Origin of the sequence: Clostridium sp. C2-6-12 (genome assembly GCF_009928485.1) — a bacterium.
In the GTDB taxonomy this organism is placed as follows: domain Bacteria; phylum Bacillota; class Clostridia; order Clostridiales; family Clostridiaceae; genus Clostridium.
In genome coordinates, this window is sequence record NZ_JAABNP010000011.1 from 1 (window position 1) to 51,996 (window position 51,996).

General features: G+C 28.2%; 49 protein-coding genes, 1 tRNA gene and 1 riboswitch. Of the genes, 36 read left to right on the forward strand and 14 right to left on the reverse strand.

Annotated elements, in window-relative coordinates; all coding sequences use genetic code 11:
* Window positions 1-689: 689 nt before the first annotated feature.
* A riboswitch (Lysine riboswitch) is annotated at window positions 690-857 on the forward strand.
* A 163-nt stretch (window positions 858-1,020) separates the two neighbouring features.
* From dapA to GXK56_RS10725, 8 genes are all read left to right on the forward strand, one after another.
* Window positions 1,021-1,887: a 4-hydroxy-tetrahydrodipicolinate synthase gene (gene dapA / locus GXK56_RS10690; protein WP_160687455.1), complete on the forward strand. Its 867-nt coding sequence runs from the start codon at window positions 1,021-1,023 to the stop codon at window positions 1,885-1,887.
* A 284-nt stretch (window positions 1,888-2,171) separates the two neighbouring features.
* Entirely contained in the window at window positions 2,172-3,827 is a 1,656-nt protein-coding gene (locus tag GXK56_RS10695) for a SulP family inorganic anion transporter (RefSeq protein WP_160687456.1), read from the forward strand.
* Between the two features lie 155 nt (window positions 3,828-3,982).
* Window positions 3,983-4,141, forward strand: coding sequence for a DUF1540 domain-containing protein (locus GXK56_RS10700; protein WP_160687457.1), 159 nt, complete (start codon window positions 3,983-3,985; stop codon window positions 4,139-4,141).
* 349 nt (window positions 4,142-4,490) lie between these two features.
* Window positions 4,491-5,447 carry an aminoglycoside phosphotransferase family protein gene (locus GXK56_RS10705; protein ID WP_160687458.1) on the forward strand — a complete coding sequence of 319 codons (957 nt, stop codon included), beginning with the start codon at window positions 4,491-4,493 and terminating at the stop codon, window positions 5,445-5,447.
* Between the two features lie 291 nt (window positions 5,448-5,738).
* Window positions 5,739-6,980 carry an ammonium transporter gene (locus GXK56_RS10710; RefSeq protein WP_160687459.1) on the forward strand — a complete coding sequence of 414 codons (1,242 nt, stop codon included), beginning with the start codon at window positions 5,739-5,741 and terminating at the stop codon, window positions 6,978-6,980.
* 233 nt (window positions 6,981-7,213) lie between these two features.
* Entirely contained in the window at window positions 7,214-7,552 is a 339-nt protein-coding gene (locus tag GXK56_RS10715; RefSeq protein ID WP_160687460.1) for a P-II family nitrogen regulator, read from the forward strand.
* Window positions 7,553-7,870: 318 nt separating this feature from the next.
* Window positions 7,871-8,521, forward strand: a complete 651-nt coding sequence (locus GXK56_RS10720; RefSeq protein WP_160687461.1) for an HDIG domain-containing metalloprotein — start codon at window positions 7,871-7,873, stop codon at window positions 8,519-8,521.
* Window positions 8,522-8,577: 56 nt separating this feature from the next.
* The gene (locus tag GXK56_RS10725; RefSeq protein ID WP_160687462.1) at window positions 8,578-9,099 is read left to right on the forward strand and encodes an Hsp20/alpha crystallin family protein; all 522 of its coding nucleotides are present in this window, start codon (window positions 8,578-8,580) and stop codon (window positions 9,097-9,099) included.
* Between the two features lie 129 nt (window positions 9,100-9,228).
* Here GXK56_RS10725 and GXK56_RS10730 read toward each other — a convergent pair whose 3' ends face one another.
* Window positions 9,229-10,806, reverse strand: coding sequence for a DEAD/DEAH box helicase (locus GXK56_RS10730; RefSeq protein WP_160687463.1), 1,578 nt, complete (start codon window positions 10,804-10,806; stop codon window positions 9,229-9,231).
* Window positions 10,807-11,303: 497 nt separating this feature from the next.
* Window positions 11,304-12,023: a lysophospholipid acyltransferase family protein gene (locus tag GXK56_RS10735; protein WP_160687464.1), complete on the reverse strand. Its 720-nt coding sequence runs from the start codon at window positions 12,021-12,023 to the stop codon at window positions 11,304-11,306.
* Window positions 12,024-12,253: 230 nt separating this feature from the next.
* Here GXK56_RS10735 and GXK56_RS10740 point away from each other — a divergent pair, with 230 nt between their 5' ends.
* The 4 genes from GXK56_RS10740 (at window position 12,254) to abc-f (ending at window position 18,330) form a co-directional block, all read left to right on the forward strand.
* Window positions 12,254-14,641: a cation-translocating P-type ATPase gene (locus GXK56_RS10740; protein ID WP_160687465.1), complete on the forward strand. Its 2,388-nt coding sequence runs from the start codon at window positions 12,254-12,256 to the stop codon at window positions 14,639-14,641.
* Between the two features lie 204 nt (window positions 14,642-14,845).
* On the forward strand, window positions 14,846-14,992 hold the full coding sequence (locus GXK56_RS27765) for a hypothetical protein (protein ID WP_202127862.1): 147 nt from the start codon (window positions 14,846-14,848) through the stop codon (window positions 14,990-14,992).
* 232 nt (window positions 14,993-15,224) lie between these two features.
* On the forward strand, window positions 15,225-16,457 hold the full coding sequence (locus tag GXK56_RS10745) for an MFS transporter (protein ID WP_160687466.1): 1,233 nt from the start codon (window positions 15,225-15,227) through the stop codon (window positions 16,455-16,457).
* Entirely contained in the window at window positions 16,435-18,330 is a 1,896-nt protein-coding gene (gene abc-f, locus GXK56_RS10750) for a ribosomal protection-like ABC-F family protein (RefSeq protein ID WP_160687467.1), read from the forward strand. The genes GXK56_RS10745 and abc-f overlap by 23 nt, the downstream gene beginning before the upstream one ends.
* Window positions 18,331-18,646: 316 nt before the next feature.
* On the opposite strand, the gene GXK56_RS10755 is transcribed toward abc-f, so the two are convergent.
* From GXK56_RS10755 to GXK56_RS10785, 8 genes are all read right to left on the reverse strand, one after another.
* Window positions 18,647-18,832, reverse strand: coding sequence for a hypothetical protein (locus GXK56_RS10755; RefSeq protein ID WP_160687468.1), 186 nt, complete (start codon window positions 18,830-18,832; stop codon window positions 18,647-18,649).
* A gap of 26 nt (window positions 18,833-18,858) precedes the next feature.
* Window positions 18,859-19,053 (reverse strand): aspartyl-phosphate phosphatase Spo0E family protein, encoded by a 195-nt coding sequence (locus GXK56_RS10760; RefSeq protein WP_160687469.1) that lies wholly within the window; start codon window positions 19,051-19,053, stop codon window positions 18,859-18,861.
* 772 nt (window positions 19,054-19,825) lie between these two features.
* On the reverse strand, window positions 19,826-20,020 hold the full coding sequence (locus GXK56_RS10765; protein WP_160687470.1) for an acid shock protein: 195 nt from the start codon (window positions 20,018-20,020) through the stop codon (window positions 19,826-19,828).
* 88 nt (window positions 20,021-20,108) lie between these two features.
* The gene (locus tag GXK56_RS10770; RefSeq protein WP_160687471.1) at window positions 20,109-21,413 is read right to left on the reverse strand and encodes a helix-turn-helix transcriptional regulator; all 1,305 of its coding nucleotides are present in this window, start codon (window positions 21,411-21,413) and stop codon (window positions 20,109-20,111) included.
* A gap of 745 nt (window positions 21,414-22,158) precedes the next feature.
* Entirely contained in the window at window positions 22,159-23,127 is a 969-nt protein-coding gene (locus tag GXK56_RS10775; RefSeq protein WP_160687472.1) for a helix-turn-helix domain-containing protein, read from the reverse strand.
* Window positions 23,128-23,682: 555 nt separating this feature from the next.
* On the reverse strand, window positions 23,683-23,850 hold the full coding sequence (locus GXK56_RS27770) for a hypothetical protein (RefSeq protein WP_202127863.1): 168 nt from the start codon (window positions 23,848-23,850) through the stop codon (window positions 23,683-23,685).
* 529 nt (window positions 23,851-24,379) lie between these two features.
* Window positions 24,380-25,534, reverse strand: coding sequence for a site-specific integrase (locus GXK56_RS10780; protein WP_160687473.1), 1,155 nt, complete (start codon window positions 25,532-25,534; stop codon window positions 24,380-24,382).
* 49 nt (window positions 25,535-25,583) lie between these two features.
* Complete coding sequence (locus GXK56_RS10785; RefSeq protein ID WP_160687474.1) at window positions 25,584-26,039, reverse strand: helix-turn-helix transcriptional regulator; 456 nt, start codon at window positions 26,037-26,039, stop codon at window positions 25,584-25,586.
* Between the two features lie 201 nt (window positions 26,040-26,240).
* On the opposite strand from GXK56_RS10785, the gene GXK56_RS10790 reads away from it, so the two are divergent.
* The 11 genes from GXK56_RS10790 to GXK56_RS10840 all read left to right on the forward strand — a co-directional run bounded on the left by GXK56_RS10790 (window position 26,241) and on the right by GXK56_RS10840 (window position 33,045).
* Window positions 26,241-26,441 carry a helix-turn-helix transcriptional regulator gene (locus tag GXK56_RS10790; RefSeq protein ID WP_160687475.1) on the forward strand — a complete coding sequence of 67 codons (201 nt, stop codon included), beginning with the start codon at window positions 26,241-26,243 and terminating at the stop codon, window positions 26,439-26,441.
* A 134-nt stretch (window positions 26,442-26,575) separates the two neighbouring features.
* A complete protein-coding gene (locus GXK56_RS10795; RefSeq protein ID WP_160687476.1) occupies window positions 26,576-26,875 on the forward strand; it encodes a helix-turn-helix domain-containing protein in 300 nt (99 codons plus the stop codon).
* 125 nt (window positions 26,876-27,000) lie between these two features.
* Complete coding sequence (locus GXK56_RS10800) at window positions 27,001-27,798, forward strand: hypothetical protein (RefSeq protein WP_160687477.1); 798 nt, start codon at window positions 27,001-27,003, stop codon at window positions 27,796-27,798.
* A 10-nt stretch (window positions 27,799-27,808) separates the two neighbouring features.
* Window positions 27,809-29,095: a DnaB-like helicase C-terminal domain-containing protein gene (locus GXK56_RS10805; protein ID WP_160687478.1), complete on the forward strand. Its 1,287-nt coding sequence runs from the start codon at window positions 27,809-27,811 to the stop codon at window positions 29,093-29,095.
* Between the two features lie 8 nt (window positions 29,096-29,103).
* Window positions 29,104-29,244 carry a hypothetical protein gene (locus tag GXK56_RS10810; RefSeq protein ID WP_160687479.1) on the forward strand — a complete coding sequence of 47 codons (141 nt, stop codon included), beginning with the start codon at window positions 29,104-29,106 and terminating at the stop codon, window positions 29,242-29,244.
* 105 nt (window positions 29,245-29,349) lie between these two features.
* Entirely contained in the window at window positions 29,350-29,748 is a 399-nt protein-coding gene (locus GXK56_RS10815; RefSeq protein ID WP_202127864.1) for a hypothetical protein, read from the forward strand.
* Entirely contained in the window at window positions 29,745-31,523 is a 1,779-nt protein-coding gene (locus GXK56_RS10820; protein ID WP_160687480.1) for a phage tail protein, read from the forward strand. Before GXK56_RS10815 ends, GXK56_RS10820 begins: the two co-directional genes overlap by 4 nt.
* A gap of 19 nt (window positions 31,524-31,542) precedes the next feature.
* The gene (locus tag GXK56_RS10825; RefSeq protein ID WP_160687481.1) at window positions 31,543-31,689 is read left to right on the forward strand and encodes a hypothetical protein; all 147 of its coding nucleotides are present in this window, start codon (window positions 31,543-31,545) and stop codon (window positions 31,687-31,689) included.
* A 128-nt stretch (window positions 31,690-31,817) separates the two neighbouring features.
* Window positions 31,818-32,372 carry a hypothetical protein gene (locus tag GXK56_RS10830; protein ID WP_207710263.1) on the forward strand — a complete coding sequence of 185 codons (555 nt, stop codon included), beginning with the start codon at window positions 31,818-31,820 and terminating at the stop codon, window positions 32,370-32,372.
* Between the two features lie 265 nt (window positions 32,373-32,637).
* Window positions 32,638-32,832, forward strand: coding sequence for a hypothetical protein (locus GXK56_RS10835; RefSeq protein ID WP_160687483.1), 195 nt, complete (start codon window positions 32,638-32,640; stop codon window positions 32,830-32,832).
* Between the two features lie 54 nt (window positions 32,833-32,886).
* Window positions 32,887-33,045, forward strand: a complete 159-nt coding sequence (locus tag GXK56_RS10840; protein WP_160687484.1) for a hypothetical protein — start codon at window positions 32,887-32,889, stop codon at window positions 33,043-33,045.
* Window positions 33,046-35,209: 2,164 nt separating this feature from the next.
* On the opposite strand, the gene GXK56_RS10845 is transcribed toward GXK56_RS10840, so the two are convergent.
* Window positions 35,210-36,121: a hypothetical protein gene (locus GXK56_RS10845; protein ID WP_160687485.1), complete on the reverse strand. Its 912-nt coding sequence runs from the start codon at window positions 36,119-36,121 to the stop codon at window positions 35,210-35,212.
* 461 nt (window positions 36,122-36,582) lie between these two features.
* Between GXK56_RS10845 and GXK56_RS10850 the strand changes: the two genes are divergently transcribed.
* The 12 genes from GXK56_RS10850 (at window position 36,583) to GXK56_RS10905 (ending at window position 47,739) form a co-directional block, all read left to right on the forward strand.
* Complete coding sequence (locus tag GXK56_RS10850) at window positions 36,583-37,023, forward strand: hypothetical protein (protein ID WP_160687486.1); 441 nt, start codon at window positions 36,583-36,585, stop codon at window positions 37,021-37,023.
* Between the two features lie 231 nt (window positions 37,024-37,254).
* On the forward strand, window positions 37,255-37,854 hold the full coding sequence (locus tag GXK56_RS10855; protein WP_160687487.1) for a recombinase family protein: 600 nt from the start codon (window positions 37,255-37,257) through the stop codon (window positions 37,852-37,854).
* A 156-nt stretch (window positions 37,855-38,010) separates the two neighbouring features.
* Complete coding sequence (locus tag GXK56_RS10860) at window positions 38,011-38,616, forward strand: hypothetical protein (RefSeq protein WP_160687488.1); 606 nt, start codon at window positions 38,011-38,013, stop codon at window positions 38,614-38,616.
* 450 nt (window positions 38,617-39,066) lie between these two features.
* Entirely contained in the window at window positions 39,067-39,612 is a 546-nt protein-coding gene (locus tag GXK56_RS10865) for a hypothetical protein (RefSeq protein ID WP_160687489.1), read from the forward strand.
* A gap of 132 nt (window positions 39,613-39,744) precedes the next feature.
* On the forward strand, window positions 39,745-40,557 hold the full coding sequence (locus GXK56_RS10870; protein ID WP_160687490.1) for an N-acetylmuramoyl-L-alanine amidase family protein: 813 nt from the start codon (window positions 39,745-39,747) through the stop codon (window positions 40,555-40,557).
* Between the two features lie 122 nt (window positions 40,558-40,679).
* Window positions 40,680-41,132 (forward strand): hypothetical protein, encoded by a 453-nt coding sequence (locus GXK56_RS10875; RefSeq protein WP_243156081.1) that lies wholly within the window; start codon window positions 40,680-40,682, stop codon window positions 41,130-41,132.
* 44 nt (window positions 41,133-41,176) lie between these two features.
* Complete coding sequence (locus GXK56_RS10880) at window positions 41,177-41,848, forward strand: hypothetical protein (RefSeq protein WP_160687492.1); 672 nt, start codon at window positions 41,177-41,179, stop codon at window positions 41,846-41,848.
* Window positions 41,849-42,006: 158 nt separating this feature from the next.
* On the forward strand, window positions 42,007-42,978 hold the full coding sequence (locus GXK56_RS10885; protein WP_160687493.1) for a toll/interleukin-1 receptor domain-containing protein: 972 nt from the start codon (window positions 42,007-42,009) through the stop codon (window positions 42,976-42,978).
* Window positions 42,979-43,225: 247 nt separating this feature from the next.
* Window positions 43,226-45,073 (forward strand): DEAD/DEAH box helicase family protein, encoded by a 1,848-nt coding sequence (locus GXK56_RS10890; RefSeq protein ID WP_160687494.1) that lies wholly within the window; start codon window positions 43,226-43,228, stop codon window positions 45,071-45,073.
* Complete coding sequence (locus GXK56_RS10895; protein WP_160687495.1) at window positions 45,073-45,486, forward strand: hypothetical protein; 414 nt, start codon at window positions 45,073-45,075, stop codon at window positions 45,484-45,486. The genes GXK56_RS10890 and GXK56_RS10895 overlap by 1 nt, the downstream gene beginning before the upstream one ends.
* 499 nt (window positions 45,487-45,985) lie before the next feature.
* Window positions 45,986-46,855, forward strand: coding sequence for an Abi family protein (locus tag GXK56_RS10900; RefSeq protein ID WP_160687496.1), 870 nt, complete (start codon window positions 45,986-45,988; stop codon window positions 46,853-46,855).
* Between the two features lie 50 nt (window positions 46,856-46,905).
* Window positions 46,906-47,739 carry a hypothetical protein gene (locus GXK56_RS10905; protein WP_160687497.1) on the forward strand — a complete coding sequence of 278 codons (834 nt, stop codon included), beginning with the start codon at window positions 46,906-46,908 and terminating at the stop codon, window positions 47,737-47,739.
* Window positions 47,740-48,014: 275 nt separating this feature from the next.
* On the opposite strand, the gene GXK56_RS10910 is transcribed toward GXK56_RS10905, so the two are convergent.
* Together GXK56_RS10910 and rodA are read right to left on the reverse strand one after the other, a co-directional pair.
* Window positions 48,015-48,089 (reverse strand) — tRNA-Arg (locus GXK56_RS10910).
* Window positions 48,090-48,219: 130 nt separating this feature from the next.
* The gene (gene rodA / locus GXK56_RS10915) at window positions 48,220-49,380 is read right to left on the reverse strand and encodes a rod shape-determining protein RodA (RefSeq protein ID WP_160687498.1); all 1,161 of its coding nucleotides are present in this window, start codon (window positions 49,378-49,380) and stop codon (window positions 48,220-48,222) included.
* Window positions 49,381-49,889: 509 nt separating this feature from the next.
* On the opposite strand from rodA, the gene pelA reads away from it, so the two are divergent.
* Window positions 49,890-50,858 (forward strand): pectate lyase, encoded by a 969-nt coding sequence (pelA, locus tag GXK56_RS10920; RefSeq protein WP_160687499.1) that lies wholly within the window; start codon window positions 49,890-49,892, stop codon window positions 50,856-50,858.
* A gap of 63 nt (window positions 50,859-50,921) precedes the next feature.
* Here the strand turns inward: pelA and GXK56_RS10925 are convergent, their stop codons facing one another.
* Window positions 50,922-51,614: a phage replisome organizer N-terminal domain-containing protein gene (locus GXK56_RS10925; RefSeq protein WP_160687500.1), complete on the reverse strand. Its 693-nt coding sequence runs from the start codon at window positions 51,612-51,614 to the stop codon at window positions 50,922-50,924.
* Window positions 51,615-51,996: the final 382 nt, after the last annotated feature.

The following is a 51,996-nucleotide window of genomic DNA, read 5'->3' on the forward strand; positions in this document are numbered from 1 at the left end:
CGCCGATGGTACTGCACGGGTGACTGTGTGGCAGAGTAGGACGTTGCGAGGTAAGTATGAAGATAGTCAGTAGTGACTATCTTTTTTATTTTCCTTAGAAATAAACTTAAATTTAATCAAAAAATATTAATTGAAAAGTTTCTAATTGGATGATTAAAAGTCAACAAGTTGAGTAAAAACTTATATTAGATAGTGATATTTTATTTATTCTAAGAATAATCCACAATACATTTAAAATATATTGTGGATTATTCTTATTTTCTGTGTATATGTGCTAATAAGTTTTTAATATACTCTAATCCAATTGATTATTTTAATTAAATTCATATCTGTGTAGATTTTTAAAGTGGTAAGTAGATTAGGATATTTATATTACAATAGCAAATCTACATTATAAAATGTATAAAGATTAAATAGCATTTTTTGCAATGTTTTAAGCATTTTGAACCATGTAATATGTAAAAGATTTATAATAATATAATAAAGGGTAATGAGTTAAGGTAAATATGCAATAAAATCATTTAGATAATAAAGATGCAATAAAGCAAGCTGTATACTTATTTATTCTTTATAAAATGTTAGTTATAGTGTAAAGAAATTTAAATTAGTTATATTAGCAATTTTAAGAAGTCTCATTTGATTTACAAAAACTTTATTGAATGATATAATTGTAATAATTTAATAGGATAGCCTAAGGTAGAGGCGCCATTAATAAAGAGTACTTATTATGAGTTGGCAAACGTTGATTAATTAAGGAAAGGTATTATGGCCGAAGATTTGAATTATGCCAAGATTTATTTCTGGTTATGCATAAAATATGTGTATGACTGTCACGAAAGTGGAGAGCTACAAGGATTTTATAAATTTAAAAACATTAAGATAGTGTTTATGTTACTATTTTATTTTAATTTTATATGAACTTTATGTGATTAACTCTACCCGTTAGTATTTACTAGCGGGTTTTCTTATTTAATTAAATATCATTTAGGATATAAAATAGATTAGAGGAGTGTAATATTTATGAAAATTGAAGGACTTTTAATACCATTAATAACACCGTTTAAGGATGGTAAGGTAGACTTAAAATCATATGAAAAAATGATTGATCATTATATTGAACAAGGAGTAAATGGAATAATTCCACTTGCTACAACTGGAGAATCGCCAACTATTTTGGGCGATGAATATGAAGAAGTTTTGGCAAAAACAGTTGAATATGCTAATAATAGAGTTTCAATATATGTAGGGTTAGGTGGAAATAATACTAGTGAATTAATAAAGAAATTAAAGGTGGTAGAAAAATGTAATGTTGATGGAATCTTATCAGTAGCACCATATTATTCAAGACCTAACCAAAGAGGTCTTTATGAGCATTTTAGAGCTGTATCTGAAGCAACTGATTTAGATATTGTAATTTATAATATACCATATAGAACGGGAACTAATATAGAAAATGAAACTATGCACAGACTGGCAGAATTCAAGAATATCATAGGATTAAAGGATTGTTGTGGAGATATAAAGCAAACAACAGAGTTATTGCTGAATCCACCAAAGGATTTTTCAATTTTAACAGGTGAAGATGCTCTTTTCTATACAACACTTATTTTAGGAGGTAATGGAGGAATACTAGGCTCTGCGCACTTAAGGACTAAGGAATTTATCCAAGTGTATGATTTGGTTAAAGAAAATAATCATCAAGATGCATTAAAAATATGGACAAATTTATATAATATGATTCCACTACTATTCTCAGAACCTAATCCTACACCGTTAAAATATTGTTTGAATAAATTAGGATTAATAGAGTCTGATGAAGTTAGACTTCCATTAGTTAATATTACTTCAGAATTAGAAAAAAGACTCGATAGAGTCATTAAATTATAGTTAATTTCTTATTTGTAATGAGGATTAATACTATAAATTTGTGATTCAATAGTCTTATATAAGAGAAATTCATTAAAACACTTTATTAAAAATAAAGTGTTTTAATGTTAGGACTAAATGAATTAGTCCTAACATTAAAACTACACAAAATACAATTGGAAGATCATATCCTTAGATGTCAGGAATTTAAGTTTAATGTAAAATAAAAGAATATTTTGCTTTGACTAGCAATAGAAATAGGAGTAAGATAGTAGCTGACAAGTTTAATAAGGAAGTGATTAAAAATGATGCCCAAGTTCTTGCATATGATAAAGAACAAGGAAATTACAAAAGAACAAGTTATGAAGGATATCATAGCTGGTATTATTGTTGCTGTAATAGCATTACCATTGTCAATAGCGCTAGGTATATCATCAGGAGTATCGCCTGAAAAGGGGCTTATTACAGCAATATTTGCAGGTTTCATAATCTCATGTTTTGGTGGGAGTAGAGTCCAAATAGGTGGACCAACAGGAGCCTTTGTTATTATAATTTATTCAATTATCCAAGAATATGGATTAAATGGACTTATTACAGCTACAATAATGGCTGGAATTATATTGATCATAATGGGAGCATTAAGGTTTGGTTCCTTAATTAAGTACATACCACAGACAATAACTATAGGTTTTACATCAGGTATAGCTATTACATTAATGTCTACACAAATTAAAGATTTGTTTGGATTAAAAATTGAAAATGTGCCTGCAGAGTTTTTTGCAAAATGGGAAAGTTATATTGGAAATATGGGATCAATGAATATATGGTCATTGATAATCGGAATAGGCAGTATAGTAATAATAGCACTTTGGCCTAAAGTTAATAAAACAATTCCAGGATCCATGATTGCATTGATTGTAGCGACGCTTTTAGTAAAGTTCTTAAATCTTCCAGTAGAAACTATAGGAAGCAGATTTCAAGATATTTCATCTGCAATTCCAATGCCAGTATTCCCAGATCTCACTATGGCAACAATAAATAAATTGTTTGCACCAGCTATGACAATTGCTATTTTAGCTGGATTGGAATCCTTATTGTCAGCAGTAGTAGCTGATGGAATGATTTCAGATACTCATGATTCAAATATGGAACTGGTGGCACAAGGCATAGCCAACGTTACCAGTGCATTATTTGGTGGAATACCTGCTACAGGAGCTATAGCAAGAACAGCAGCTAACGTTAAATCTGGAGGAAAGAGTCCAATAGCAGGAATGGTCCATGCTATAACATTATTAGCAACCATGTTAGCTTTAATGCCACTTGCTAAGATGATACCAATGACAGTGCTTGCTGCCATTTTAATGGTTGTATCATATAATATGAGCGAATGGAGAGCTTTTAAGGCATTATTAAAGGCGCCTAAAAGTGACGTTATCGTATTATTAATTACATTTTCGTGCACAGTTGTATTTGATTTAGTTGTGGCAATTGGTATTGGAATGATTATGGCCATGTTCTTATTTGTTAAGAGGGTATCAGAAACTACTGAAATTAGAGATTTGGTTGAAGAAGAAGTTTTTGATGAAGAAATATCTAAGGTATTAGAAAAAGCAGCTGGAAAAATTCATGTATATCAAGTAAATGGACCTATGTTTTTTGGTGTAGTACAAGAATTTATTGCAAAGATGAAAGAGTTAGAGTCATCAGTTGAGGTTGTAATTTTAGACATGAGACATACACATGCAATAGATGCTTCTGCAATAGACGCATTAACAAGATTATTAAAACATTGTAATAAGTTAAATATAAAACTTTGTTTAACACATGTGCAAGATCAACCAAAGAAAGTTTTAAACAGAATGGGCTTTGTGGTTCAAATTGGTGAAAGTCACATATATGAAACTAAAACAGAAGCCATAGAGGTAGCTTATGAGTATATAAAATGTTTAGAACTATTTTAAACTAGATTATATATTATAAATTTACTATTTATTACCTAGGAAATAATAATGTGTCATAAGTAAAATATTTGAAATCGAAAAAATATTTTAATCAAAGTATAGATAAAAAATTTTTGAAGATACTATTATTGAATAAGTAATAAGGAGTGATTAAAATGGAAATAAACTCATCTATAAAATGTTCGGTTACAAGCTGTCAATATAATGCACAATCACAAGAGTATTGTACATTAGATCAAATTAAAGTTGGAACTCATGAAAAAAATCCAACTCAAAACGCATGTACAGATTGTGAATCATTTGAATTAAAGTAATTAATAAATAGTCAATTGAAAAGATGTTCTAACATGAGTAATGTTTAGAACATCTTTTTTATTTTTTAGTAAGAGTATAATTAATTTCTTTCGTATTTTTATAGATTAAGTGGCAATAATAGAAATATTATAAAATTATGTTTCTAAATAATAGATTCTCATAAAAAAGTAGTTTAGGTATTATCAAAGAAATTATAAATTTTATTATTAGAATTTATATATTATAATTAAATAAGTTATTATAATTAAATTTACTTTATGAAGAAAATCATTTGAATATATGTAAAATTTTATTACAAAATATAAATAAATTAATAAGAAAAATATATAGATAGCGAGGAGATTTAAATTGGAATATGATTGGGAAAGGAAATTTCCTTTTTTAAAAATTGATAAAAATGTAGTTGAAGATTTGTTTGAAGGGATATTAGATAAACAAGGTGTTACTGATGTAATTCCAATAGATGAAGGATGTAGAACAACAAACTACATCATAGAAACAAATGGAATTCCTCAAAGATATATTTTAAAAATATTTATGTCAAAAGAACAAAATTATAAAAAAGAAATTAGATTATTAACAAGGCTTAAGGAAGATGGGATTTTACCTGTTCCTAAAATATATAGAGTTAGTGAGCATGAATCTATCCAAGGCAGAGAATATGGAATTTATGAATATAAAGAGGGAAAAACAATAGGACAAGCTATAAGTGAAGGATATAAAGTTTCAGAAGAGTTTGTTAGAGATGTAGCAAAATATTTAGCTATGATACATAACTATAAATTTATTAAAGCTGGTTTTTTAGATGAAGATTTGAATTTGGAGATAGAAGTTCCTGGTCTTGTTTCATGGTATGAAATGTTTATGGGAACTAATGCTAAAAACCGATTGGGAAAAGATGTAGTTAATAAAATAAATAAAATAGTTCAAGAAAATGAAAAAATATTATTGGAGTTAGATAAAGATATCAGACTAGTTCATGGAGATTTCCAGGGGACTAACATATTAGTAAAAGATAATAAATTATCTGGAATTTTAGACTGGGAATTTTCTATGGCGGGACATCCTATAGCTGATATAGGTCAATTTTTTAGATATGAAGAATATTTTGATAATAATTTAATTAAAGCTTTTGAAGAAGAGTATAATAAAAACTCAGATTATAAACTTATAGAGGACTGGTATAAGATAAGTAAGCTTAGAGACTTAACAAATTTAATTCAATTAATTAATGGAAATGAAGACATGCCAAACAAATATGCTAATATAAAAGCAGTAGTAGTAAATATTTTGAAACAATTTTGATTGGTTATTAAACAAAATTAAAATCAATTTGAAAAAAATGTTGACAGGATAAACTTTAGATAATATACTATGTAATAAGAACGATGGTGTTTGAGAAATATACTAAAAGGTATATTTCTCAAGCACCATTTTTTTTTCAAATTATAATATTATAGTTAATAATCGAAAAATAATTTTTAAAAGATAATGTGCGCACTTACTTTTAAATTTATATCAAAATTATTTAAGGAAATATAATTAAATAGTCATAACTTTAATTGTAGTAATCATTAATTTTAAGGGGGATTTTTTATGGAAATTAATTTAGGCGATAGCAGTTTTTTATTAATATGTTCAGCACTTGTACTTTTAATGACACCGGGGCTTGCATTTTTCTATGGAGGTATGGTTCGTAGAAAGAATGTTTTAAATACGTTAATGTCTTCGTTTTTCATTTGTGGATTAGCATCTATAATGTGGGTTTTAATAGGTTATTCATTGTCATTTGGAGATGATATTGGGGGTGTAATAGGAGGATTGAATTTCTTCTTATTTAATGGAGTAGGAGCAGATCCTTCAGCACTTGCACCTACTATACCACATGAACTTTTCGCAGCATTTCAAATGATGTTTGCAATAATTACACCAGCACTTATCACTGGATCATTAACTGGAAGAATGAAATTTTCAGCATTATTCATATTTATAGCAGCATGGTCACTTTTAGTATATTATCCATTAGCTCATATGGTATGGGGCGGCGGAATAATAGGTGCTTTAGGAGCAGTAGATTTCGCTGGTGGAGATGTTGTTCATATAAGTTCAGGAGTTTCAGGACTTGTAGCTTGTATTATATTAGGTAAGAGACGTGGATATGGTATGATGTCATATAAACCACACAATATTCCTTTCGTAGTTTTAGGGGCAGCGTTACTTTGGTTTGGATGGTTTGGATTTAATGCAGGAAGTGCATTAAATGCTGGTGGACTTGCAGTTCATGCATTCATGACAACAAACACAGCAGCTGCAGCTGCAATGCTTTCTTGGATGTTCATTGAAAAAGTTAAACACGGTAAACCAACAGTTCTTGGTGCAGCTACAGGTGCAGTTGTAGGATTAGTTGCAATTACACCAGGTGCAGGGTTTGTTCCACTTTGGAGCTCAATCATAATAGGTGCACTAGTTTCTCCAATATGCTTCTTCTTTATGACTGTAGTAAAAGCTAAGTTCGGTTACGATGATGCTCTTGATGCTTTTGGGTGTCATGGAATTGGCGGAGTTTGGGGAGGTATTGCAACTGGATTATTCACACAAACTTCAATTAATTCTGTAGCTAAGTGGAATGGTCTTTTCTTTGGAGATATTAATCTTTTAATTGCTCAAATTGAAGGTATATTAATAACAGTAGTATTTGCAGCGGTTATGACTTTCTTAATCTTAAAGGTTATGAAGTTATTCATGGATATTAGAGTTGATAAATCAGAAGAAGCTGATGGTCTTGATGTTGCAGAACATGGTGAAACAGCATATCCTGCATTTAACGGCTTAGATTAGTATATAATCATAGATTTATACTAAGATATTTGATACAATTATAGTGTAATAAACAGGTTATGAAACATTTATTCAATAAATATAATTTTAATATAATATATGTTTTATAGGACAATCAATTCAACTAGAATAATAGCTTATGGTATAAATTGCATATAGATAATATTGGTTGTCAGATAGGTATATTAAGGTGAGTAGTGTTTATTGCAGATAAGATTAAGGAGGAATATAGTATGAAAAGAGTAGAAGCAATCATAAGACCTTCAAAGCTTGAAGATATTAAGGAAGCATTAAAAAATAGTAATATAAATGGTGTAACAATTAGCCAAGTTATGGGCTGTGGACAACAACGTGGATGGAAAGAATACCACAGGGGAACAGAAATAACAACTAATGTATTACCTAAAATAGAAGTTAAAATAGTAGTTGAAGATGACAAAGTTGAAGAGGTAATTGAACTAATTACTTCAATTGCTAGAACTGGTGAAGTTGGAGATGGAAAGATATTCGTTGTTGATATTGCAGATTGTATAAGAATCAGAACTGGTGAAAGAGGAAATTCTGCATTATAAGATAGGATATTTTAATTAGTTATAATAAAAGGTATTTTTAATGATTAACTACACCTAAATTCATAAAGATATCTATAGATAAAATATTTAAGCAGTAGATAAAATCTTGTCATAAGAGATTATCTACTGCTTTTTTATGAGAACAATAACTTAAGCTTGAATTAGTCAATGTAAAGGTAAGAATGTAGATTAATCAGTCTATTTAATTTTTGGTTAGAAAATTAAATTATTGATATACTAAATAGTAGTTAAGTTAAATACTGAAAGACACAAATAATAATTTTATTATAAATAGAAATGATTTAATAGGAGAATATTATGAGAGATAAAGAACTTTTTTTAGAAATAGAAAAACATTTACTTATTGATAATAAACCATCCATTTATTTAAAGGATGCTTTAAATTCTAAAAAACTTGATAATTATCCTTTTTTAATGATTAAAGAACTAGAGGAAGTAGATCAAAATCCCAAGTTTCATCCAGAAGGAAATGTATTTATTCATACTATGATGGTTATTGATGAAGGGGCTAAGGTGAGAGAGCGAAGTTTAAATAAAAGAGCGTTTATGTGGGCTCTACTATTACATGATATAGGGAAAAAACCAACTACAAAGATTAGAAAAGGAAAATTAACTTCATATAATCATGATATTGTAGGCGCAGATATGGTGAGAAAATTTTTATCTCATTTTGATGAAGATGATAGTTTTATAAAAGAAGTAACAGCACTTGTAAGGTGGCATATGCAAAGTTTGTTTGTAACCAAGAACTTAAAATATCAAAATGTTGATGCAATGCTAGAAGAAGTTAATATTAATGATATAGTTTTAGTTTCACTTTCTGATAGATTAGGTAGAGGAAAATTAAGTTTTAATGAAATTAGAGAAACAGAGGAACAAATAAATAAATTTAAGAACAAACTGCTAATAAATTTGAAAACAAAAAACGTAAAATTAAATAATCTATAAACATATGAATATTTAATCACTATAATATAGTGTTAGTAAAAAAAGTAGGGGATAATATGTTTAAGATTTTTTCTTTTGGGTTTAATGATATTTTTAATGAAAACAATATAGAGAAAATGAGTGGAATTATGCATTCCATTTTGGATAATATGGATATAAGCCAGTTTACAGAAGAATATGAGGATGAATTTTCAGGTAAGCCATATGAACAGCTTGAAAAAAGTAATACCAATGATTTTATTGAACTCAAGGAAGATAAGGATATGTATTTTTTAAGTATAGATCTTAAAGGGGTTAATATTAGAGAAGTTAGCATAAGGTATGATCCTGGAATAATACAAATAAATTTATATAGATTAGAAATTCAAAAAAGTTTCATTGGAATTATGCCGAGAAATGTGCTTGTAAAGAGGTTATATAGAAAGAAATTTGAAAATATTGAAGATATAGATACAAATCAGGTATATAAAAATATTGATGATGGAATTCTCAGCATCAGAATGCAGAAGAAATATCCTTTAGAGTGCTTTAATACCATAGTAGACGTAGATTCCTATGAAGATGATATAGACAATTAATATTAAAGAATTTATATAAAATAAAATATATAAAAGTATATAATAAAAGGGAGGATTTATAGGTATGTACCTAAAAAGAATCTTCCCTTACATAATTAAGTTAAGAGCTAAAAGCTAAATTTAACTTTTTTATCTCTTACGCTTATTAGCTACTTCAACATTAACGCGCTTTTTATTTATTTTTCCACCTGGACATTTGTCTATTATTTTAGCAGATACAGTTTCATCAACTGTTACAAACGAGAAGTTTTCCATAAGATCTATTTGTCCTATAGCTGAAGCATTAATACGTGTCATATCCTTTATGTAGTTAATTAATACTTTAGGAGTTAAACCATCTCTTTTGCCGACAGAGAAGAATAAACGAACATCTTCTTTCTTAGGTGCATCTAATTTATTTGCGCTATAATCAAATACACTTTCGCTTTCAAATTTCATTTTCATTAAAGCAGCAATAATTGTCATTGGATCATGTTCTTCTGATAATTGAATTGCACTTGGTAAAAACTTAGTAAGTTCTCCAGCTTTAATAGTGTCTTCAACTTGTGATACCATGTCCTTAAACTTTTTATTATTGATTTCTTCAGCAGTTGGAACCGGTCTTTGAGTGATAGAACTTTTTGTGACATTTTGTATTTGTTTAAGCATTGCAAAATCTTTTGGAGTTACTAATGAATAAGCAGTACCGCTTTTATTAGCTCTACCTGTTCTACCAATTCTGTGAACATAAGATTCTACGTCTTGAGGTAGATCATAGTTGAATACATGAGTTACACCATCAACGTCGATTCCTCTAGCTGCAACATCTGTAGCAATTAATAAACTTAAAGTTCCTTCTTTAAACTTATTTAAAGTAGTTAATCTATGAGTTTGAGTCATATCTCCATGCATTCCTTCTACCATGTAACCTTTTGACTGTAACTCTTGAACAAGCTCATCAACACCTCTTTTAGTTCTGCAGAAAATTATTGCTGAACTTGGGTTATCTAAATCTAATAATCTGCAAAGTGCTTCTAATCTATGTTTATTGTTAATCATAAAATAGTTTTGCTCGATTTTAGATACAGTTAATGTGCTCTTTTTGATACTAACAAGTTTAGCATCTGGTTTCATGTATTTCTTAGCAAGTTTTGCTATTGGAGCTGGCATTGTTGCTGAAAATAATAAAGTTTGTCTTTCAGCTGGAGTATGGCTTAGGATTTCTTCTATGTCATCAATAAATCCCATATTAAGCATTTCATCAGCTTCATCTAGCACTAAAAACTCTATATTTTCTAAGTGAAGGCATTTTCTTTTTATAAGATCAAGCATTCTTCCTGGAGTTCCAACAACTATGTCTACATTACCTTTTTTTAGAGCTCTCATTTGTCTATCAATTGAATCACCACCGTAAACAGAAAGTGTTTCAATTTTTTCGTATTTAGAAAGTCTTTGAATTTCATCATTAACTTGAACAGCAAGTTCTCTTGTTGGAGCTAAGATAAGAGCCTTAATTCCATGTTTCTTGCTCATTTTTGTTAAAATTGGTAATGTGTAAGCCGCAGTTTTTCCAGTACCAGTTTGTGCTTGACCGATCAAGTCTGCACCACTTAGTGTTACAGGAATACTTTCTTCTTGTATTTGAGATGGTTTCTCGAAACCAAGGTCTAATATTGCTTTAACAATACTCTCTTTAAGACCTAATGTAGCAAATTGATTATCATTCATTAAATATCCTCGTTTCTATATTTTAAAATTGTTAAGTATTCACCTTAATAAAATTATATTAAAGTTTATTCATAAGTCAAATGAATTTATTATATCACATATAATTCATAAGTGCAAAGTAATTTTTTAGGAATAAAAATTATAACTTGTATAAGGCTGCTTCCAACTACTTTCTTATTTTTGTCCTTTAAATTGAAAGTTATTCATAAGGAATAAACATATTAAAATTTTCTTTAAGTATAATAAAAAGCTGATCTAAAATTTTGAGCAGCTTTTTTTGTGGAACTATTCATCTTGGATTACTAAATAAAACTAAGGTACCAAATTGTACTATTATATAATGTAGATATTTTTGCAATACTAATCACATATTATAATTCTAGTTATTATAATATGTGATTAGTATTGATATTTTAAAGTATAAGTTTTAATTAATAGAATAAAATATTAATTAAAGTGAGTTATGATGAATTTGTCCATAAAGCTAGTACAATAATTTAACTTTTATATTTGCTGCTTATAATTGAATGAACAGTTTCAGGTAGAGTTTCTAATTCCACTTTATTTAATTTACGGGTCTCTATTGGTGGATGTATTACAAGTTCTATGCTAGCGCTTTTAACAAAGTTTTTATTTGATTCCATCAATTTATATGTGCCATTTATAGTTATTGGAACAATTGTACATTTTGATTTTGTGGCAAGCTTAAAGCTTCCGCCTTTAAATTCACCAACAGGTTTGCCTTTGCTTCTAGTTCCTTCAGGGAATACTACCATGGAATAACCAGAGTTTAGTATTTTAATACCATCAACTATTGCTTCAGCAGATTTTCTTAAATTATCTCTATCCATGAAAATACAGTTTATATATTTCATCCAAGTACTGATAAAAGGCCAATTTTCAAGTTCTTTCTTTGCAATAAATCCCTTTGGAACATCGATGCAGCTTAATAGCAGTGGAATGTCAAAATTACTTTGATGATTTGAAACAAATAATAAAGTTTCATCTTTAGGTATGTTTTCCAAGCCTATAATATTAATTTTAGCGCCAGCTGTTTTCATAACAAGTTTTGCCCAATTAGATGTTACTTTATGAATGTATTTACACCTTCCTTCTAAATCTCCTTTACTTGTAAGGAATTTAATTTTAATTCTAAAAAACGAAGCAAATAGAAGACTTAACCCCATATAGCTGTAAAAAATAATAGTTCGTATCATTTATAGTACACATCCTTAAAATTTTAGTTTTTACACTAATCAGTATATTATAAAAATTTATCTTTTTAAAGCGTAATTCAATTATAAATATATTAAATTCATATAAAATTAATTTAAAATTAAGCAAATATATAGGGAAAAATAATATTCAAACAGGTATAATATATATTATAATGATTAATTATAAGAAATAGTGTAGCAAAATAAATTACATAGGCAGGGGAAATTTGATGAATTTAAATAATGTAGTTAATTTAGGGGAGAATGGGGCAGAAAATGTAATTGGATTAACCACAAGTGAAGTAAAACAAAGAATTAAAGAAGGAAAGGTTAATCATATTCCCAAAACTCCTTCAAGAACTATACCTCAAATAATAAGAGCAAATTTGTTTACAACATTTAATGCTATAAATTTTGTACTTGCAACAGTAATTATTTTGGCGGGTTCACCTAAAAATGCAATATTTGTGGGAGTTATAATAGTTAATACTTTAATTGGCGTAGTTCAAGAAATTAAAGCCAAGTACACGCTAGAAAAGTTGTCTGTTATAAGTATGGCTCATGCAAAGGTGCTTAGAGATGGAAAAATTGAAGAGATACCTATAGAAGAAATTGTTTTGGATGATGTTCTTTATTTAGAAACAGGACTTCAAGTGTTAGCTGATGGAGACGTATTATTCAGCAATGGATTAGAATTAGATGAATCTATGCTTACAGGAGAAGCAGATGCAATTCCTAAGCGTCCAGAAGAAAAATTACTGTCTGGAAGTTTTGTCGTAGCAGGTGATGGTTATGCAGTGGTTACTAAAGTAGGAAAAGAAACTTATTCGTCAACCCTTGCAGAAGAAGCTAGACAATTTAAAATAATAAATTCAGATTTACAAGAAGCAATAAATAAAATTTTTAAAGTGATAATATGGATTGTACCACCATTATCAGCATTACTTATAATAACCCAGCTTCGAATTCCAGGAAATACCTGGCAGGATGCCTTCATAGGAGCAGTATCAGGGATTATTGGAATGATTCCTGAAGGGTTAGTCTTACTTACAAGTGCTACATTTATAGTTTCAATAATAAAATTATCTAAATACGATACCTTAGTGCAAGAATTAAGTGCAACAGAAGTTTTAGCCAGAGTAGATGTTCTATGCTTAGATAAAACAGGAACCTTGACTCGTGGAGATTTAAAATTATCAGAAGTTAAGAATATTGGTAGTAGAACTTCAGAAGAAATAGATAGAGTACTTGTAGCATTTGTTAATAATGTTCCAAGCAATAATCCAACTCAAAAAGCCATATTAGCTAAGTATGAAGAGTATGATAAAAATATAAAATGCATGGACAAAATTGCATTTTCGTCAAAAAGAAAATGGAGTGGTGCATCTTTTGATAATTTAGGTACATGGATTTTAGGAGCGCCAGAGATAATTTTAAATAAAGAATATCATTTTATAGAGCATTTGGTTAAGGAGGAAGCTAAGAAAGGAAAAAGAGTACTATTACTAGCTAACCTTCACAATGAACTAAATGAAAGTTTAGAAGGCGAAATAGAAAGTGTTGCGTTAATATTGATTGAAGATATTATAAGAGAAGCAGCTCCGCATGTATTAAAATATTTCAATCATCAAGGGGTAGAGGTAAAAATAATATCAGGTGACAGTCCAGTTACTGTTTCAGAGGTGGCTAGACGTGCAGGGGTAAAAAACTGGCAAAACTATGTTGATGCAAGAGAATTGCCAGAAGATGATGAAGAACTAAAAGCATTGATTGAAAAAACTTCTGTATTTGGAAGGGTTTCACCTCATCAAAAGAAGAGAATTGTTTTAAAGCTTCAAGAAATGGAACATACTGTTGCGATGACTGGTGATGGTGTGAATGATGTTCTAGCACTTAAATCGTCAGACTGTGGAATTGCTATGGCAAATGGTTCAGATGCAACAAAGGCTGTTGCACAATTAGTATTGATGAAGTCAGACTTTTCAGCACTTCCTAAGGTAGTTGAAGAAGGTAGAAAACAAATAAACAATTTAGAAAGAGTTTCAGAATTATATTTATCAAAAACTATTTATTCAATAAGTTTAGCTTTCATTTGTTCTATATTGTTCTTAGAATACCCTATATTACCAATACAATTATCATTAGTTGGAAGCTGTGCTATTGGGATTCCATCCTTCTTCCTAGCATTATTGCCTAGTGCCGGAGGAGTTAAAAAGGGATTTCTCCCAAGAATATTGACAGTTAGTGTTCCAAATGGAATACTGCTTACCGTATTTACGCTTATGGCATTTTTAACCTCACTTCATTTTGGTTTACCTATGTCATATAGCAGAACATTAGCTGTATTAATGTTTGCAGGAATAAGTATGGTAATATTATTTAGAGTTGCAAGGCCACTAAGTAAATTTAAAACAGGCTTATGTTTAACCATGTTTGGAATAGTTGTTCTTGCGTTTATAACCCCAATTGGAAGATATATTTTCAGTTTAGACAGGATAGGTCTAAGGGACTGGATAATATCTTTAGCTGTAATAATATTATCAAGCCCATTAATAACAAGATTTGTAGATATATTTAGAGTAAAAGTTAATAAGAAATTTAAAGTTAAAACAACATAAAAATATGAGTACGTAATTAGCAATTTGCTTTTAAAATAGTTTTATAAGTCAAAAGTGCTAGAAATCAAAAATTGAAATTAGCTTATATTTTATATTAGGGTTATTTAAGTTGAAGTTTTTCTTCAACTTAAGTAGCAGCTTTATGTTGTAATTTTCCATAAATTAGAGTATAATCAAATTATTATTTTAAAAGGAGGTTAGATTATGAGCAATATAGTTGGTACTGTTGAATTTGTTTTAAATAAGCAATGGACATCTAGTAGTTCTTTCACAAAAACTGCAATTTCAGCATTTAACGGGAGAAGTGCGTCCTTTTTTAGAATAAGTACCGATTATAGTATAAGTCCATGATCTATAGCCTTGAAGTAGTTAAAGCTGAAAATTTAACTGTTAATTAATCAAGATTTTATAGGATTCAAGGTTTATACTTGAATCCTTTTTATATTGTACTTTTTTAATCAAGAAGTAGTTCTTCCATAAGTCTTTTACTATTAGCATTTTAGTTATTTGTACTAAAATGCTGAAGAAAGGGCTTATTTTTATTTGCAAAAAATTAAGAACTTAGATTTATGGAGGCATAAAAATGAATATTAATGAAAAATTAAAACGAAATATATCAGTTAGTTATGTATATAACTTTTTATTACAATTAAATATTACTTCAGCTATATGGGTTTTATATCTGAGCTTTAAAGGGATGTCTTTAATTGAAATAGGAATTCTAGAAGCAATTTATCATATAACAGGTGTTCTCTTTGAATTACCTACAGGTGTTATTGCAGATTTGTATGGTAAGAAGTTCAGTGTAGTTACAGGAAGAATTGTAAGTGTGATTTCTTGCATTCTTATGATTACTTCAAATAGTTTTTGGGGGTTTTCACTTGCTTTTGTTTTAAGTGCAGCATCTATGAATTTAAATTCAGGAGCAGGTGAAGCCTTAGTCTATGACAGCTTAAAATCTTTAGGAGAAGAGGAGAAATATAAAAAGATATGGGGGAATTTAGCCTTTACTATGTCTCTTGCCCAGGGGATGGCGGTTTTACTTGGAGGAATATTAGCAGATATAAAGTTTTTGTATGCCTATATATTTGGAACAGTTATACAAATAGCAGCTTTAATGGCAGCCTATAAGTTTAATGAACCACCAATTAATAAAAGTTATGAAGAAAAACAACAAGGTAATTCAATACGAGCTCAGTTAATAACAAGTGTAACAGTACTAAGAATGAAGAAAGTAGTATTATATTTAATATTATTTTCATCCCTGATAGGAAGCCTTCAAACTACTGTATTCTTTTATAGTCAGCAGTACTTTTCAGATATGAGTTATTCAAAAACTGCCATTGCTATAATATGTGCCATAAGTAGTTTTATTGAAGCAATAAGTTCAAAATATGCATATAAACTTGAAAATTTATTAAAGTTAAAAGGAACGTTGATCAGTATATCATTAATAAATATATTTTCTTTAATGGGTCTGGCTTTTATAAAAGATTTATCAGTAGTATTTTTTCTTTTGACATCAATAACAGGCGGTTTAGCGTTCACAATATTTAGTGATTATATAAATTCAAGAATACCATCAGAATACAGGGCAACAATACTATCTTTTGACAGTTTATGTTTCAGTGCATTTATGATAAGTGTATTTCCCATATTTGGTATATTAGCAGAAAAGAATGGATTTTCAATAACATTTGGAATTATAGCACTTTTATATATTCCAGCAATGACATTTTTAATGTTAAAGCTGAGGAAACACAAAAATAAAGAAAATATTGGAGGAATTAAAAATGATAGAATTAGCTTTGAATAAATTACAAAAATACTATGGTGCAAATATGGTTTTAGAAGATATTAGTTTTGATGTGCAAACATCCGAAAGGGTAGGAATAGTAGGAGGTAATGGATGTGGAAAAAGTACATTATTAAAGGTAATTATGGGCATTGAAGGGTATGAAAAAGGAACTATATCAATTAAAAAGAATTCAACCCTGGGTTACCTTGAGCAAATGCCGGTTTATCCAAATACCTTTACAGTGCTGGAGGTATTAAACACAGCATTTGAAAAAATAGATAAACTGCAAAAAGAATTAGAGTTATTAGAAAATCAATTATCAAATAGTGATGAGAATAATATGGATAAGCTTTTAAATAATTATTCTAAAGTACAAGTCGCTTATGAAAGTTTAGGTGGATATGAAAGAGAAGAAAAATTAAGCAAGGTTTGTACTGGACTTAAAATTAATTCTGAATTTAAAAATAAGTTGTTTTCAGAATTGAGTGGGGGAGAGAAAACTACAGTTATTCTTGGAAAGATATTGCTTCAAAGTCCAGATATATTATTATTAGATGAACCCTCTAATCACTTGGATTTAGATACAATGGAATGGCTGGAAGCTTATCTTAAAGAGTATAAAGGTATAGTTATAATAGTATCCCACGATAGATATTTTTTAGATAATGTAGTAACAAGGATAATTGAAATAGAGGACATGGTATCTAAAAGCTATAATGGAAACTATACAGCCTTTGTTAAAGAAAAAGAAAGACAATTGAAGCTGCAAATGGAGGCGTTTTTAGATCAGCAGAAAAAGATTAAAGCAATAGAAAATTCCATTTCACAATTGAGAGAATGGGGAAGAAATGGCGATAATGAGAAATTCTTTAAAAGAGCAGCAAGTATGCAGAAACTACTAGACAAACTTCAAAGAATAGATAAGCCTGTTTTAGAAAAGCAGAATATGAATATTAATGTTAATATGGGAACAAGATCAGGTGATAATGTTGTAATTGTAAAAGAATTAAGTAAAAGCTATGAAGAAAAAGTTCTCTTTAATAAAGCTGATTTATTAGTTAGAAATAAAGAAAGGGTGGCTTTAATGGGATCAAATGGTTGTGGAAAGTCCACCTTAATAAAGATTTTACTTGGAGAAATTGAAGCGGATAATGGAACAGCAGTCCTAGGAAGTTCAATAAAACTTGGATATTTACCACAAAATATAGCCTTTAAAGATGAAACTAAGACAATATTAGATTGTTTTATGGAGGACATAGTGATAACTGAAGGAAAGGCTAGAGAATATCTTGCTAAATATATGTTCTTTGGGGAATCAGTATTTAAAAAGGTAGGATCTCTTTCAGGAGGGGAACGAAGCAGACTTAAGCTTGCAATGCTTATGTATAGTGAAATAAATCTCTTGATTTTAGATGAACCAACAAACCATTTAGATATAGATTCTAGAGAGGAATTAGAGGAATTTTTAAAGGAATTTGAAGGTACCATTTTCTTTATCTCTCATGACAGATATTTTATAAATAATATAGCAGGAAGAGTAGTAGAATTGTCAGGAGGTTCATTAACTTCATATGCTGGTAACTATGATTATTATAAAGATAAGTCAAATGAATTAAAAAATTCTATAGTAATTAAAAAAGCTGTAGAGGGAAATAATAAAATAAGCAAAGGGCAGAAGGAAAAAACACCTAAGGCTGTAAAAACTAATAGTAATGACTTTAAAAAAATCAAATTGGAAAAGAAAATTCAAGAGCTAGAAGATAGGTTAAAGGATTTAGAAGAAAAAATTAATGAAACTTGTGATGATTATGAAAAATTAAATGGCTTATACAATGAAAAAATAGTTTTACAAGAAGAGCTTGAAAAGTTAATGGAGGAATATTTTAATTAAAGTATGATCCTATAGATATATAATTTAAAGATTTACTAAATTACATTAGTTTGGTAAATCTTTATTATATTTTTGGCTTTATTCATTAAATTCTCTAAACCCTCATTTTTAGAGAATAAGTTCTTAATTGTGCTTCGCACCTTTTTTATATGTGAAAAGTTCCTAATTGCAGGAAAGTTCAGTATTATGGCATAGCCACTCTTTCTATAGGTGCATGGCTGCTCTTTTTATAGGGCCATATTCTGAAGATATATATGGTGATATGGTTCAGAATAGATATTCTTATATTCTCATAAATACGTAAGTAACTTAATTATCATTTACATTTTTTATTATCGAATAAATCCGAATCTACTACTGTTGCAGTTTGATAAAAACACACATAGTCCTCATATTCCTCATATACTTTATATCCAGCACTTTTTAACAATTCAATTTCTTTCTTAAAGCATTCTAATGAACTATCTTCCCTAAGTATTTCTATTGATTCTCTAATTACCATATATAATTCACACCTTTCTACAAATATTATTTATTGTTTGATTTCAGTTGTCCCTTGTATACAGCAACAATTACCGCATCTAATTTTTGACTAGCCAATACGGCCTCATTAGAATCCCGTCCATATATATCAATAACTTTGTATAGATTTGCCCTGGCTTTTTCCATAGCTTGATTAATATCGGAAATAGTTTCATTATTTTTCAACTTCACTTCCTCCATTCGGTGATAATAGTGTAAAATAACTGTAGGGTACTATAGATTTATTTTAATAATAAAGCATTTATCCTACCTTCACATTCATATCATTTTTGGGTTTTATCAATCTAAAGGAATATAATATTACTTAAAATGTGATAATTTAAATGAAAGAAAAAGTTAAATAAATATCTGCCGACTACTCAAAAGGACTTTTAAGATATAAATTTAGTACATTTTTCACTTTGTTTGATTTACGTTGTATAAAGAAAGGTAACAATAAATTTTATTTTCCTGTTCAATGTATTTGATTATTTACCCTAAATGCTTATAATAAAGTTAATTATATAATTGTTTACTAAGTTTTACAAATTTGAAAAAGTTAAGCATATTATAATTGAATTTGCTTAACTTTTTCCTGTTCCTTACAGAGAGCATTTTGTTGTTTACATGCATATTAGCATGGGTGTAGTATGACTAAGTAAGATATATTGCTTTAATCTATGATAAATATCACACTGTTTCAGGGCTATCGGTGTATGTAGATTTGACTTATGCAAATGCAACATTGGTTAATGATACTTATATTGATATTACTGTTAATATAATTTTTTATAAGTTTCTGTTAGAAAAAAAGTTAACCAAATTGACAAATGTTTTATTTAACATTGTAGTATGGTGTTGGAATTTGCGACAAATTTCTTGATTTATTTTATAAACAAAAAAATGAAGTAAATTGTATTAAAATTTGCTTCATTTTTTTCATATTTTAAAGTATGTTTTGTTGCTTTTATTATTAATTAGGATCTTGTGTATTTAATTGGTATACACTATTAGGATCTTGAGTATTTAAATGATATACATTATTTGAATCTACACTTAATGTTGTGCTATTTTTAGTATTTCTAGCCTGTGTAGTTTGAGTTGAAGCAAATGCAACATTTGTTAATAACATTGATGTTGCTATGACTCCTAATATAATTTTTTTCATAAAATCACCTCCTAAAAAGTTTAATTAAGTGTAATAACCCTTCATTTAACATTATAACATAATGTTGGAATATAGCATAAAAGGTTTTTTAGATTTTTTTTATTTGTTTCATTTTTTCTTTTGATTTTCTAGTAAAATATTTGCTTTTTTCTTCATTTCGACCTCTATAATACTCTCCAATCTCCAAATATATTAAAGAATAATCTATATTTAAATTTTTTGCTTTATGTGCCATTATCATTAAATTTTCTTTATCTTCTTTTTTTATATAAATGAGCACTAAATTATAAATTACTTGTTCAATTAACTTTAAATCTTCTTTTTCATTTTTCTCACATATTTCTAATGCCTGCAAAAGATATGTTTCGACATCTTCATTTACATGTTGAAGGACTTTGGATGCAAAATAGAGGTTTTCACCCCAATATTGATTTTTGGGGTTATTTTTCAGAGAGGCTTTTATATATTTGGCTGCATCTTTATATTTTTTTTTATTAAAATATAGTTCTGAAAGATTCCTGTAAGTCATAGCTATAAAGTCGTTATCATCATATTTCATAGCAATATTAAGTGTTTCTTTATATTCTTTTTCTGCTTCATCAAACTTATAATAATCGTTTAAACAGTTAGCGTACACCATTTTAATGCTTAACAACATCTTATAATCATTAATCTGAAATTGTTTTAGTAGTTTAAAATACTTTAAAGCTGTATCATATTCACCTAGTTTTTTATATGTTAAAGCCCTGAAATGCAGTATCATTACAGAAAGTTCATCTTCCATTATTAGATTATTTAGTTTTTCTGCGTAATCTAATTGTTGTAATGCTTTAATATAATTATCAGTAAATATATTATTTCTAGATTTGTATATATAAAAGTTTATTTCGTCAAAACTTTTTTGGGAATTAATACTTATCTTTAATCCGATATCACACATTTGATCACTTTTAGAAAAACTATGTTTATAGTAGTAAAAATTAGCAGCTAATTTATACAATTCTATTTTATTACTATCTATAATATTATACTTTTCCATCAGTTCTTCAGCTTCTAGCAACTTTTGATCAAACAAGTTTATTACTTTAATTTCTTTTATTTCACTAATAATGCTATTAGCGAAAATAGAATTTGCTTGTTCATCGTCATCTATCATTAATTCTTCTGGCGTAATTAAAGAAATATCAATTCCTTTATTCTTTGCAATTTTATTTAAATTTTCAGCAATTCCAGTAGCTAAGTTAAAATTCAACTTTTTCTTATTCTTTTCGATTTGGCTAATCATATTTTTTGTACATACGCCTTGTGAAATCTCCGATTGGGTTGCTCCAAGCATTATTTGTCTTATCTTCTTTAATTTTTCACCTTGCATCATTATTTCATTATTAAACACTTAGCTCCCCCTCTCTATTTTGATGTTACAATGTCATAATGTTAATAAACCATAGTAGAGTTTATTATTATCATAAAAAAATAAATATTCTAATTATATATTACTAAATGTGGAGTAAAAAGGAAATGTGTTTTTGAGATGATTTTTAGGCGTTTTACGATAAGACTTAAAATAAATAGAATTGTATCAGATATACAGGATGTAAACTTTATAAGAACGAAAATCAGTAATATATCATAATTATATCTGTAATTAGAATTATGACTTAAAAGAACAAGCTTCGCAGTTCTTTTAAGTTGCTACGAGGCTTGTTCTATTCAATCTCTCAGGAAATGATGTATAGAATTATATTAATGAATCTTTTCTAAAGTAAGGCAGTATGCCTGTAGCATTAAAACTTTAACTTCATCCAAAGTTGGCGTTTTTCTGCCAACTTATTCATTATATTGTTTGAATTATCGAGTAATACTCCTAACGAATATTGCGATATTCTATTTTACTATTAAATTTTCGATATAGTAGTTCTTAAAGCAAGTGTATAAATTGAAAGTTGTTTATCTGTATACATCACAATTATTGTTGTTATTCCAACATAATAGAAATCTCAACTTCGCCATGTTATTTGGATACTCCCTACAACTTTCAAAAGCTTTAGCCAAATAAATCTGAGATAACTTTGAGCAAAAAAATCACATTTTGATACAATTCTTTATCTAATATGAAGAGATTAGCTAGAGTAGAATTTTTATTTTTTCCTTGCTTTTATTATTACTGTTTGATTGATTATTGAAGCTTTATGTTCAGAATAGTATTTTCCAGTAATGGGTGCAGAATCTGAGTAGTCATCCGATTCTTCTATTACTCTTTCTATTTCAAAACCTGAACTGATGAGAGCATTTATGTATGAAGAAAGCTTCCAGTTTCTGCTGGTAAGGGGTTCTCCAAATTTGGTCCACTGCCTCTCCTGTTCTTTAACATATGATTCAGCAATCAGGTATTGGCCACCGTTCTCTTTTATGCACGGCAGCATTGGATTGTCCCATGAAAAGATGAATCTGCCCTTTGTCTTAAGATATTTAGAGATAAGTCCAAATACTTTGTGCAAATCCTGCGCCCAGCCAATGCCATATATAGAATACACACAATCAAAGTGAAGAAATGGGATTCCAGGGTTAACCTCCATTGGAGATGAAAAAAGAGTTGCTTTGACTTTGTTACTCTTTAAATTGTCATTTGCAGCTTCAATTTGTTTTTCCGAAATATCAAGTCCGTATAGTTCTTTAGCACCCTTTCCTGCTAAATAGAGTAGCGACCTTCCATCTCCGCATGCAATTTCAAGAACAGATTTACCCTCTATATTATCAAACAGGTGTAACTTTTCTTCATTGGGGGCATATGGACCATACTCCGGGAGAATGGTTCCTGTCCAGCCATTTTTCTGAGCGAGATTCCATCCCTTGTTATTTTCAGTAAGATTGTTCTTCATTGCTCCCGGAATAACGTCATCCGCACTTTCTATCACACCGTTAAAAATAGTATCTATCGAAACGTGAAAATAATCTGCAATAATAGGTATCATGCTTATATCCGGGTATGTATTATTATTTTCCCATTTACTTATTGACTGACATGAAACATTAAGTTTATCGGCCAGTTCCTTCTGACTTACATTTTTCTGATTTCTAAGATTCTTTATTGTTAAACCAATATTCATTTCCCTATACTCCTTCTTGTTTATTATATGAATAGTATAGTTCAAAATTTGCTCATCACCAATACACTCGTAGGCGATGTAAGGTAACGTGTCTGTTGATTTTTCGAACATGTTATTTGGTATTGACTGTTGTTATTTTATATTTATAAAGTTTATTACATTAAATTTAATTCTTGAGTGGTGAAGGCTTTGAATAAAGTAGAAGAATATAATGAGTAAACATTTGAAAACATAAAGCTATTAATGAATATGGTCAAGAATTTTGGTATGCTAGAGAATTATCGGCAGTATTACAATATGCAAAATAGTTAAATTAAGCTCAGGAGCTGAAAGACAAATAGAAGATATTATACTTTCTAGATATTCTTGTTATTTAATAAATTATTTATAACTATCAACTCTAAAAATAATTTTATCAAAATTAATGTTTATTTTCTCTAAATGTTTGATATAATATAAATAAGAAAAGTTAGTGCTGCAAACACTAACTTTACCTAGAACGTTTTTTAGTTTAGCGCTATTAGATTAGAGATTAGATTAACAGATCAAGAACGCTTATTTGTCAGATGGGGCGTTCTTTTCTGTTGTCTTAAAACTTATTTTAAAACCTTTCATGTTAATTTCTAGGTTAAATTCACAACCTTTTGAGTTGCTTTTTAAGGCTCTGTTAATCAGTATCACTAAAGTTAATGTTACTGATAATATTAACACTCCAATTACCACAATCTAACACCACCCCCTTAGACTATTATTTCTAACAGCCCAAGGCGGATATTACGAAACTTAGGTTCTTTGAACCTTTAGTTGAGTTATGCTGTGCAAAACGTACAACCACCGTAACCCATCTTTACGGAACATAGGCTTATTATAGCATTATTAACTTGTCTATGGAATATTTTTATTTTACAGTAGTACAACCTAATACAAAAATGCTGAATTAAAAATTTAGTGCAATTTATAGTACAACTTCATGCATAATAAAAGGCTTAACCATTGCGGTTAAGCCTTTCTTGTTTATATATTGGTACTCCCAGCGGGAGCAATTATATATGTTTAAGCAAATCTTATAATATTTTATAATATCCAATAAAGTATTAATATAACTATGGTTTAGAGTATAAATGTATTTTATAAAATAACGTAGCTTTAACTTTCAAATTGGAAAATAGTCACCTTGTGGTCACCGTATTCGTATTTTATCTTAGCAATATATTTCATTAAGTGAAATCATAACATTGCTTATTAAAATACTTCAAGGTTTATATTTAAATATATTATCAAGTAATGCTGCAGTATTATCTCTCATATCATCCATAACATGAGTATAAGTATCTAAAGTTTCAGATATGCTTTTATGTCCAAGCCTTTCAGATACAACCTTAATGTTTTCACCATTAAATATTAATAAAGTAGCATGAGTATGCCTGAGGGCATGAAATGTTATTTGTTTTAAGGCCCTATAATTTCCTAAATCCTTATTAGGCTGTGATTTCATTTTATCATTTAATGAATCTTTATATTTTGAAATCTCACCAGTAAAATTCATTGATAGGTTTCTAGGGTTACACATAGAACCTTCACGGCTTAATACAACAAAATCTGTTTTAAGAGCCTCTCCTTTGATACTTTGTAAGTGATCAATTAATATTTCTGGTAAACTCATTTTTCTGTAACTTGTTGGTGTCTTCAACTTATCTGTAAATACTAATTCCTTAGTGTTTCTATCATATACAACCTGGTGTATAACATTTAAATATTTTGTTTTAAAATTAATATCACACCAACGTAGTCCACACAATTCACCAATCCTTAGCCCTGTAAATAATTCAATTAAAACTGGAGTATAAAGATAGGTGTCTTCTATTTCGCTTAGGAAAAAGTCAATTTCATCTTTGCTCCAAAATTCAACTTTAGGTTTTTCAATTTTAACTCTTTCAATATCTGTTGGTAAGTTATAGATAAGTTTATTTTTTTGTGCATATTTTAAACAGTTATTTAGTGTTTCAATAATCTTTTTAGCACTAGAAGCCTTAGCACCTTCATTAATAAGGCTATTATAAAAATCTTGAACAATTATATTAGTAATTTTATTTAGTCTGTAATGACCTAGTTTAGGGATTATATGAGTATCTATTCTTGATCTATAATTAGTTATGGTATTAGTGCTAATTGTATTTACCTTATATTCATTAAACCATTTATTTATAAAATCTTTTAAAAGTACATTGCTCTCTGTAGAGGCAACATACCCTCTATTTTTTTGTGCTAATGTTTCTGTAGCAAATTTTTCAGCATCTTTTTTAGTTTTAAATCCTTGTTTTATAACTCTTTTTCTTTTACCATTTTCATAACCTAAAGGAATATCTACCTTCCAGTTATATTTTGATAATTGCTTATAACTTGCCATTGATTCTCCTCCTAAACATAATGGAGTATTTCATAAATGCTGATGGGAATTATTCATTTTCCATCTCAAAATCACAATATATTTTTGCTCTTTCTGCAAATGGAATATGGTTAATCATATCAACCATAGAAACTATATTATTAGCAGTAGCTTCTAAAATAAGTTCAGTTTCTTTATCAAGTAAAGTATAATTGTCAATCTTATCCTCATGTATTGCATAAGATAAAATATCCCGTACAGCTTGTAGTGCTCTTTGTTTAGTATCTATTATTTCAATGTTGCCTGTAGAGGCATCAGATACTAGAGCATTATGCTTCCCCATTAATTCATGCACATCTATTTTAAAAGCTTTTGCAATATTTTCAACTTTATCATAAGACGGCTTAGATCCCTTTTCTATTCCCCATATTGTAGTTTTAGGAACACTGCTTTTTAATGCTAAATCATCTAAAGACCAGCCTTTTTCAGTTCGTAATTTTTTTATTCTTTCACCTAAATCATTCATAATTAAAACCTCCTAATAATATTATTATAGTTCAATATTCGGAAAAGTAAACAAAAAAATAAATAAAGTGATAAACAGAGAAAAACATAGGATATTAAAGAAAAATAAACATAATTTTGTTAAAAACAACAAATTCGGCATATTGAACGCTTTTGTTTTGCATTCAGAATAAAGTACAATAAATTTGAAAGGAGGGGTTTTGTGAAAAATAAATTAAACTCTTTAATACAAGAAAAAAACGTTTCTATTGAGGAAATATCAAAAGAAACAGGAATAGGTAGAACTACTTTATACCAAACTATAAACGGGAAAAATATTCCGAATGTAGAATATGCTCTTAAATTATCAAAATATTTTTGCGTTCCGTTAGAAGAATTGTTTTATTTAGATGAAGATAAATAAAAAATATTTTTATTAGATCTATTTTTATATAAAAATCCAGTTAAGCTATGGATGAATTAAGAAAATATGCATATCTAAAAATATCACATCTAGAATAGGTGCAATGCTTATATAAAATATGTGGAGGTAAGTAGATGGAACAAAAAGAGAAATATGTTTATAGAGTATCAGAATTTGCTCAAATAATTGGAAAGCCAGAAGCAACTGTAAGATTAGAGATAAACAAAGGAAATATTGATGCTAGAAAAAGTGGAACTACATGGCTAATTCCTAGAAAGGAAGTTGATAAATATTTAGGAATTACCACAACTGATGAAAGCCTAAAGAAGGACTTAGAAATAGCAGAACTCAGGGGCAAAGTAAGGTCATTAGAAACACAAATACAAGCGTTCAAAAGTGTGGCCAGTAGTTTAAATCATATCATTGAAATGTAGAGGTGAGTAAATATGAGTTTAAAGTTAATTGATCAATATATTGTTATCTGTAAGGAATTCAATAAGCAGCCATCATTTAAAGGAATGATGTTTTTTAAAAAAGCGTTTAGTTAGCAGGTGATATAGTGCCAATATATAGAGCGGAACATAAACAAAATTTCACAATGATTTTAAATAATGTACTAAATGATCAAAAATTAAGTTATGGAGCAAGAGGACTTATGTCACATGTATTAACTCATTATGACAATTGGGTTTTTACTGGTGAAGATTATTTCATAACTAAAGTAGATAAAAAAGCAAAGATACGAGGATATATAAAAGAATTAATAACTAATGGTTATCTAAAAAGAACTCGAGAAATTGATTCTAAAGGTAGATTAGGAAATTCAATTTATATATTCTATGAAATGCCTAATTGTGATTATCCTAATTTGGAAAATCGCAAAATGGAGGAAGTTAACCCTAATTTAGAAAAACCTAATTTGGAAAAACAAAAACAGGGTGAATGTATTGAAGTAAAAGTAGTTAATCCTAATTCCGAAAAATCAAATTTGGATTACCCTAATTTGGATTATCCTAATTTGGAAAATCGCAAGCTTAATAATACTAATATAAATAATATTAATATATATAGTTCAAGTGACTATGAAGAAGTATGGAAACTATATCCTAATAAAAAAGGTAAAGTAGTAGCATTTAGGAAAATTCCAAAGTTATTAAATCAATATAGTAAAGAAGAATTAATGAGATGTATTAAACGATATTCATATGAAGTTAAAGATAGAGATAAACAATATATTCTTAATGGCTCTACATTCTTTAATGGAAGATATGAAGATTATTTGGATAATAACTATCAGGATGCCCAACAAAATGAACTAATTAATGAAAATACAACAACTAATTTTGATGAAGAGTAGGAGGATTCCAATGGAGGATGCAGAGATTTCAGAAAGAGTAATTAATAGTGAGTTATATTTGCTAGGGACAATTCTTGGAGAGAATAAATACATTTTAGAAGCTATCAATATTCTTAAAGAAGATGATTTTTACAGGACAAGCCATAGAGTTATTTTTAAAACAATGATAACACTTTATAAAAAAGATATAAGTTTTGACATACAAATATTAATTAATAACTTAATGGAACATATTCAAAATAAAGTGATTACAATAACAGAAATAACCCAAATAGCAGAACATACTGCATACGCTACATTTGAAAGTCATTTAAATGTGATTCTGGAATGTAGCAAGCAAAGAAAGTTGAATAAAATATGTAGTGAAATTGCTAAAAGTAGAGATAGTGTTGAGATGAAGGTCTCAAAGTTACAAGATGCTTTGATGGAAATAAATTCTTTGGATTCAAAGGATAACTATTATAGTATTTCTGATGTTTTAGAGAATGCAATTAAGAAGATAGAAAAGGCCAGTAAGTCTAAAGATGGGATAACCGGTATATCAACAGGAATTCAAATTTTAGATGCTGCAATTAACGGTTTGGAAAAGCAATCTATGATTGTATTTGGTGCTAGACCATCTATGGGTAAGACTGCATTTTCAATAGAAGTTATAAGAAATATCAAATGCAATGTTTTATATATTCAATTAGATATGACACTGGAGGGAATGGCTCAAAGAATGCTAGCTACAGATACAGGAATTAGCAACAATAGAGTTGGAAAAGGGCGATTAGATGAAAAACAGTGGGAAAATTTATTAAACTCAACAGCTGAAATATCACAAAAGAAAAATCTATTTTTCTATTCTCCTGGAATTGCAACTATATCTAAAATAATGTTAAAAGCTAAAGAAATAAAAGTTAAGCATGGTTTAGATTGTATTGTTATAGATCATATTGGGAAAATAACCCCCGAAACCAAAGGGTCGAAGTATGAACAGATGAGTACAATTTCAAGTAGTTTGAAAAATATGGCTAGAAAATTAGATATTTGCTTGATTGCCTTATGTCAGCTTAGCAGGGCTGTAGAACAAAGACAGGATAAACATCCAATGATGTCAGATCTAAGAGATACTGGAACAATAGAAGAAGATGCCGATATTATTGGATTCCTATATAGAGATGGATATTATAAGGACAAGACGAAAAAGAATGATATATTAGAAGTTTCTTTTGAAAAAAATAGAAATGGACAAACTGGAAAAATAGAATTTGAATATAACTTGGTAACTCAAGAATTAATTCAACAGTTATAGAGGTGAATATGATAGTTAAATTTTCAGTATTAGAAGCTTATATTATTGGGTCATTGGAAAGAGAAATAAATCCAACATGGGAAGGATTGTATATCTACAATAAAGCATTAATAACTGTAGCACTAAAAAATAAAAAAAGTGATGAATAAATTATATATCCATCACAAAGAGTTACTGTTATAACCCTTGAACTCGCAATTTAAGAGTATAACGGTAACTCTAAAAAGTCAAGAAAATTAAGGGAGGCTTTTGTTATGAATAATATTGAAGAATTAAAAGAGCAGTTAAAACAAGGCATATTTTATTATTATAAATCCAACCTGATGGTAAATGCCAAAGTATACAATATTGTAAGTTATGATGATGGCGAACTAGAAATATTTTTTACTGGCGGGATAGTTGGTGTATATAAAGATAAATTAACCAAGGTAAAAAGACCAGCAAATATATTAGGATCTTTTAAGTGGTGTTATTCATTAAAGAATGAAGATGATGCTGTTACAGGCTATATTGGGTTAAAAGATGATGAAGAAAGTACACTAAAACTAGATAAATGCAATAATACAATTAGTGCATTGTGTAAGGATTTAGAAAGAATAAAAGACTTGTGTAATAAAAATATTAATGAATTAAATGGGAGGTATAACAATTGATTAGATTATTTGATGCTAAGGAAACAAATTTTGAACATAATAAATGGGTTTTATCTGATGCGAAAGTTGAAATAGTAGAAAGTGTTGATAGTATTTTTGATATGGAATTAGAATACCCACTAAATGATAGGAAAAATTTAAGTCAATATTTAGTTAAGGGTAACATAATAAAATCAAATATTTATGAATGGGATCCAAGAGGTGACCAACTTTTTGAAATAAGAACAGTTAATTATTCAATCAAGAAGGGTGAAAAAATAGTAAAAGTCTATGCACAAGCCATAGGAAGGGCTAAATTAAGTAAAAACTTTATTATGGGGTGCAGAGTTCCAGCTGGAAGCACAAGAAAACAGGCTATTCAAAAAATACTTGATTCATGTATAGAGCCTCATGGATTTCATGCGGGTAATTTAGATACAAACACCAATACAAATATTAATCTAGGTTTAGAAGAGGAAACAGGAGCGGTTATTAACTATTTAGATACAGATTACATGTCACCGCTAAAGGCTTTTCTAGGTGATAAACAAAGCGTTCAATCTGCATATGGTGGAGAGATTGTATACAACAACTTTGAAATTAACATGGTAGATGAAAGAGGGGCGGACCACAACTTTATAATAAAAAGTGGTAAAAACCTTCAAGAATTGCAACAGGAAATAAGCGATATGGATAATGATAACTTTGCTACCGCTTTGATAATGAAGTCTAGTGACGGTATTTATCTTCCTAACAATGAAGTGATCTATTCACCAAATGCAGCAACCTTAGGCAATTATTATAAAGTAATAGTTTGTGATGATGTAACTGCGGTTGATGGTTCTGCGGAAGCAATTGACATAGTATATGCACAACTTAGAGAAAGAGCCGCTAAAAAGTTTGCTGATGGAATAGACAAGCTTCCAATCAATAATATAGTTAATTTTATTCAATTAACAAACACAGAAGAATATAAAAAATATAGTGGTTTGTTTACTGAAAAATGCGAGATAGGAAACAATGTAACCATAGAATATGAAAAAGCTAATATCACAGCTATGGGAAGAGTTGTGCAGATTAAATTTAATCCAAACCTAAACAATGAAAGGGGCAAAATTATAGAGGTCACAATCGGAGATAGAAAAAAGAAATCTATGCTTGATGCAATAACAGATTCAGAGGTGGCAGCTATTGAATTAAATAACAAGCACAATGACAATAAGAAGAAAATCAAGCAAGTTAAAAAGTATACTGATGATACAAAGCAAGGTTTAATTAAATATATTGGAGAAACTGCAACAGGGATTTTATTAGAAGTAAAAAAGGCTGATGATTCAATGGGTGCAAGAATTGAATTAACAGAAAAAGAGATATTAAGCACAGTTAAAAAGGACGAGTTTGGATCTATGATAAAGCAACATTTTAATGAAATATTGATGGCGGTATTTGATGGAACTAATCATACAGTTACACTTAATGGTGATGGCTTAAGCGTGGGGAATGGTGCTTTTACTGTTAGGGATAATAACGGAAATATAGTTTTTAGAGTTAATTTAGACAATGTAACAGGGGTAAGAGATTTGAGTTTAAGTAATGAAGCGTATGTCAAAGGAAGTGCCTTTTATCGTTCTCTCATGGGTATGGAAGAGGTGTGGCTGCAAAAATTAGGCGTAGGTCAATTGGCAATAGATGAAAAAGACTTTTATATTACTCATAATGATCAAGGCGGCTACGATTTAGAAAACTATGTAAACACACTATGCTATAAGATGTTAGAAAGCCAAGGATTAATATAAACTATTGGAGGGTTTGAGAATGGAAGAATTTAAAAAAATGGAGATTGAATTAGCAAAAAAAATACTTGATATAAAAAAAGATAAGGGAGATTTAATAGAGGAATGGGAAAATTCATTAAATAATATTGAATTAATTATTAAGAAGAAAGGTGGGGCTATTCAATGAAACAACAAATAATAGAACTGGTTAATAGCATTGAGAGTCCTAAAATATTAAGATTAATATATGCTTATGTAAAAGCAGCAAAAAAGAAAGATTAATCAATGTAGAGGCATTTAATTTGTTAAAAGAGATTGAAAGGAATAAAAGCTATGAATAAAGAAGCAAAATTATTATTTAAGAGACTTAAGGCAGAAGTGAAAGAAGTATTAAAAAGCTTTGATGAAGTTATAAATGCAAAATTAGGAGATACAGTTACTATTACTACAGGAAAAGAAGTAATTACAAGAAAAGCAACATTACAGGATACAATAGACCTTTATCAAAATGAATGGAGTAATACAGTTGGGTTGTTAGATGAAATTGGCATTGATCTTGAAGAAAATGATAATGTGAGACCAATTAGCACAAAAGTTAACCACAAAGCAATATATAAGGAATTACAAGAATATGCGGTTAGAGCATCTAGTAATGGTGGTATTTCATTCTTAGAATATAAGAATATACAAATACCATATAAAAAAATATATATGGAAGATGATGTGACAGGAGGATCAATGTTAACAATTTATATAGCAAGCGGTACTGATGAAAGTCCAGTGGCATTTATGTTATTAGACAAGGATGCTGAATATAAGATAATAGACAAAATAGGTGAAGGCGAACATCCAGTATTAACTGAAAAATAGAAAAGTAAAGAGGTTACGTACTTATTAGTCCGTGGCCTCAAATGAATTAAAAGGAAAAGTGGTATATGAGATTATATAGAATAAATATTATCAGTAAAAAAGTTAGAAAAATATGATTTTTAACTATATATATTAAGAAATGTTATTTTTTTATGTTGAACGTACGTTTGCTAAAATGTTAAAATATAAGTGAAGAGGAAAATTAAAATAAAAAATAAATAATATGTAAAATAAATATATTAGTAAGAAAGAGAGGTGATGCAGTATGAGGGAAGCTAGAGAAGTGACCAAAGAAGAAAGATTAAAAGCCCAAAGAGCCTATCTCAAAAAATATAGACAGGCAAATCCTGAAAAATTCAAAAAGTATCGTGAAGGTTATTGGAGTAAAAAGTTTTTAGCTGAGGTAGAAGCTGTTAAGGCTAAAGATATTAAGGGAGAAAAAATAGTAATTTATTATTAAACTACTAAAAGGGGTATTGAGAAAGGGGGGAATAAAAACAGGAGGTCAATAAATATGGCAACAGTATTAACAGACGAAGGAAGAGCAGCAAGGAGAGCGTATAAAAGGGAATGGGATAGTAAACACAAGGAACATAATAAAATATACCAGGCTAAATATTGGAACGCAAAAGTCGAAGAATTAAAGGCTGCGGAAAATAAACGAAAAAAATAGGAATAGGTGTAATTAATGAATATTAGTGAAGTGTACTTAAGTTTTAATGGAATAAATGCATTATATGAAGGGGTTTTAAACAATTTAAAGCAGAGTCCAGAGAACTTAAATTACATCTACAAAACTTTGCAAATGAAATTAAAGGACAGTTCTATTTTATCCATTACAACCTAGAAAAAGAGGATTTAAAAACATTTGTAAGCTTAAATGAGCCTTTCATGATACAAGATGGAATTAATTTTTATCCTTATGGAAGATAACATTACATAAACGAAAATATCGCTATTGTAATTTAATATATATACATATAGCATTGAGAGATCAATCAACCCAAAATTGGGGTCGTTAGATTTCTTTATGTTTATAGGTTGCAAGTGTACTTTTGAGTACGTTTGTAAATAAAAATTGAAAGGTATTTCATCTGATGAAGTACCTTTTTATTATATTCAAAGGTGGTAGTATACAGAGCCTAAACTACTACAAAATACTACAATTAAAACATATATAGACCAAAGTAATCACCTTAAAATTAAGGGGAGTATCTAAAACCCTAGAAAATCCTAGAATTAAAACATATTTAGATACTAGTCAAAAGTAGTCATTAAAACTTATTTAGAGATAAGCTACAAGAACCTTACTAAACCTTACATAAAATCATATATAGATCAAAACTCAAAATTGAGCAGCGATAAGAACCTACAAAAACCTACAATTAAGGCTTATATAGATAAACAAACTAAGCCCCAGGAAGAAGCAAGAAAAAAGAAAGCAGAATAAGTATTGATATATTTAACCGCAGTAATGAGAGGTGAATCGCTAGATCAATTGTTAAGAACTATTAGAGGTTATATAGAGGTTTTAGACCAAAACCCAAATTTGGGGACTGCTATCAATAGAAAAATTAAAATCAAAAATTAAAACTTTAACCAATACCTAATATTAATTTAAATATTAATTTAAAAATTAGTATTAAATATTAGTTTTAAAAGGAACGTTTAATGGTAACGCTGAAAGGTAACGTTCCAAAAAAATACGGAACGTTTTAACGAACGTTTTAGCGAACGTTTTTTAAATTTTGTGTGCAAAAAAGGTGTGCAAAACGTTGCATACAAAATGTTGCAAAAGGTGTGCGTTTATCGGAGTACTTTATTGGAGTACTCAATGTTGTACTCTATTGTTGTACTCGATGTTGTACGCTTGTAAATGATAGTGTTAGAGTGTGGGAAAACGTGGGAGTTTTAAAGTAGTTACACCCTAGTAAAACCTAGTATGAAGTATGGAAAATGAGGGAACAAAAGCCTTAGAAAACCTAAGATAAAAGTATGGGACAATATGGGAGTTTAGGGAAGTGATATACTTAAAAATACTAAAATAAAGGTATGGTATTTTAAGGTATAATATGCTTAAAAATACTAAGATTTGCTAAGGTAAAAGTGTGGTATTTTGTGGTATATTGCTCCAATAAAATGTTAGGAAATGTTAGTATAAAATTAGCTGTCTGCAATTTTGCAGAGGCCTTTAAGAACCTAGTATTAAGTATGGCATTTTAAGGCATAATATGCTCAGATTTGCTCAGATAAAATGTTAAGAAATGTTAAGATATTTATATGAATATTAATTCTAGAAAATCAATCAATTATTTTAAAAGAATTATAGTTGTGATGCTTCAAGGAATTATCAGTTTAATGTTTAAGCACGACTTAGTTTTATGTATTTAGATATAAAGTATATGGTATAAAATTACAATCATTTAATATAACACTTGTCAAAACTAGATATTAAATAATATATAGATAATTTATTACTAAAATAATATTAAAAGCATTACGAATATTACTTAAATAGATACAGATAAATTTAAATGTTAGTTAAAAACAATAACGAAGTCTTCTGCATTGCTTAAAACATAAGAAGTTAACATGATTTAAAAAAACTACTAATCAAGTTTAATATGTGTTAATTAGCAATTACGGTATTTTATTAAATTACCTTTGTAAAATAGTTAATTTCCTGTATCAAATAAAATTAGTTCGCAAAATATAATTTCACTATTTCAAAAGGTACTCATAAATTTTAAGGTGACTCTTATATATAATTTTCAAAAGTAAAAGCAAAGATGAAACCCTTGGCTTAAATTAGTTACTCTTTGCTTTTTAATAGTATTTTACTTCTTTAAACTTGGTAAAATCCAAACATTACTAGCCAAATCATCTATTTGTTGACCAAATACTTTTTTATCCTTAATTTTTTGAATCAAATCTTTATTTAAAGTATAAGAAATAACTTTACTTTCAGAACCATCTGTCATATCTGCGACCGCCCAATAGTTTATTTCATCATACTTATCTGCTCCTTGACTTGTTATTAAATCTTCAACATTGAATCCATTTTGATCTATAGTAAGTTTATTAGTCGCAGAAGGTTTTATTTTAAATTTTATAGTTAATTTATTATTTAATTTATTAGCTTCTAAAATTTTGCCAAATTTAGCTGTGTAGTTTGATGTAACAGCCTTAGGAATATTGTCCTCATTTGAAACTGCTTGCATTTCATCTGATTTTTTATTATCTATTTCCGATTCTTTATTAGTTTTCAATTTAGCAATAGCTTCATTCATACTATTTTCTACAAAATCTTTTTTGTCCTTATATTTACTCTGAAAATCAGAATCTTGTTCTTCCCATGTTTTTAACAATTCAGATATTGTAGTTCTTTCCTGCGGAGTCATATCTTCATAAGTTTTACCGCTTTCTAATAATTGTACATAATCATCTAATTTCTTTTGTTCAACCTCGTTCTTTGATTGTTCATTTATATTTGATTTTTCTTCTATCTTTTTATCTTCACTTCTTACAGTAATGGAGCTTTCTGTATTGTTTTTATTAATTGGTTTGTAAACTGCTGAATATACTACAAATGATCCTATAAACACAACTATGCATAATAACCATATTGTTAAAATTTGTTTTAAACTAAGTCTAAAATTTTTTTTGAACAACTTAATAATTAATAATGCAAAACATACAAATCCCCCGAGCATACTTAGAATTATTAATAGCGATGATAGTAAAACCATTATTATCCCCCCAAGAATTATTTTAATACAATTGTATAATATATGGAATAATTGTCAAATAAAAAAATATTTTACTGTTATAAGCATTTTACTTTGTAATAAGGAACTGCTTTTCAAATTTAATTATTATAAATCAACATTTAAAAATTTAGTGTTTTATGTTCACTATTAAAATATATTCCCACTTTAAAATAAATATAGGAATGAGGACATTTAAAGAAAAGAGAAAGTAAAAGAAAGCATTTGATAGACTTCTAAGTGACTTATATAAGCTTTATAATGTATTTGTTTAACAACAAATCGTAACTCTTTTGCAATTTAATAAATAAACTAACCATAAACTAGTTGCAATTAGTTGCGTTAATTCATATTTAGAGAAGTGCAAAAAAATTAGATGGATTTAATTTGAAAATTATGATTATATAGAGGTAATAATTTTAAATACACATAAGGAGGATTATATGAAAGATTTTTTAATAAAGTATAAAGGTATTTCATTATATGAAGAAGATTTGTTTATAGTTAAGGCAAGTTCTGTTAAAGATGCTGTAAGTAAATTTCGTGACTACATGATAAAGGATATAGGTATGTTTGAATTATTTCAAGATTTCTTGCCTAGTATAGTTGAAGGAGAATACTTTGAAGCAATAAATAATGAGTGTGATGAAGAATTCGACTTGGACCAAGCTATAGAAAGATATATAAGAAGTAAAAAGGGGTTCAATGATAAGAGGAGATTTAAAAACCTTGATTTAGATAAGTTTATTGTAGAATGCTTTAATATATTATCTGATCCAAGTATTTATTATAGAGTTAGCAATGAAACAAAAGAAGCTATATTTGGGTGGATATATGAAGAAGTTGGGGCATTAAATTTAAACAAGATTAGAGTATTAGAGTAATAACAGTTAACGTATAGTATATCTTATAATTAAAGTGTAAAGAAAAACAATTCTTTTTGCTTACAAAATAATTATAATTAAAACACCTCTTCCAATGGGCTTAAAACCGTTAATAAAATGGTTGATTTAATTTACAATGTTTTATTTTACAAATAAGCCAAAACGATATATAATAAGTGTAAACAAAAACGTATAAAAAGAATAAAGTTTACAAATAAAGGGGTATTTAAAATGGATAATGTATATGGGTATTGTAGATGTAGCACAAATGAAACTAAACAGGATATAACAAGACAGGAGAGAGAATTAAAGGCGTTAGGTGTGACAGAGAGTAAATATATCTATAAAGAGTATGAGAGCGGTACAAAGGTCAATAGAGTTGAATTACAAAGGCTATTAAATACAGTGCAAGAAGGTGACACAATAGCAGCAACAGAAGTATCAAGAATTACAAGAAGCACGAAGCAGCTATGCGAAATTATAGAGTTCGCCAAAGATAAGCATATTAAATTAATACTAGGAAATTTTATTGTAGATTGTACAAAGGAACTTGATCCAATGACAGAAGGTATGCTTAAAATGATGGGGGTATTCTCAGAACTTGAAAGAAATATGATTTCTCAAAGAGTTAAAAGCGGTGTGGCAAATGCAAGGGCTAAAGGAAAGATTGTTGGCAGACCAGCTTTGGACATTAACAAAGTGCCTCAAAAGGTAAAAGACATGTATGAGTTACTTAAGGATGGATCAATAAACAAAACAGATTATGCAAAGATGTGTGATATAAGTAGACCAACTTTAGATAAATATTTAAAAGTTATTTTAGAAGGATGATATATAGTTAATAAAGCTAAAGATGTATTTGTATTGCCTAGTTTAAAGAATTAGAATTAGTAATACATAATTAATAATAAAGCTAGTAATTTAATTCTAGCTTTATTTCTATGTTGAAAATTTAAAAGAAAAATAGTTAATTGTGAGGATAAGAAAATGGAGAAAAAAGTAGTAAAAGTAAAATGTGTAGATACTGTAAATGGGCATTATCATTTAACAGAAGGGAAAAAGTATAAGTTGGAAGATTTTGATAGAAGAGGGTACAAGGTTTTTAATGATGATGGTATAAAGAAACCTTATCACAAATCATTATTTGAAAAACTAGAATATACAGCTGAGGAAATGTTTGCTACACCTGCTGGAACGGAATTTAACATTAAGTATTCAGATGGTAATATTAGCAGTGAAAAAGTAAAAACAACTTTGGATGGATGTATAATTTGGGAAAATGGTAACCCAGTTGAATTTAGCAAAAAACTTGTTAAGACAATATTCATTAAGGTAGATGAAATAAAGCCAGTAAGTTTTATGGAGGTAATTAATTCAGATGAGAAATGTAGAGTTGAGCATTCAAAAGTTGATGAAATATTAACTAATAAAGAGATTAGCTTTGATGATAATATTATTGCTGAAAATTTTGCTAAAATGAAAAAAAATGAATACATAGATTTAGATAATATTATGCTAGTATTATCAAGATATATAGGTGATAAATACTTAAGACAAGTTATTAAAGAAGGAAAATGGTATTTAGAAGAATAGGTATTTAATGTGAACAACACAATATACTAGTGGGAGTTTTTAGAGATGCTACAAAAGCAATTCAAAAAACGCTTTCCTTATAGGTAAGCACCTCAAGTCTGCTCGAGCATTTCTCACCTCTTTTTGTATGAATCGCAGTAAATTGGAACTTAAGTCTATAAAATGGCGAATTATACTCTAATATGCTCAACGATGCTCTTAAATCAGAATTTAAACGTTAAAAAATCAGAATAAAATATGAATTAATAAAAGCAATTTCTGAAACGCTTTCTTATATAATACTGGCCCGGTATATAAGCAATAAATTAAAAAAAAGTTTTTATTAAAGTGTAAAAAACACTATTATTATTTGAAATTAATTTCAGAGTGCCTATAATATAGGAAGTTAGTTTTATTTATTAAAAGCAGGAATTTTATTTATAACCTAATAAAATAATAGGAGGCCTGCTTATGGCAAAAATTAATATTTCAGAAGAGATGAAGCACTTGGAGAATTTATGTGAACAGAGTTGCTCCAGCATAATAATTTTTACATTCAAATATAATTGTGTAAAGTTCAAATGTGTGTACATGTATAAAACTAATTCAATACTTTTAGCAGCGGAAGATTATAATGTAGGGTTTAATGTTAAGATGACAGTTAAATGTAAATTTGATAATTATCTTTCTAATGCAAATTACAACCTTTTAAAAGTTATATACAATAATTGTGATTTCAAAACAAAGATACTATGCAATAATATGTTAGAAGCAATAAGGAAATTAAAACTAAAAGATGTTAAGAATATTCCAGATAGTTATTTTAAAAGAAATGGGAATGAACTCGAAGAAAATGAAAAACCTTATTTCAAGTGCTGGGCAAGAAATAAAGTTAGAGATGTAAGAGATGAAAACTTAGAAAAAACTAGAGCAAATTTTGGGGATGAAGTCTATGAAATATGCAGACGATGTAATATTAGTTCTAGATGGAAGTCTAAACCAAGGCATAAAGATTAAAATAATAAGTTTTTGAAGATTTTAAGGTGTTGAAATTAATTCAATACCTTATATTTTTTTACATTTTAAAGGTATTTTGAGAAATATGTAGAAATTGTTAATTAATTGATAGAATTAAGGGGGGAATAATTAATGACATCATTTTTATTTTTAGTGAGTTTAATTTGTCTTATTATAGGGATTGTTAAGCCTCAAAAAATCATATTTTGGAAACATGAGAAATATAGAACTAGAAAAAATGTCCTTAAGTATTTTGGATCAGCAACAATTATACTATTTATATTAGTAGGAATATTTAATCAGAACAATTCTTCGAAGCCTACTGTAGCGGTAGCAGATAATAAGACTCAGACTGTTACTCATGCAGAGGTACAAGAGAAAAATGACTCAACTGAACCAACAAAAGAAGTAAAAAAATCGGGCTGGGTACAGGAGAAGGAAAATTGGTATTATTATGATAATGGAACTCCTAAGACGGGATGGTTACAAGACAATAATAAGTATTATTACTTGAATTCATTGGGTGCAATGCAAAAGGGATGGGTTAAGGAGGGTGGTAAAGATTATTATCTTGATAACTCAGGAGTAATGCAAATTGGATGGAAACAAAGTAATGGAAATTGGTACTACCTAAATACTGATGGAGCCATGGTCACTAATACAACGGTAGATGGATGTTATTTGTCGTCTAATGGAGCGATGCAAGAAAAGAGTTCAGGTAATTTAAGCACAAATACTAATTCGAATGTTAAGTCTAATACAAATATTAATTCTGGAAGTAAGCAATATATAGATTCAAATGGTAATGGACTTATAAAAGGAAGTGTAAATCATATATATCATATACCAGGAAGTACATATTACAGTAGAACTAAAAACGTTGTAAGATGGTTTAAAACTGTTGAGGAAGCACAAGCAGCTGGATATAGGGCGCCAGAAAAATAGAAAATCTTAATAATTAATATTGTGTGTTTTTAATATACGAGAGTAGAGTTAATATTTTTTATTATCAAATTTTTATTAATTTATATAAAGGGGATGTAGAGCGCATGAATGTTTTAGAATATATGAATGATGAGAAATTTAGAATATATAAAAAGAAACTTCGATTTAAAAATAGTAGTAGTTATCAAACCTATTATTTGATAGTCAATGACCTAAGGATAATAGACGTACTATGGGAAAAAGAAGTAGGTAAGATTCCAGACGGAAATCTTTCTTGTGATAATACAGAATTAATAGTGTATAAAGTAGTTGAAAAAATTAATAATAGATATTTCAGTTTTCGTAATAAAGATAGAATTGAATATATTATTAATCAAGAAATTGAGTGTAATAGAGAATGCGGAATGTTTTTTTGTAAGACTATTGAACAAGCTAGAAATGAAAATTTTAGTGATAGAACCGAGGTATGTGAACTTAAAGCAAAAGTGAAAATAAATGATTTAATTGGTGGGGATTTAAGGTGTTTGCAGTTTAAGCGATGTATACCAACAGAAATAATTGATCAAGATGATTAAATTATTTGGCAATATTATAATTTTTAGAAGAGGTACATATAATAATGAATTATAAAGGTTGGATAATGAATATTTATGACAGATATAAATTAAAATATAAGGAAAGATATACGGATGATGATAAGAATAGTTTTAAAAACTTTAATAAGATTAACGATCTTAATGCAATTGGAAAAATATTGATGATTTTGTACTTTGCTTTTGTAATTGTTGGAGGAATATCTTATTTTGTTGGATTATATTTAAATAGTCCAGTTGTATCTGCAATTGGTTTAATAGCCGAAGTCGTACCGCCAATGCTACTAATATATAATACTAAATTTGAGCAAGATGAGTATAAGAAATGCGTACGTGTATTAAGAGAGGTATTAGAAGAAGAGAATATTAAGACAATACCTGTAATAAAGAGATTAATTAAAGATACAGCTGGAGTGCTATATAGAATAAAAGATGGAGAAGTTAATAACTATATAAAATTATTAACTTTTATAAGTGCTTCTGGGTTAATGTTTGGTGTAAGCAATTATTTAAACAAGATAGAGATAAAAAATAACAACGCAATTATTATAATAGAAATACTCATAATAATTGCTATTATCGGAGGGATAATATATATACTAAGGATGGTAAATCCGGGAAGTAAATATGCAAAGCAAAAAGAATTACATGAAATCTTAAAAATTCTATTGATATATGAAGAGGGAAAGAAAAAGTAAAAGAAAATATATCCTTATATTTCTATTATATCTAAATTATAGTTTTTTTATGTATTTTCAAATTTTGGCTATTATCAAAAACAGATATAAAGAATATATCAGATTATATTTATTCAACATCTTGGAAATAATTATAATAAAAAATTGGAGGTGTTAATATGAAATGGGATGTGTTTATATCACATGCATCAGAAGATAAAGAAAAGTTTGTGATACCGCTAGTGGAAAGATTAAAAAATTTTGGTGTGGAAGTATGGTTTGATAAATTTACATTAAAAATCGGAGATAGCTTATCAAAAAGTATAAACGAAGGTTTAAAGGAATCAAGTTATGGTGTAATTATTATAAGTAAAGCGTTTATGGGAAAAAATTATACTGAATTTGAATTGACATCATTGCTAAATAAAGAAATTGGGAGTAGAAAAATTATTTTGCCAATATGGTATAATGTTAATGAAGAAGAGGTTAAGAAGTACAATTATTATTTGGCTGATAAAATGGCATTGGATAGTAGGAAAATGAGTTTGGATGAAATTACAGAGTCAATAATAGAGGTTATTAGACCAGATATACATGCAATGCTAAATCGATTATATATGACTAAAAGATTGTATAAGGATAGTTTTATAGGAAATGTAAACCCTAGTGAAATATATAAGGTTATGATGGAAAAAATGAAAAATAAGAAAAAACGATACGATAAGTTATCATTAGATACAATGATTATTTTGAGACTAATTCATCAAGTATATAAAGAAGTTGATAATACATCATATGAAGAATTAGTAGATATATATAAATATAATATGAATCCTCAAAGAGAAGCTCTAATTGAAATTAAAAATGCAACAATATATTTAGAAAGTATATTAGGGAAAAACTATAATAATACAAAAAAAGAATGTATATATAGAATTATAAATATGTTTTCAATGTATGATAATGTTTATTATGAAGATGTACCATTAAATCTGATTAGTGTCAAAGAATTTAATAATATAAAACAATTATACGAGAAATTTGAGCCAGATACTAGTAAATTAGATAGTACATTATTAATTATAGCAGACGAAGAAATTCATGAAGAAAAAGAAGATGATAATAAGAATAATGAAGATAACGATGAATAGGAAAAACAATAAATATTTATGTGAGAAAGATGTATTAATATTTTAAATGATTTTGTGGTATGAGAGTTACTTTCTTGTATCTTTTATTTTGTGGAAAATATACCCAAGATGTAGTAATATGTAAATATAACCAAATAAAAGAACTCATACGACTACCAATCAATAATGAGTTCTTAGTTATAATAGAAATCAATTAACATACATCTATTATATGATAAATTGAATTATGTTTTAATAAGGGGGAAATATGGGATATTTTTTTGACACAAAAACATTTATTGAAGGAAATAAAAAACTTAGACAGCCACAAATAGAGGCCTATATAAAGATAAGGGATTATATGAATATTAATGCTAATGGTGAAGCGTTAGTGGTTCTTCCGACTGGTACTGGAAAAAGTGGACTTATTTCTATAGCACCATTTGAAGTTTCAAAAGGACGAGTATTAATTATTACACCAGGAATAGTTACAAAGGATAGTGTAGTTAAAAGTTTACATCCGATGGAAGAAAATTTTTGGGTTAATTATGATGTGATATTTGATCCAGAAGATATGCCGATAGTAGAAGAATATTCAAGTGATATGCTAGATAGTAGTCTAAGAAAATGTAATTTTGTTATTACTAATATACATAAATTATACTCTGAAAATAAGAAATCACTTATAAATAGGGTTTCACCAGATTTTTTTGATATGATTATAGTAGATGAAGCACATCATGCCCCTGCAAAAACATGGGTAGAAGTATTATCATATTTTAAAGATGCGAAGAAATTATATTTAACTGGAACTCCATACAGAGGAGATAAAGAACCATTACCGGGAGAATTGATACATGAAACAAAGTTGTCTGAAGTTATGGCATTAAAATATGTAAAATGGCTAAGAAAAAAGACCGTAAATAATTCAGAATTGTATTTTACTATGCCGGGACATTCTCACAAATATTCAAAAGAAGAAATACTTGAACTTAAAGATAAAGAATGGGTTGAAAAGTCCGTGGCTCTGTCAGAAGCGTGTACATTAGAAGTAATAAAGGAGAGCATTAAAAACCTTAAGGAATTGAAAGAGATATCATCTGATGTACCACATAAAATTCTGGCTATAGGTTGTAGTATTAAGCATGCAGAGGATCTAAAAAAATTCTATGATAATGAAGGACTAACATCAGTTATAGTTCATAGTAGCATGTCGAAAGAAGATATAGATAATGCTTTCTTAAAAATTGATAACAATAAGTGTGAGGTCGTAATTTCTGTAAATATGCTAATGGAAGGATACGATCACAAGTATTTAACTGTATTGGCTTTATTTAGACCATATCGAAGTTTAAATGCTTTTGCACAAATTGTTGGAAGGGTTCTAAGAGCAATCCCAGATAATGAAATAAAAGATTTTGCAATAGATAATAATGCAGTTGTAATCTATCATGAAGAAATAGGATTAAATATTATGTGGGATAAATTTTCTAATGAAATAGAGAAAAGTAAACGGATCCCAATTAAAGAATATACTTTTACAGATAGAGAGTATGTTGAAAGGAAGATTGATTATGCTCGCATAGAGTTAGACGATACCTTTATAAGTAGTGAAGATTCATATTTAAAGGATTTTGATTTTAATAGATTATATGAAGATGCTAGAAGTAATGTAGCAAATCAAGTAAATGATAAAAAGCAAGAATTAAAAAGTAAAGGTCTTAGTGATGAAGATATTGAAATGTTCCTAAATATATATGAGAAGAAAGCTATGAAGGGGAAGAAGGATGAGGTAGATCAACTGCTAATTTCCAAAAGACCAGAATTAGCACGAAAGCAAGCAAAAGAATTTTTGTATAAAAATGCTAATGAGGCAGCTCAAGATTTATTGAACGAAAAAAATATTGACCCTAAGAGTAATTCTTTGTATTATAAATTTAAAGATTTAATATATAAATTACCATATCAAACTAATAATGATGGAATATTAGTTAGATATATTAATACACGCATAAGTAAAAAATTTGGACCTGTAAAGGATAGAGAACCTGAAATGTTATATTTGTCACAAAAATACATGGAAGAGGTTGTCCAAGAATTAAGGAGAATGATTTAATGGATATTAAAGCTGTTTTGGATTACAAAAAAAGCCAAATAATTAATTTGATGCTTGAAAAAGGTGTTCAACCAGAAGAGTTAACGGAAAACATATGGAATGACCTATATAAAACCATAAATATTGGTCGTGTTGAGGACAGCATTATTTGTAGTTTAACTTTCGTGGAGAATAATAGTGAAATAAAAATGAATTACATTTATAATAGTGACAAAATATTAATAAGAATAGAAGAAATTTTAGACTTGAAGACAACAATTCTTTGGGACAGAAAATTAAAACTACAAGAATTGATTAATGATTTATGCGAATTTTTAAGGATTAATTATAGTGAAAATAAAGTACAAAAAGTATTAAATACTTTTCCAGAAGAAATAAAAAAAATTATACAATCAAAAGAAAAAATTGCATAGGAATAAAGCAGTAATGAAGAATATTCGTTGCTGCTTTAGTTTATAACAAGTAATATTAAATATAAAAGATTAAAAAGAATTTAGTATATATAAATATGTTTTGTAGCATGAAAATATTGAATACGCAAACAATAGAAATAAGAAAGAATGTTATATGACTTAGCAATGAGTTTTATGGAATTTTAATACATAATAGTTAAAATTAAATTCTGATTTAAAAGATTTCAAGAGATTTCGAAAGATTTTAGAAGATACAGACATCTAAAATATAATCACGAACTGCTATCATGTTCGTTGTGAGTATACAAATTTCATATTTGGATATATTATAATTATATAGAACTCGTAAAGCCTCTTCAAGAATGCTCAAATATACGAGACGATTGCTTTTAAAGAACCTGCCAAGCCTCTTCAAGAATGCTCAAATAGGCAGGACTGATATTTACACCCACTAGGTATATTCTTAGTGGGTTTTATTTATAATGGGGGAGGTATCCTTATGGCAAAATTAAAGGAGCCTAAAAGTTTTGATCAACAAATAGAAATACTTAAAAGTAGAGGATTAGTAATAAATGATGAGGGATATGCCAAGTTTATATTGAGTAATGTAAATTATTATAGATTTACAGCATATCTTTTAACATATAAAAAGGAAGATGATTCATACATAGAAGGTACCACCTTTGAAACTATTTCGGACATATATAAATTTGATAGAGAATTTAGAAATCTATTAACCGGAATATTAGGAAATATAGAAATATCATTTAGAACATATATAGCCTATACTTTAGCAATGAAATATGGGGCTATTGGATATACAGACAGAAATAATTTCATGAATAGTGAATTTCATAATGGTTTTCTTCTAAATTTAGAAAAAGAAAAAACTAATAATTCTAATAAATTATTCATTAAACATCATTATGAGAAATATGAAGGCAAATTGCCTATATGGGTTGCGACTGAAATAATGACATTCGGTATGTTATCTAAATTATATTCTAATATGTTGCCAATAGATAAGACTTATATAAAGAATAACTTGTGTAAAGTAAATCCAACATTGGTTGATACGTGGTTACAATCATTAACACATATTAGAAATCAATGTGCTCATTATGGTAGGCTCTATAATGAAGTATATCCTATAGTTAAGATAAAAAAAGAATATAGAGAGTATAATTTGGACAGTAAGAAAATTTTTGCTTACATTGTTGCTATGAAGCATTTAATCGCTGATCAAAAGGTGTGGAGTAAGTTTTTCATAAACTTACAGCAATTAATAGAGGAATATAGTAGTCATATAAAATTAGAGTTGATTGGTTTCCCTGAAAATTGGATTGAAATACTATCGAAAAGCATTTAATTTAAATATGTACAAGTTTATTCACTTTAGAGTATTTAAGGAGCAATGTTATGTTTACGATTGAGGAGTATATTGCTAAGAGAAAAAAAGAAGATAATTTAAATGAGTTCAATAAAGAAAAAAGAATCGATAATATAAAGGGTTGTATAGATTACATATTTGAATATTATAATAATTATCTTGAAATTAATAAAATAGATGAGAACACGGTGCTTAACAATGAGAAAATTGAAAAGTATCACAAATATGTGAGTGATTACAATCAAGAGGTGCAAGATTGGCTTGTTGATATTTTTGATGAGTATGAAAATAATATGAATGTAATTATTAAACATACTATTAAAAGTAATAAACTTTTCTGGTTATATAATACAGATGCTGAGTTTAGAAATCAATCTTATGAAAGTTATTCAAAGTTAATAAAGAAGTATACTTATTTAAAAACTCAAACAGAAATGCTATTTAAATTTATTAAAGATTACCATAGAGTAATTAATAATGAACAAATTAATATACCATCATTTTCAGATAAAATAACAAAATGGATAATTGACACAAAAGAAACATATGGTATTAATATAGTAGCATTTGTACATGATTATATGGGAGACTTCTTTTTTGAAGAAGATAAATGGCCGAGATCTCATAAAAAGAAAATTAAAGACTCTGATAATGATGAATGGCACTACGAATATGATTATAAAAGAAAAAGTAATTTATTTAATTTAGATTTACTTTACCCTAAAATATCTGATAAGCCATTTATAAAAGGTAAAAAGCAATATTTAGAAGTATTGATGATGCATTATTGGATTGAAGGCGAGGATGATGAATATTTTCAGGAATATTTAAATAAGGTATTAGATGAAGATGTTAGAGAATAAATTGTTTTTTATAAAATGTATATAAATAAGTGAGTGAGAAAAAATCTCTATGAATAAGATTCTCCTTTTTTTCAAAAGAATGATCATAAAAATTAAAATATTCTTTTGGATTAAAGATAAACAAGTTTAGGTATTATGATCAATAAATAACTCTAATTAGTGGTCACTTTTAGTCATCTTTTTACGTGAAATAAACTTTTGGTCATGTTTTCGTCACCTTTTTGACAATAAATAATGGCTTAACCCTTACAGTTAAGCCATTATTCTTTATACATTGGTACTCCCAGCGGGAATCGAACCCACATCTATCCCTTAGGAGGGGATTGTTCTATCCATTTAACTATAGGAGCACGTATTTAAAATTATAGTAAATGTTTAATTCTCACTAATAAATTCTATTATAATTATTCACTATTGTCAAATTAATAATGAGTTTACAATTATTAATACATAAAATAATTTAAATAGATTGAATATAAGCTATGTTATATTTGATTTAATAAAAGTTAATTTTTTTGTGCTTAATTCTATATTAAGAATTAATGCCATAGAAATCATTATTGTCCATAAAGAACTTCCACCATAACTTATAAATGGTAAAGTTATACCTGTAATTGGAAGTAGTCCTAATGTCATTCCAATATTTTGAGTTATAGCGAATAAAATGTATGAAGCCATACCAACACAAATGAACTCTCCAAATTTATCTTGAGATTTTTTTGCGATTCTTAATATTTGTATAATCAATATTCCATATAAAAGTAAGAGAAAAAATACTCCTATAAAGCCCCATTGTTCTGCTATAGCAGTAAAAATAAAGTCTGTTTGAACTTCAGGAACATGAGTCCCAGCATATCCAAGAGATACTTCTGGACCTAATGATAAACTATAACCAAATAATCCGCCAGATCCAATACTAATTAGACCTTGATAAAGTTGATACCCTTTACCTGTTGTATCACTATTAGTATTTAAAAACTCTAGAATTCTATCTTTCTGATGTTGAAAGATTAATCCAGAATTCCATAAAAGAGCAATAGTCAACAATAGGGTTGTAAATCCACCTAATATTATTTTCGTATCTAATCCAGCTATATACATCATGCCTAAAATAATAAAGAAACATACCATTGTCATTCCCATATCTTTTTGGATCAAAATTAACCCCATAGGAAGTGCAACATAAAGAAAAATTTTTCTGAAATTTTCTAAGTTATTAATCTGACAATCTATATCATCTAATAATTTAGATAACATTAAAATTATAGAAAACTTAGCCACTTCAGATGGTTGTAATAAAGAAATCTTTAAATCTATCCAACCCCGTTCTCCATTAATAGTTGCACCTATTCCAGGTATCCAAACTGCAATTAGAAGTACAATTGTTATCCAGTATATTATTGGAACATATCTATATACGATTCTATAATCAAAGGTTAAAAATAAATACATTGAAATTAATGAAATAAAAAACCATATTAATTGTTTTTTAGTAAATAAAAAAGGATCATTGAAAATACCACCTTTAGTACATAAGTATATGTTTAGGATGCCAAATAATGTAAGGATGACTATAGTAGTTAATAATTTAAAATCCACTTTCTTTAATGACGTAAAATCTAGATTATATTTTTTTAACATAAATATAAGCCCCCTTTTTATTAACATTTACTTTGTCATATTAAAAAAATATCCATTTTTACTATAGCCTATTTGGTGTTATTTTTATTAAAATACATATAATTGTAATATTTTTTTAAGTTATATGAAATTATTATAATTTGTAGAAGCATTTAAAACCGATGCTGTTCTTTAGTTTGCTAATTTTTTTTACTGGTATTCAATATATTATCTTTCGCTAGCATTTGCATGTTTATTTGTAGGAGATTAATTATTAATAATAAAAATATAAAAAATAAATATTGATTTATTTATAAATGTGTTTCAATATTTAAATATAAAAATAAAGCATCATAACAATTTATAGGAGACATGAGGGTTTAGTGACTAATCGTTCCCAAAAGAATAGGAAATTAATAGTTTCATATAAAATTTAAGTTTCTATATTAAGAAAAACTTCTTTAATTGATGCTCTACAAAATCAAGTTGGACAATCTTTAAAAATATATATAGAAAAAGGTGATGGTTTTATGTTAAAGAGAAAAATAAAAAGTTTATCAATAGCATTAATTTTTACAGTAGGATTAGCAACTGCACCAATTTTTGCATGTCAGTCCCCTATAAAAGCACATGGGGCTGAGTCTAGTGTTGCTACGGCTAGTATTGAAGATATATTAAAAAATCAGCAGCCAGACGGTGGATGGAAAAAGAATTATGCTGTAACTACTGGAGAGTGGGCAGCTTCAACTATTGATAATAATGCTACTTACACTGAAATAAGAAAATTAGCAGCTGAATATACTAAAACAAAGGATAAAAAATATTCTGATGCTGTTGTAAAAGGAATTAACTTTTTATTAAATATGCAATATTCTAATGGCGGATGGCCACAAGTTTATGGGGCTAAGGGAAATTATCATGCACATATTACATATAACGATGATGCAATGATTAATGTAATGATTCTTTTAGATGATGTTAGCAATGGAAAAGGTGATCTTGCATTTATGGACCAATCTATAGCTGACAATTGTAAAAAAGCAGTTGATAAAGGCGTAGAATGTATATTAAGCTCCCAATATAAAAACAGTAGTGGAAAATTAACTGTTTGGGCACAACAATGCAATGAAAATAGCTTGCAACCAGATAGTGCAAGGGCATATGAACTTCCATCTCTTTGTGCTAAAGAAAGTTCTAATATTGTAAAATTTCTAAAAACAAGACCAAGTGATGCTAGAATAGAGGCATCAATTAAAGCTGCTGAAAAATGGTTTGAAAGTGTTAAGCTTACAGGAATAGAAGTAGTTAAAACAGGTGGAGATGTTATAGTTAAAAATAATCCTATAGCCGCTCCTTTATGGGCTCGTTTTTATGATTTAGAAACTAACAAACCTATATTTGTAGGCCGTGATGGCGTAGTGAAAGCAAATCTTAGTGAAATTGAGAAGGAAAGAAGAACTGGGTATTTGTGGTATGGAAAATGGCCGTCAGCTATATAGTAAGTCATGTTCATAAGATAATCATAATGATTGAAAATATATAATCCATTACCCAATATAGCCTTAATCAAAAGTAAAGCTTGCAATAAGACGTTCTCCTTCAGCCAAAACATATTCACCTTCATAAAAGGAGCATAATTCAATATCATCATCATCTTCATATTGATCTGAGTTAATTGTAGGCTCCTTTTTCTTAGTTTTTCTTTTCTTTTCGCTATGTTCGTTTTCCAAAGATATGAGATTTACCTTATGCATTCCGGGTACGTCTTCTAATCCAGTATTATTTTTATTTTCATTTGAACTGTCAGATTTTTCATCCTGCTCATGAAATTCACTGGTTGAAGCTTGATCAATAGTGCAATTTTCTTTTTGTAAGGTTTCTTCTTTCTTTAAGTTGCTTTCCTTATCCTCAGTATTATTTTTTTCTGTTTCCTTTATATTTTGATGTTTTGCAAAATTTTTAACTTTATAAATATTGCCATTAATTAATTCTATCATTTCTAATTCTATAAATACCTCTAATGCTAACTTGACTTGTTCCTTACTTCTACTAACCTCTATAGCTAAAGTATCTATTGTATATGGAAGATTTCTTGACATAAATAAATCTCCTCCTAAATTAACCTTAGCAGCTAAAGTTAATAGTCTAGTCCAAACATAATGAATCATATCTCTTTCAGGCTTCATATCTATTATCTTAAATTTTGTGTCCTCATACATGTCAGTTCTTAATTTAATATATCTTCTTTCTTTCATAACTCATCATACTCCTTTTCATTTATATATAGTAATAAATTAAAGTTCTCTTATTATTAACGACATTTCATAATAAATTTTACATTCTACATATTATATATGGTTTTTTAGAATTTTTATAAACCATAAATTGAAAAAAAGATTATAATTCCAGTTAAAAAAACAGATAAGATTTTGTTAAATTAACTAATCTCATCTGTTTCTCTTTTTTGCAATATTAGAATTTTTAAATTTTATTTATTGTTACTAAATGCAGCTATTATAGCAGCTTCATCATCAGAAGTAATAGTTCCATCAGAAACTAAAGCGTCAAGCTGAGTTTTGAATCTATCTTCACCTTTATTACCATCATTGTGTCTTTTGCCCATAGCATTATCAATAG

Coding starts and splice junctions, on each gene's coding strand:
- dapA (WP_160687455.1), top strand. CDS start 1,021: ATGAAAATTGAAGGACTTTTAATACCATTAATAACACCGTTTAAGGAT.
- GXK56_RS10695 (WP_160687456.1), top strand. CDS start 2,172: ATGATGCCCAAGTTCTTGCATATGATAAAGAACAAGGAAATTACAAAA.
- GXK56_RS10700 (WP_160687457.1), top strand. CDS start 3,983: ATGGAAATAAACTCATCTATAAAATGTTCGGTTACAAGCTGTCAATAT.
- GXK56_RS10710 (WP_160687459.1), top strand. CDS start 5,739: ATGGAAATTAATTTAGGCGATAGCAGTTTTTTATTAATATGTTCAGCA.
- GXK56_RS10715 (WP_160687460.1), top strand. CDS start 7,214: ATGAAAAGAGTAGAAGCAATCATAAGACCTTCAAAGCTTGAAGATATT.
- GXK56_RS10720 (WP_160687461.1), top strand. CDS start 7,871: ATGAGAGATAAAGAACTTTTTTTAGAAATAGAAAAACATTTACTTATT.
- GXK56_RS10725 (WP_160687462.1), top strand. CDS start 8,578: ATGTTTAAGATTTTTTCTTTTGGGTTTAATGATATTTTTAATGAAAAC.
- GXK56_RS10730 (WP_160687463.1), bottom strand. CDS start 10,806: ATGAATGATAATCAATTTGCTACATTAGGTCTTAAAGAGAGTATTGTT.
- GXK56_RS10735 (WP_160687464.1), bottom strand. CDS start 12,023: ATGATACGAACTATTATTTTTTACAGCTATATGGGGTTAAGTCTTCTA.
- GXK56_RS10740 (WP_160687465.1), top strand. CDS start 12,254: ATGAATTTAAATAATGTAGTTAATTTAGGGGAGAATGGGGCAGAAAAT.
- GXK56_RS27765 (WP_202127862.1), top strand. CDS start 14,846: ATGAGCAATATAGTTGGTACTGTTGAATTTGTTTTAAATAAGCAATGG.
- GXK56_RS10745 (WP_160687466.1), top strand. CDS start 15,225: ATGAATATTAATGAAAAATTAAAACGAAATATATCAGTTAGTTATGTA.
- abc-f (WP_160687467.1), top strand. CDS start 16,435: ATGATAGAATTAGCTTTGAATAAATTACAAAAATACTATGGTGCAAAT.
- GXK56_RS10755 (WP_160687468.1), bottom strand. CDS start 18,832: ATGGTAATTAGAGAATCAATAGAAATACTTAGGGAAGATAGTTCATTA.
- GXK56_RS10760 (WP_160687469.1), bottom strand. CDS start 19,053: ATGGAGGAAGTGAAGTTGAAAAATAATGAAACTATTTCCGATATTAAT.
- GXK56_RS10765 (WP_160687470.1), bottom strand. CDS start 20,020: ATGAAAAAAATTATATTAGGAGTCATAGCAACATCAATGTTATTAACA.
- GXK56_RS10775 (WP_160687472.1), bottom strand. CDS start 23,127: ATGAATATTGGTTTAACAATAAAGAATCTTAGAAATCAGAAAAATGTA.
- GXK56_RS10780 (WP_160687473.1), bottom strand. CDS start 25,534: ATGGCAAGTTATAAGCAATTATCAAAATATAACTGGAAGGTAGATATT.
- GXK56_RS10785 (WP_160687474.1), bottom strand. CDS start 26,039: ATGAATGATTTAGGTGAAAGAATAAAAAAATTACGAACTGAAAAAGGC.
- GXK56_RS10795 (WP_160687476.1), top strand. CDS start 26,576: ATGGAACAAAAAGAGAAATATGTTTATAGAGTATCAGAATTTGCTCAA.
- GXK56_RS10805 (WP_160687478.1), top strand. CDS start 27,809: ATGGAGGATGCAGAGATTTCAGAAAGAGTAATTAATAGTGAGTTATAT.
- GXK56_RS10810 (WP_160687479.1), top strand. CDS start 29,104: ATGATAGTTAAATTTTCAGTATTAGAAGCTTATATTATTGGGTCATTG.
- GXK56_RS10815 (WP_202127864.1), top strand. CDS start 29,350: ATGAATAATATTGAAGAATTAAAAGAGCAGTTAAAACAAGGCATATTT.
- GXK56_RS10825 (WP_160687481.1), top strand. CDS start 31,543: ATGGAAGAATTTAAAAAAATGGAGATTGAATTAGCAAAAAAAATACTT.
- GXK56_RS10835 (WP_160687483.1), top strand. CDS start 32,638: ATGAGGGAAGCTAGAGAAGTGACCAAAGAAGAAAGATTAAAAGCCCAA.
- GXK56_RS10840 (WP_160687484.1), top strand. CDS start 32,887: ATGGCAACAGTATTAACAGACGAAGGAAGAGCAGCAAGGAGAGCGTAT.
- GXK56_RS10845 (WP_160687485.1), bottom strand. CDS start 36,121: ATGGTTTTACTATCATCGCTATTAATAATTCTAAGTATGCTCGGGGGA.
- GXK56_RS10850 (WP_160687486.1), top strand. CDS start 36,583: ATGAAAGATTTTTTAATAAAGTATAAAGGTATTTCATTATATGAAGAA.
- GXK56_RS10855 (WP_160687487.1), top strand. CDS start 37,255: ATGGATAATGTATATGGGTATTGTAGATGTAGCACAAATGAAACTAAA.
- GXK56_RS10860 (WP_160687488.1), top strand. CDS start 38,011: ATGGAGAAAAAAGTAGTAAAAGTAAAATGTGTAGATACTGTAAATGGG.
- GXK56_RS10865 (WP_160687489.1), top strand. CDS start 39,067: ATGGCAAAAATTAATATTTCAGAAGAGATGAAGCACTTGGAGAATTTA.
- GXK56_RS10870 (WP_160687490.1), top strand. CDS start 39,745: ATGACATCATTTTTATTTTTAGTGAGTTTAATTTGTCTTATTATAGGG.
- GXK56_RS10875 (WP_243156081.1), top strand. CDS start 40,680: ATGAATGATGAGAAATTTAGAATATATAAAAAGAAACTTCGATTTAAA.
- GXK56_RS10880 (WP_160687492.1), top strand. CDS start 41,177: ATGAATTATAAAGGTTGGATAATGAATATTTATGACAGATATAAATTA.
- GXK56_RS10885 (WP_160687493.1), top strand. CDS start 42,007: ATGAAATGGGATGTGTTTATATCACATGCATCAGAAGATAAAGAAAAG.
- GXK56_RS10890 (WP_160687494.1), top strand. CDS start 43,226: ATGGGATATTTTTTTGACACAAAAACATTTATTGAAGGAAATAAAAAA.
- GXK56_RS10895 (WP_160687495.1), top strand. CDS start 45,073: ATGGATATTAAAGCTGTTTTGGATTACAAAAAAAGCCAAATAATTAAT.
- GXK56_RS10900 (WP_160687496.1), top strand. CDS start 45,986: ATGGCAAAATTAAAGGAGCCTAAAAGTTTTGATCAACAAATAGAAATA.
- GXK56_RS10905 (WP_160687497.1), top strand. CDS start 46,906: ATGTTTACGATTGAGGAGTATATTGCTAAGAGAAAAAAAGAAGATAAT.
- rodA (WP_160687498.1), bottom strand. CDS start 49,380: ATGTTAAAAAAATATAATCTAGATTTTACGTCATTAAAGAAAGTGGAT.
- pelA (WP_160687499.1), top strand. CDS start 49,890: ATGTTAAAGAGAAAAATAAAAAGTTTATCAATAGCATTAATTTTTACA.
- GXK56_RS10925 (WP_160687500.1), bottom strand. CDS start 51,614: ATGAAAGAAAGAAGATATATTAAATTAAGAACTGACATGTATGAGGAC.